We start from the raw sequence: 55,371 nt of genomic DNA, 5'->3' as shown, positions 1-55,371 counted from the left end.
TCGCGCCGTCCTCGCCGCCGTCAAGGCCGCTTCGCGCCGCCTCCGGCGGTGGCCTCCGGCCAGCCTTGACCGCGACTGCGTCCGGCGCAACGACTCTCCATTGGGACAAAAGGATCATCACGGCCGCATCGCGCCAACCGAACATCTCAAGGCGAAGCCATGCTCTGAATCAAACAATCCCTTGACAACCAGAGTCCCATACAAGCCCGGGTGGAGCGAAGCGTAATCCGGGTAGTCTGCTGCTTAGGATGCACTGCCCCGGATTGCGCTCCGCTCCATCCGGGCTACGAGTGTCTCGCGCCAGACATCTTCTGTAGAACAGCCATCGCTTCCTCGGCCTTGTCGATAGGCACGAAGAGGTGATCGTGATGGAAGGCCGAAACGGCATTCACGCTGATGCCAGCTGCGGCGAGATGGGCTGTGATCGCAGCCAGGAATCCGACCGCGTCCAGCGACGAATGAACCGTCAGGGTGATCAGGCGCGAGGCGAACTCGTAGCGTAGGCCTGCCGCTTCGGCCTCTTCGCGAGGGATCACGAGTGTCATTCCTTCGCGTTCGCGGAACGTCAGGATCGGGCTGATGGTGGCTGGAATGCTCGCGCTCGGCGCAAGCGTGCAAAACACGAAGGTGCCGTCCAGGATCTCCGGCTTCATGTTACTCAGTAGCGCGTCGAGATCGCGTTCGCCTGTCACGGTGCCAGCCCCCGAACTAGTAAGATCGTTTGCGTCCTTGCGAAGCTGTCGGCGACAGAGGCTGCTGGAGCCATGGTCAACATACCTTTGTATATCTCCTCTAATCCTTCTCATGCGCTGACCTTACGCTGGTAGAATTGAGCGACGGCGGGAGATTCTTACAATTTGAGTCCACTCGGGTCACTGCGAGGAGGCTCAAATGAACGTCGTCATTCGAAAGCTCAACGGCTTGTGGCACCTCATCGTCGGGTCTTGTCAGATCCGAACGCCGTTCCTGGAAACTCAGGATCGGCAGTTGGTCGTTCAGTATGCCCGGCGCGCCTATCCGGGTGCACGGATCTTCGAACGCGACTGAGTTGAGCAGGTCTCGATCACTCCTGCGCCTTCTCCGGCCCCTCATACGCAATGCCGCGGATCACCGCAGCGCTGCCGAACTTCTTGCGCAGACTGTCCACCGCGCGCTCGGCATGCGCGGCGCGGCGGTCGAGCATGTCGGTGTCGTCGGAGACCGAGCCGTCGCGCAGCGCGCTGACGCCGGCGCCCATCAGGCGGAAGGCGGTGCCGTCGATCTCTTTTGCCAGCATCTCGCGGCAGATTGAGAAGATCTTTGCGGCGAGCTGTGTCGGGGCGGCGATCGACTGCGAGCGCGTGCGCTGGCGGAAATCGGCGGTCTTCAGCTTCAGCGTGACGGTCGAGCCTGCGAGCTCGCTGCTCTTGAGACGCGACGACGTCTTCTCGCATAGCCGCCACAAAATTTTCTCCAGCGTCGCGAAATCGCGGATGTCGCTCTCGAACGTGGTCTCGCTGGAAATCGTCTTAGCGCCGCGATCAGGCTCGACGCGGCGGTCGTCGATGCCGCGCGCAAGCCGCCACAGCCGGCGGCCGTCGCTCGGAAACTGCCGCATCATCTCGATCTCGTCGGCCTTCTGCAGATCGGCGATGATGCGGAAGCCGCGCTGCACCAGGCGTTCCTGCGTGGCCGGTCCGACGCCGAAAATGAAGCCGACCGGCTTCTCCGACAGCATCAAACGCGCTTCGTCCTGGTCGAGCGCGGCAAAGCCGCGCGGCTTGTCGAGGTCGGAGGCGATCTTGGCCAAAAACTTGTTGCAGGACAGGCCGACCGAGACGGTGATGCCGATGTCGCGCTCGACCTCGTGGGCAAAGCGCGCCAGCACCTTTGCCGGGATCATGCCGTGGACGCGCTCGGTGCCGGAGAGGTCGAGGAAGGCCTCGTCGATCGAGAGCGGCTCGACCAGCGGCGTCAGCGCCTGCATGGCCTGGCGCACCTCGCGGCCGACCCGGACGTACTTCGACATGTCGGGCGGGATCACGGTGGCGTGCGGGCAGGCCTCCAGAGCCTTGAACATCGGCATGGCCGAGCGCACGCCATAGGTGCGGGCGATGTAGCAGGCAGCCGACACCACGCCGCGCTTGCCTCCGCCGATGATGACGGGCTTATCGGCGATAGCAGGATTGTCGCGCTTCTCGACCGTCGCATAGAAGGCGTCGCAGTCGATATGGGCGATGGTCAGGCTCGACAGCGTGCGGTGACGGACCAGGCGAGGGGATCCGCAGGCGGAACAGCGCCGCACGCCCATGTCCAGATCGGCCAGACAATCCCGGCAGAAGCAGCGGGGCCCGGCCGGATCGGGCTCGGTCACGGCACGTCGCGCTCCCAGGAGGGGTCGCCGAGCGCGTCGCCCAGCACCTGCCGCGCTGCGGCAACGTTGGTCGGATGCAGTTCCGCGGTCTTCGCAAAGGCCTTCACGGTCTCGTCATCGCGCAGCACGAAATCGAGCACGCTGAGCAGGAAATTGGGGTCCGAGGCGGCATTGCGCAGGGTCTCCGGACCGACCCCTGTCTCAGCCAGGTACAGGCCCAGCCGCTCGGGCTCGCCGGCGACGAAGGACAGGGCCTGAATCGCAACGATTTCAGCGACTTCGCGGGGGTTGTGAACAGGCTTTTTCACGGGGCCGGTTTGCCTTTCCGTTAACTTTCGGTCTCTAATTTGGAATCATCATGCCCGAGTCTTCGCCTCGAGTCTTGCGACCCCGAAAGCAACTGGAAACCACATCGCAGAAAGTCGGCCCTCGGGTTTAACGAAACTAGAGCGAATCTGGGGCTAGTTTGAATCCAGTTTTCGAAGCGCCGGCGAGCGGCGCCTGAGGCGTCACATGTATGGGTCTGCGGACCAATCAGGAGGGCGGGATGGCTAAGACCGTCCTGATCGTGGAAGACAACGAGCTCAACATGAAGCTCTTCCGCGACCTGTTGGAGGCGCACGGTTACCAGACCTCCGGCACCAGCAACGGCTACGAGGCGCTCGACCTCGTTCGCAAGATGCGGCCCGACCTCGTGCTGATGGATATCCAACTGCCGCAGGTCTCGGGCCTCGAGGTGACGCGCTGGATCAAGGACGATCCGGAGTTGCGCGCCATTCCCGTCGTCGCGGTCACTGCCTTCGCGATGAAGGGCGACGAAGAGCGCATCCGCGAGGGCGGCTGCGAGGCCTATTTGTCCAAGCCGATCTCGGTCGGCAAATTCATTGAGACGGTCCGGCGTTTTATCGGATAGGAAGTGAGTTCAAAGTGTCCGCGCGTATCCTGGTTGTCGATGACGTTCCTGCCAACGTCAAGCTCCTCGAAGCCCGCCTGTCCGCCGAGTATTTCGACGTGATGACCGCGGCGAACGGCGCCGAGGCGCTGGCGATCAGCCGGCGCGCCGAATGCGACATCATCCTGCTCGACGTGATGATGCCCGACATGGACGGCTTCGAAGTTTGCCGCCGCCTGAAGACGGACCCTGCCACCCACCACATTCCCGTCGTGATGGTCACCGCGCTCGACAGCCCGTCCGACCGCAACCGCGGGCTGGAAGCCGGCGCCGATGATTTCCTGACGAAACCTGTCTCCGACGTGGTGCTGATCGCGCGCGTGCGCTCGCTGACGCGGCTGAAGATGATGACCGACGAGCTGCGCATGCGCGCCATCACCTCGCTCGAGATCGGCATGCAGGCGCCCGAGCGCAGCGCCGTGGCCGACACCGGCAAGGGCGGCCGCATCCTCCTGGTCGACGACCGCGAGTCCTCCTATGAGCGGCTGGCGACGATCCTCGCCGCCGAGCACGCCATCGACGTCGAGCCGAACCCGACGGAAGCGCTGTTTCATGCCGCCGAGGGCAATTACGACCTCTTGATCGTCTCGCTCGATCTCAACAATTTCGATGGCCTGCGGCTGTGCAGCCAGGCGCGCTCGCTGGAGCGCACGCGCCACGTGCCGATGCTGGCGATCGCCGACCCCGAGAACTCGACGCGGCTGCTCCGCGGCCTCGAGATCGGCGTCAACGACTATCTGCTGCGCCCCATCGACAAGACCGAGCTGCTGGCGCGCGTCCGCACCCAGATCCGCCGCCGCCGCTACACCGATCACCTGCGCGACAACGTGCAGAACTCGATCGAGATGGCAATCACGGACGCGCTCACCGGGCTGCACAATCGCCGTTACATGGAGAGTCATCTGGCGACGCTCGCCGAGCAGGCCGCGACCCGCGGCAAGCCGCTCGCGCTGATGATTTTGGACATCGACTACTTCAAATCGATCAACGACAATTACGGTCACGACGCCGGCGACGACGTGCTGCGCGAGTTCGCGGTGCGGGTGCGCAAGTCGATCCGCGGCATTGACCTTGCCTGCCGCTATGGCGGCGAGGAGTTCGTCATCGTGATGCCCGAGACGGATCTCCACGTCGCCGGCATGGTCGCCGAGCGCCTGCGCCGCTCGATCGCGGGCGAGCCGTTTGCGATCCACAAGGGGACGAAGCGTATCGAGGTCACGATCTCGATCGGCCTGACCACGCTGGAGCAGAAGGGCGAGGCGGTCGCCGACGTCCTCAAGCGCGCCGACACCGCGCTCTACCGCGCCAAGCACGACGGCCGCAACCGCGTGGTGTCGCAGGCCGCGTGAGCTGCCGGTACAAAAAGTGCGAAAACAACCCCATGCACAGTAGCCGGCGGTAGCCGGATCAATGGCTTAGGTGAGGAGCAGGGCGGTTTGCGCTGGCGGCAGCGCCATTTGACACGTCGGGCAAAACAGGAGCATTCTGCTAGGATTGGTTAGTGGGACGAATATCAGGCCCACACACTTGGTGTCGTCCCGGCGGAGGCCGGGACCCATAACCCCAGGGAGGGGTTATGGTGCGAACTGGTAACTCCGAGTCTTCGCCAAACATCTGCCTGTGGCTATGGGTCCCGGCCTCCGCCGGGACGACAGTCAAGATTGTGGCGCGGGCTTGCGTCCTTTCGCCGCCTTCGCCTTCGTCCCATCCCCCACATCCACCCCCGCATTGCGCAGCAGCACCTTTGCCGCTTCCTTTGCCGCCCTGGCCATCGCCGGATCGTCGCGGACGAGGTCCTGGGCGATGGAGCCGTCGACGAGCAGCACGAGCTGCGTTGCGAGCGCGTCGGCATCGGCAACGCCGAGCTCGTTCAGGCGATCGCGAAACCAGACGCGGCGGCTTTCCTTGAAGGCGATTGCGATCTTCTTCACGGCGCGGTCGGAAGGCCCGAGCTCGGCGACCGCATTCACGAACGGGCAGCCGCGAAAATCCTTGGCGGCGAAGCGTCGCTCCAGCGAATCGAACGTCGCAAGAATCTGCTCAGCCGGCGGCTTGTCTGAGGGGCGCTGAGCTACGAAGCGGCGCTCGAGGTAAGCCGCGATCAGCGCATCCTTGGACGGAAAGTGGTTGTAAAGCGTGCGCTTACTGATGCCGATCTCGGCCGCGATGGTGTCGACGCCGATGGCGCGAATGCCTTGCAGATAGAACAGCTTGTCGGCGGTCTCGAGGATCCGCTCTTTCATCGTCTGTGGGGCGGGCGGGGGAGCCATGCGGTAGCGCGCGTCCTGTTCGCTTGACAGCATCGGCCCTTTATAGCCTAAGTACACAGGTCTGTGTACCCAAAATCAACGGCAAGAGCAGACGGCGGCTTTCGCGCCGTGCCCAAAAGGGAGAAGAAAAATGCCCCTATTGCAGGTTCTGCGTCCGACCTTGCCCATCCTGATCGGCGCCTCGATCATGCTGACGCTGAGCATGGGGCTGCGGCAGTCGCTCGGCATCTTCCTGCAACCGCTGACGCATGACATCCACATCTCGGTGTCGGATTTCACACTGGCGCTGGCCGTGCAAAACCTCGCCTGGGGCTTTCTCCAGCCGCTCGCCGGCGCCATGACCGAGCGCTACGGCTTTCGCCCGATCATGATCGTGGGCGCGCTGATGTACATCGTCGGCCTTGCGCTGATGGCGACGGCCAACGGGCTTGTCAGCATCATGATCGGCGCCGGCGTTCTGATCGGCACCTCGCTGGCCTGCACGGCGGCTGCGATCGCGATGTCGGTGGCGGCACGCGCGGTGCCTGAGACGGTGCGCTCGACCGTGCTCGGCATCGTCTCCGGTGCGGGCTCGCTCGGCGCGCTGCTGTCGGCGCCGATCGGGCAGATACTTAACGAGGGCTTTGGCTGGCGCATTGGCCTTGCCGGCTTCGTCGTCATGTCGGTGCTGATGATCCCCGCCGCCTGGTATGCCGGGCGCGTCGACCAGATCCCGCTTCCCAAGCCAGCCGCCGACGAAATCGATGATGCCACCGCCGCGATCGCGGCGCGGACCGCGTTCGGCAATGCATCCTTCGTGGTGATGACCTGCGCCTATCTCGTCTGCGGCATGCAGCTGGTGTTCCTCACCACGCATCTGCCGTCGTATCTGGCGATCTGCGGCCTCGACCCGATGCTGAGCGCGCAGACGCTCGGCATGATCGGTGGCTTCAACGTGCTGGGCTCGCTGTTCTTCGGCTGGGCCGGGCAGCGCTGGAACAAGCTGGCGTTGCTGGGCGCGATCTACATCCTGCGCTCGCTCGCGCTCGCCTGGTATTTCATGCTGCCGGCGACGTCGTTCTCGACGCTGCTGTTCGGCGCGATAATGGGCTTTTTGTGGATGGGCGTGGGCCCGCTGGTCGCGGGCGCGGTCGCCGAGATGTTCGGCCTGCGCTGGCAGGCGATGATCCAGGGCCTCGCCTTCATGAGCCACCAGATCGGCAGTTTCCTCGGCGCGTACGGTGGAGGGCTGCTCTACGACGCGCTCGGCTCCTACACCATGGCCTGGCGCATCGGCGTGGCACTGGGCCTCGCCGGCGGCATCGTGCAGGTGGCGTTCGCGCTGATCCGGCCGTCGCAGCCGCCGGTGTTGAAGGCGGCGTAGCGAGGGGCGTTCGTAAGCGCCAAGCAAGCGTCTCGCCGCTTGGCCGCGAATAGCCGCTCGTGCCCCCGAAGCCGACCTGGCGCGGCGTCCAGACCCCAGCCCTTCGTCCGGCTGGGACGGAAGATGTTCATCCTGCTATATTAATTCCAAACTGGCAGGGTGGCGGTGGCTATGGCGCGCGTTGAGAGACGATTAGCGGCGGTGCTGGCAGCGGACGTTGCCGGTTATTCGCGGTTAATGGGCGCCGATGAGGTCGGCACGCTCGAAGCCCTTAAGGTCATCCGCCGCGAAATCGTCGATCCAGCCATTGCGGAGCACAAGGGCAGGATCGTCAAGACGACTGGCGATGGCCTCCTGGTCGAATTCGCCAGCGCTGTCGACGCGGTTACTTGCGCCATGGCCGTTCAAGAGAAGATGGCCGGCCGGGAAGGACAGATTGCCTTTCGCATCGGCATCAACATCGGCGACATTATCAGCGACGAAAACGACATCTTTGGTGATGGCGTGAATGTGGCCGCACGCGTTGAGAACGAGTGCGCGCCGGGCGGCGTGTGCTTGTCGGGAAGTGCGTTCGAACAAGTCAGGGGAAAAACGACATTCGAGTTCGATGATCTAGGCGAACGATCGCTGAAGAACATCGATCGGGCGGTTCGACTATATGGAGTCAAGCTTGCCAATGCGAAGCCAGCGACTGCGGAGAGCAATCGACTGCTGTCATTGCCCGACAAACCTTCAATCGCGGTTCTCCCGTTTCAGAATATGTCCGGTGACCCGGAACAGGAGTACTTCGCCGATGGCATGGTGGAGGACATCATCACTGCGCTGTCCCGCTTCAAATGGCTGTTCGTGATCGCCCGCAATTCGACCTTTACCTATAAGGGGCGGTCCGTTGACATCAGGCAGGTTGGACGCGAACTGGGCGTTCGTTACGTGTTGGAAGGCAGCGTGCGACGGGTGGCCGACCGCGTACGGATCACAGCGCAGCTGATTGATGCAGAGACCAGGGCCCATATCTGGGCAGATCGCTACGACCGCGCCGTCGACGACATCTTTGCCTTGCAGGACGAAATTACCGTGAGCACTGTCGCCGCGATCGAGCCCAGCGTGCGTCAGGCCGAAATTGAACGGGCGAAGCGCAAGCGACCTGATAATCTCGACGCCTACGACCTCGTGTTACGTGCGACGCCGCTGGTGGATACCGGGATGCCGGAGGGCGCGTCGCAGGCAGTGCCACTTCTCGAGCGCGCACTTCTACTCGAGCCGAACTACGCGCTCGCGCACGGCCAGACGGCCTTTTGCAATGAAATACTATATCTCCGAGCGGGAAGGCGTGAAGGCAATCGCACGGCCGCGATAAGGCACGCGCATACTGCAGTGGCGCTTGGCCCCGACGATGCCCCGGCACTCGTCTACGCCGCAATCGCTATCGGTCTCGTCGAACATGACCGTGTCTTGGCTCTGGAAACGTTCGAGGCCGCCCTGGCAATTTCCCCGTCGGCGGCGTGGGCCTATTCCTGGGGCGCGTTGATCTTGGGCTGGGGAGGGGAAGCCGAGCGTGCCATCGAATGGGGCGAGCGGGGTATCCGCCTTAGTCCATTCGATCCGTGGATTACCGCAGCGCTGCATGGCATCTGCATGGGTCATTTTCTTCGCGGACGCTATGAAGATGCCGCGGCGGCAGCGCAACGGGCCATTCGCAGCAAACCAGGTTTCAGCGTCTCGCACATGTTTCTGGCAGCGTCGCTTGCCAAACTCGGACGAATGGAAGATGCGAACGCAGCCGCCGAGCGCGTGATGCAACTTCAACCCAATTTCAGCAGCAATGGTCAGTGCTCCGCCATCGGCTGCGTGCCGGTGCTCGCAACACCCCTCATCGAAGCGATGCGCGCTTCAGGTCTTCCCGAATAACCGGGATCCGCCACCAGGCGGCCGATGCGTCAGTACAGTTGACTTTTAACCGAAGTTCCACAGGGCTAGGCTGCCGAGATTAATGATCGCGCTCCCGCCAGATGGTGAGAGGAGGCGTGGCATGATCGAGCAGCCGCACTTTGACGCGTATTCAATCCCAGCACGTATCTGCTTTACCGTTGCATTGCTTGGTTGTGCCGTACTGATCGCCGTGTTGGTTACGAGCGTCTACTTCCTGGAATAAGGTGCTGGAGTGAACCTTCGCGACGAACCAGGCTCGCGCCATCGGCACGGCGGCTGGGTGAACGCTGACCGCCCGTTCCGGCATTGGGAGCCGCCGGATCCGCGAAGCCATCGATGGCGGCCAGAACGCCGACCGGTGGCTTGGTCATTGCGCAGCGAAGCAATGCAGAGCGCGTCCTGCTTGCGCGAGCACTCTACCGACGACCCCAAATACTGGGCTCCCTATCGTTACCTGCGCGAGGCATCTCAAGGACCCTCTGGAGCAGCGTGGGATGGCCAAGAACGGCGCGCAATTCCGGCCTTTCGAGCCATGCGGCTGCATCCTCCAAGCTTTCGCATTCCTCGAGCTTGGTGGTTGCCGTCGCCAAAGGCACGTCGACAGTGCCAAATTTGCGCGGCCTGGCAAGCGATAGCGATCCCAAATGCTGGCCTAGCAGTTCCGGATCCTGGCTGAGCTGGTGCAGGGCCCCGGCTATCGCTGTTGGCTCAGATGCGGCGAGTTCGTTTGCACGGAGCACTACAGCGGGCGGGTCGTTGGTTTCCGGCGTGGCAAAAAGTCCGGGCTTCTTCAGTCGTGCAGACGTCATGAGACCCAACGGGATTGAAAGCAGAAGACCCAGCACGACAGGCGACATCCAAAGCAGCAGCGGCAGAGAGACCGAGTAGGCACTGAGCAACAGGGCCAATCCGCAGAGCGTGGGGCCGGCGAGCTTGCGATAGATTTCGCTTCGAGCCAGGTAGCCATCGCTTCGGCGCTGCACCTGCCAGCCCGCGTCCCGGCCAGCTAGAATTTCAAACACGGCCTTGGTCTGGAGGATCATCATGCACGGAGCGATCAAAGCCGTAAGAAATGTCTCGCAAACGACGCCGGCCAATACGCGAGGACTCCCTGCGAATCCGATCCGCTCTCTTCGATTGCCGATCAGCACCAGATAGGCCAGCAGCTTCGGCAGGATCAGAAGTCCCATTGTCGCTGCAAAGATCTGGGCGGCAAGCACCGGGTCCTGTTGCGGCCAGGTCGGAAACAAACTGAAGCCTTTGGGAAAATATTCCGGTCGGATGAAGTGCGCCTGCAGTGCAATCAGCAGGCCGAGTACCAGGAATAGAAACCACAGGGGCGCGGTGACATAGGAGCCGATGCCTGTAAGCAAATGCAGCCGCGACACCCAGTGTAGCCCGCGCGCGGGCAACACCGCGAGATGCTGAAGGTTACCCTGGCACCAGCGACGATCTCTTGCCGCAAAGTCCAGTAGTGAGGGCGGGGCTTCTTCGAAGCTGCCGCCGAGGGCCGGTGCCAGATAGATTGCCCAGCCCGCGCGGCGCATCAACGCGGCCTCGACAAAATCATGGCTTAAGATGTGACCCCCGAAAGGCTTACGGCCGCTCAGCTCCGGCAGGCCGGCCTCCGCAGCGAACGCCCGCACCCGGATGATGGCGTTATGGCCCCAGTAATTGCTGTCGCCACCGTGCCACCAGGCATTGCCGGCTGCAATGATGGGGCCGTAAACACGCCCCGAGAATTGCTGCAGCCTACTGAACATTGTGCGCGCGTTGACGATGACCGGCTGCGTCTGGATCAGCGCAGCAGCGGGATGGGACTCCATCGCGTGGACAAGGCGAACTATTGTGTCGCCTTCCATGAGGCTGTCCGCGTCGAGAACGATCATGTGATCATAGGCCGCCCCAAACTTCATGACCCAGTCGGCGATATTGCCGGACTTGCGCGCGATGTTATTGGAGCGATGCCGGTAGTACAGCCGAGCGGCGCCGGAGGCGTGGCGCAGCCGAATGAACGTCATCTCTTCACGAATCCAGATGTCGGGGTCGGTCGTATCGCTCAGTAAAAACCAGTCGAACTGGTCCCCATATCCGGTCGCTTGAACTGATTCATACATAGCGCGTAGCCGCGCCATGAGATGATGCGGGTCCTCATTATAGGTGGGTAGCAGCATGGCTGTGCGCGAGGTGACAGGAGGCAGTGAGCCCGTCGCATCGATCGGCAGAAAAGGCCGGCTGCGCGTGAGCAGCACGAAAAATCCGGCGAGCGCGGACATGAAGGAGAGCGCGACCCATGCGAGCAGCACGAGGAAAAACCCGAGCAGCACCGCCTCGAGAAAGGTTACGCCGCCAACTTTCACCACGTCATACATGCCGTAGCCGCCCGCAAGCGTCAGCACCCCAGTGCCGACAAAAATAAAGACGCGGCGAACCATCAAAGTGGTACCCGAATGCACCGGCGACCGGTTAGCTTCAGTCGCGCGATCCAGCCGGCAAGGCAGCATCGGCAGCGGACTTTCCGGCGGCAGAAATGGGCTGCCAGGGGCGTTCGGCGAAGGCGTCGGCGACGGTCTCAGGGCGTCCATCGATAGGTCCACACTTCGGAGACTGGCACTTCGTTTTGCGCCAGGAAAGCTCGCAATTCGATTGCGGCTTGCTTCTTGACCGAGCATTGGAAGCTCAGACGCCATCCACCTGTCATGGGATTAGGTTGCGTGACGATGTTGCTGACTTCGGCTTTTGCAGCGGTCACCACGCCTTTGATGGTCTTGGCATCGATGCCTTTGAGTCGGTCCCCCATCAGTTCCAGCACGAACAATTTGCTATCGTCACCCCGGCTTCCGATCCCCGTTCGCGTGAACCGTGCGAGGGCCTCCGGTTTGGGGCCGTCCTGCCCCCAGTGCAGCCGATAGGTGAAGATGTGTTCGCTTCTGGCTGTCAGCGGCTGCTTGGGTTGCCAGAGCGCTGCGATGTTGTCGTGGACCTCCTCCTTGGTAGGTATCTCGAACAATTTCACCGCTCCTTCGCCCCAATCTCCGATCGGCTCGAACCATAGGCTTGGGCGCTTTTCGAAGCTGGATTCGAGATCCTGATAGGCGATGAAATTCCTCTCCCGCTGCATCAGGCCGAAGCCGCCCGGATTGACATCGGCAAAGCTGCTGACCTGCAGATCGTGCGGATTGTTCAGGGGGCGCCAGAGTTGCTCACCTCTGCCGTTGAAGATCGCAAGTCCATCCGAGTCGTGAACCGCGGGGCGGAAATCGTCAAAATCTTTGCGATCGTTCGGCCCGAAGTAGAACATGCTGGTCATAGGCGCCAGCCCGGCATGCTCGATGTCTACCCGCGGATAGAGGGCCATCTCGACGTCGAAAACTGTGCTTTGGCCGGGCCGGATCGTGAATCGGTAGCTTGCGGCCGCACTCTTGCTGTCCAGCAGCGCGTGTACCACGATGGAAGAGGCATTCGGCGCCGGCTTCTCCAGCCAGAAAGCCTTGAATACCGGGAACTCTTCGCCCTTGCTCTCGCCGGTATCGATCGCTAGTCCGCGCGCGGACAGGCCATACGTCAGTCCTTTCGCGACTGCTCGGAAGTAACTGGCGCCCAGGAACACACAAACTTCATCGTAGTAATCCGGCCTGTTGATCGGAGCGTGAATGCGGAATCCGCTAAACCCGATGTCGACATCCGGCCATTGTCCGAGACCCTCACCGAACGAGAAGTCGTCGCGCCGATACGGGATCGGCATGAAGCTCCCGTTCACCACCTGAAAAATCTCGACCCGGTTCTTGTAGAAAAAGCCGCGGTGAAAAAATTGCACTTCGAACGGTAGCTTCTCATCACGCCACAACGCCTTCTCAGGCGTGAAGCGAATTGATCGGTATTGATCGTAGTTGAGATTCTTCAGTGCGTCCGGCAGCTTCTCGTCCGGAGGCTCGAATGATTTCGCGGCAAGGGCGCGGGCAAGCTCGCGCACGTAGGACGGGCTGAATGGCGGGGCGGAGCCCGTCTGAGCCTTCGCTGCACGCAGCAGCATGGTGGCGGCCGAGAAGGCAGCCGATGCGCGAAGAACTTGCCGGCGGTTCACCCTTGCGTCTCCCCGTTCAAAACAGGTGGGGAAACGGCCTATGTTCTCCAGAGTTCCGTGCGGGTAAGGGATGTGACACTGCTGACTTCAGCAAAATGTGCGGACGGACTCAGGAGAGGGCCTGCAGCAATGGCAGAACGACCCTGGATTGCTTCGTCGCATCAGCGCAAAATTGCTTTGCAATTTTGTCGCGAGCTCCTCGCAATGACGGCGTGGAGAAATGGTAGCGCGTCAATTTCTGTCTCGTGCCCCGGACGCAGCGCCTCTGGAGAGGGGTGAGCGGGCAAAATAGAAACGGGGCCCGAAAGGGCCCCGCAAAACTCTTCAACGCTGCGCCGATCTTACTTGATCTTGGCTTCGCGGAATTCGACGTGCTTGCGCGCGACCGGATCGTACTTCTTCTTGACCAGCTTGTCGGTCATGGTGCGCGAATTCTTCTTGGCGACGTAATAGAAGCCGGTGTCGGCCGAGGACACGAGCTTGACCTTGATGGTGACCGCTTTGGCCATGTTCAGAACCTCAGGAATAAAGGGAATCTGGAGCCGGCCAAACGGCCCGCGTTGGCCGGCAACCTAGCCAGAAACCGCCTGATGTCAAGGTTTTAGGGGGCAAAAAGCGGCCAAATCGGCCCGATCAGGCCTCAAAGAACCGATTTTTCGGCCGCGGCAGGCCCAGATTCTCCCTCAAAGTAGGCCCTTCATACTCTTTGCGGAAAATCGCGCGGCGCTGCAGCTCCGGCACGACCTTGTCGACGAAATCGTCGAGGCCGGCGGGTAGGAACGGGAACATGATGTTGAAGCCGTCGGAGCCGCGTCCGACCAGCCATTCCTCCATCTGGTCGGCGATGGTCTTGGCCGTGCCGACGAAGGACAGGCCGCCATAGCCGCCGACGCGCTGGGCGAGCTGGCGCACGGTGAGCTTGTCGCGGGCGGCGAGATCGACCATGCGCTGGCGGCCGCTCTTGCTGGCATTGGTCTCGGGGATGTCGGGGAGAGGGCCGTCCGGATCGAAGCCGGAGGCATCGGTCCCGAGAATGACGGACAGCGAGGCGATGGCGCTGTCGTAATGCACGCGGCTGTCGAGCAGCGCGCGCTTCTCCTTGGCTTCATCGACGCTGTCGCCGACGACGACGAAGGCGCCGGGCAGGATCTTCAGATGTTCGGGATCGCGGCCGATCTTCTCCATGCGGCCCTTGATGTCGGCATAGAGCTTTTGCCCGTCGGCGAGGCTGCCGCCGCCGGTGAACACGGCTTCAGCCGTTTCGGCCGCGAGCTGCTTGCCGTCTTCGGAGGCACCAGCCTGCACGATCACCGGCCAGCCCTGCACCGGGCGGGCGATGTTGAGGGGGCCGCGCACCCTGAGATATTTGCCGTAATGATCGAGCGTGTGCATCTTCGCGGGATCGAAGAACAGGCCGGTCTCGACGTCGCGCACGAAGGCATCGTCGGCGAAGGAGTCCCAGAGCCCGGTGACGACGTCGTAGAATTCGCGGGCGCGCCTGTAGCGCTCGGCGTGCTCCATGTGATCGTCGAGGCCGAAATTCAGCGCCGCGTCCGGATTCGAGGTGGTGACGATATTCCAGCCGGCGCGGCCGCCGCTGATGTGATCGAGCGAGGCGAAGCGGCGCGCGACGTGATAGGGCTCGTCGAACGTGGTCGAGCCGGTGGCGATCAGGCCGATGCGCTCGGTGACGGCCGACAGCGCCGAGAGCAGCGTGAACGGCTCGAATGACGTCACCGTGTGGCTGCGCTTGAGTGCATTGATCGGCATGTTCAAGACGGCGAGGTGATCGGCCATGAAGAAGGCGTCGAACTTGCCGGCCTCGAGCTTCCTAATCAGCTGCTTGATGTGACTGATGTTGAAATTGGCGTCGGGCCAGGCCCCGGGATAGCGCCAGGCGCCGGTGTGGATGCTGATCGGGCGCATGAACGCGCCAAGCTTGAGTTGCCGTTGTGCCATCGCCCGGTGTCCGTTTTGGGTGTCGTTGGGGAAAGACATAGGCACGCGGCGGAACTCCGCCATTGGCGGCGGCGGGAAGATTTTTTTGTTTTTTGCAGATCTCTCAGCACGTCATTCCGGGGCGCGCCTCTTGGCGCGAGCTATGATGCGCAATCGCGCATCTGAGAATCCATCGAGCCGCGGAGACGGTGGATGAATGGATTCCGGGTTCGCGCTGCGCGCGCCCCGGAATGACCAGTGGAGAGAGCCGCGCCCCGGAATGACGGAGAGGGGAGCGCCGCTCAGCTCAAAACATCCTTCTGCATCTTGCCGCCATAGAAATGGAAGAACGGCACCGGCGCATCGTGGCGCAGCGGGCCGGTGGCTAGGCGGGTGTCGAGCTCGTTGAGCACGTTGCGTGTCATCGGATGCAGATCGGCGAGCGGTTTTGAGCCGAGCTCGACCCAGACCAGCTCGACCAGCTCGGCATCGGCATGGATCACGCCGTCGACGCGGTGGGTGATCGCGGAGGCATCCGCGGTGAAGAAGCGGGTGTCGAAGCGCTTGACGCGGCCGGGCGGGGTGATGGCGCGGGCGATCAGGAACAGGCCGGAAGGATCGGGCAGCAGGCCGGCATCGGCGAACGGTTTCCAGGGGCCCTCGAGCTTGGGCACCTTGCCCTCCGCTTGGCGGCCGAGGCAGAGACCGGTCTCCTCGCAGGCTTCGCGGATCGCCGCAATGGCGAGCGACTTCGCGCGCGAGGCCGGGGTCTTCGGGCTGCCCTTGGCGAGATTGGCTTCGAGCTCTGTGGTGATAGGGGCGGCGCAGGGCACGCGATAATCGGCCTTGTCGACACGGCCGCCGGGGAAGACGAACTTTCCGGGCATGAACACCACCTTGTCGTGGCGCTTGCCGACCAGCACTTTCGGAACGGGCCCGCTCCGATCGACCAGGATCAGCGTCGCCGCATCCCTCGGGCGAAAATAGGGATGGTGGTCGGCTTCCTTCTCCTCGTGAACCCTGGCCTTCTCCACTGCCTGCGCCGTATCCGTCATATCCTCACCCAAACCGTTTTTTGCTTCTTGCTTACACAGGCGGAATACCATCCGGAGGGTTATCGTCAAACCCGTGCATGCGCAGAGCCCATTGCAAGCCGACCACAGCTCCCTTCACGGGCTGCAATAGCGCGAGCGAGGCGACGAAGGTGAAGGGCAGATAGGCTACGAAACTGAGCCAGACCGGCGTGGTGTAGTTGGTCTCGACCCAGAGGATGGCCGGCACCACGATGTGACCGACGATGACGATCACGAGATAGGCGGGCAGATCGTCGGCACGGTGCGGGGTGAAATCGAGGCCGCATGTGGCGCAATTGTCCGCCGTCTTCAGGAAGGCGCGGAACAGCTTGCCCTCGCCGCAGCGCGGGCAGCGGCCGCGAAAGCCGCGCTGCATTGCAGCCCACACATCGCGCTTCTCGACGAGGCCGGTCTCGCGCGTCCAGATCTTTGGGGCCGTGCTCATCGTCACCATGCCTTGCCTTTCTGTCCCTTGCCTTTGCCCCTGCTTTTTCCCTTGGCCTTCCTGCCCTTGGCAGATTTTTGCTTTTCCGGCTTGCGTTTTCTCTCCGGACTGCGGCCGGGATGCGGCTTGGACGATTTGCGCTGCGGGCGGAACGGCCGGCGCTCGCGGGGACTGGTCTCACGTTCTGACGACAGCAGCTCGAAGCGTAGCGCACCTGCGATGGGAGCTGCTTCTATCAGACGGACGTCGACGACGTCACCCAGCTGATACATTGTGCCGCTGCGCGTGCCGACCAGCGCGTGGCGGCTCTCGTCATAGTTGAAATATTCCGTGCCGAGGGATCGGATCGGGATCAATCCGTCCGCGCCGGTCTCGCTCAGCTTGACGAACAGGCCGGCGCGCGTGACGCCGGAGACGCGGCCCTGAAAACTCGCGCCGATGCGGTCGGCCAGGTGATGCGCGATCAGGCGATCGACGGTCTCGCGCTCGGCCTTCATCGCGCGCCGTTCGGTCAGCGAGATATGCGCGGCGACCTCGCCGAGACTTTCCGGCGTCTCGCTGTCGGGCAGGGCGCCTTCGCCGAGGCCGAGCGCGCGGACCAGCGCGCGGTGCACGATGAGGTCCGCATAGCGGCGGATCGGCGAGGTGAAATGCGCATAGCGGCGCAGGTTCAGGCCGAAATGACCGTAATTCTCCGCAGAGTATTCCGCCTGCGCCTGGGCGCGCAGCACGACCTCGCTTACGAGCGGGTAATAGTCGTGGCCTTCGAGCTGGGCCAGCACGCGGTTGAACAGGGTGGGGCGCAGCGCGCCTGATTTCGCGAAGGGAACGTCCAGCGTCTCCAGAAACTCGCTGAGCGCGTGGACCTTCTCCAGCGTCGGCTCGTCGTGCACGCGGTAGATCAGCGGCAGCGATTTCTTCTCCAGCATCTCGGCCGCGGCGACGTTGGCGAGGATCATGAACTCCTCGATCAGCTTGTGCGCGTCGAGACGTTCGGGCACGACGACGCGGTCGACCGTGCCGTCGCTCTTCAAAAGGATCTTGCGCTCGGGCAGATCGAGATTGAGCGGATCGCGCTCGTCGCGGGCGCGCTTGACGCAAGCATAGGCGGCGTAGAGCGGCCTCAGGATCGGATCGAGCAGCGGGCCGGTGGTGTCATCGGGTCGACCGTCGATCGCAGCCTGTGCCTGCGCATAATGCAGCTTTGCCGCCGAGCGCATCAGGATGCGGTGGAAGCTGTGGGAGCGCTTGCGGCCATCGGGTCCGATCACCATCCGCACCGCGAGCGCGCCGCGCGGCTCGCCCGGCACCAGCGAGCAGAGATTGTTGGAGATGCGCTCCGGCAGCATCGGCACGACGCGATCGGGGAAATAGACCGAGTTGCCGCGATCGAGCGCGTCGCGGTCGAGCGCGGTGCCCGGCCGGACATAGAAGCTGACATCGGCGATGGCGACGTTAACGATGAAGCCGCCCTTGTTATTGGGATCGTCGTCGGCCTGCGCGTGCACCGCGTCGTCGTGATCCTTCGCATCCGGCGGATCGATGGTGACGAGCGGCACGTCGCGCCAATCCTCGCGCCCTTTCAAATTGGCCGGCTCGGCGGCCTCTGCCTCGCGCTCGGCCGCGGGCGAGAATTGCAAGGGGATGTCGTGGGCATAGATCGCGATCAGGCTGATCGCCTTCTCCGACTTGACCGAGCCGAGCCTCTCCTTGACGCGGCCGGAGGCTAGCCCAAAGCCGCGCGAGCGGACGATGTCGACGCTGACGAGGTCGCTGTCCTGCGCGCCTTGTGTGTCGGTCTTCGCGATGTTCAATTCGCGATCGGCGAACTTCTTGTCGACGGGGACGAGCCGTCCGCCGCCTTCGGGCAGCGCGCGGAATACGCCGAGGATGCGGCTCTTGGCCTTGTCGATGAGCTTGATGATGCGGCCGCGATAGGCGGGGCCTTCGTCCTCGTCGGTGCGTTCGACGCGCAGGAGCGCGCGGTCGCCGACACCGGCGGCAGTGCCAGGCTTCGGCCGGCGCGGCATCTCGATCAGGATTTTGGGCGGCTCGCCGCTTTCGACTTCGTCCCATTCGGCCGGGGAGGCGATCAATTCGCCGTCGGAGTCGCGCCCGGTGATGTCGGCGAGCAGCGTCGGCGGAAGCGTGTCCGGCTCGGAGACCTTGTGGCGCTTCTTCTTGATGATGCCGTCGTCGGCGAGCTCGCGCAGCATGCGCCTGAGCTCGGCGCGATCGGCGTTCTTCAGGCCGAACTCGCGCGCAATTTCGCGGGTCCCAACCTTTCCGTGGTTTGCCTTGATGAAGGCGACGATGGCTGTCCGGTCGGGAAAGCCATGGTCATTCTTGCGTTTCACTTAACCTCTAATTCTTGCCGGCACTCTTCTTGGCCGGAGCCTTGGTGGCGGCTGCCTTGGTCGGCGACGTCTTGGCTGTCGACGACACGGCGGCGCGCGCCTTGCTGGTGGATTCGGTTTTCGATTTGGCCGCGGCTTTCTTCGCGGCCGGTTTCTTCGGCTTTGGCGCGACGTCCTCGCCGTCCGCAGCCTTCTCCGTAGCCTTCTTGGCCTTGGCGGGCTTGGCCGCCTTCTTCGCCTTGGTTTTGCCGCCGCCCTTGGCCGCGCGCTCGTCGATCAGTGCGATCGCCTGCGGCAGCGTGATGGCGTCCTTTTCGAACTCGGCCGGGATCGTCGCGTTGACGCCGCCTGCGGTGACGTAGGGGCCATAGCGGCCGCTCTTCACGGTGACGGTGCCGAGCGACGGATGATCGCCGATTGCCTTGCCGGGATCGGCGCCGAAGCGCCGGCTCGGGCCCTTGGCGACCTTTTCCGCGATCAGCGTCACCGCGCGGTTGAGGCCGATGTCGAACACCTCGTCGCCGGCCTCCAGGCTGGCGTAGGTCTTCTCGTGCTTCACGAACGGCCCGAAGCGTCCGAGGCCCGCCGTGATCGGCTGACCGGTCTCCGGGTGCTTGCCGATCTCGCGCGGCAGCGACAGCAGTTTCAGCGCAAGCTCGAGGTCGACATCGCTGGGCGAGGTGCCCTTCGGAATGCCTGCGCGCTTCGGCTTCTCGCCTTCCGCGTAATCCTTCTGCTCGCCGAGCTGGATGTAGGGGCCGAAGCGGCCGGCCTTGACCCAGACATCGAAGCCGGTCTCGGGGTCCTGGCCGAGCGAGCGGTCGGCGTTGGCTTCGCCATCGGCGGCGAGCTGGCGGGTGTAGCGGCACTCCGGATAGTTCGAGCAGCCGACGAAGGCGCCGAACTTGCCGGCCTTCAGGTTCAGCCGGCCGGTGCCGCAATTCGGGCACTGCCTGACGTCGCCGCCATCGGCGCGGGGCGGATAGATGTGCGGGCCCAGCATCTCGTCGAGCACATCAAGCACCTGCGCGACGCGCAAATCCTTGATGTCGTCGACGGCGCCGATGAAGTCGCGCCAGAAATCCTTCAGCACCTGCTGCCAGGAAATCTCGTTGTTGGAGATGCGGTCGAGCTGCTCTTCGAGGCCTGCCGTGAAATCGTATTCGACGTAGCGGCTGAAGAAGCTTTCGAGGAACGCGATCACGACGCGGCCCTTGTCCTCGCCATGCAGGCGCTTCTTCTCCAGCTTGACGTAGCCGCGGTCCTTCAGAACCTGGAGGATCGAGGCATAGGTCGAGGGCCGGCCGATACCGAGCTCTTCCATGCGCTTGACGAGGGATGCCTCAGAGAAGCGCGGCGGCGGCTCGGTGAAATGCTGGGTGACGGCGAGCGACTGCCGCTTCAGGGCTTCACCGGCGCTCATGCCGGGCAGGCGGCGGGAATCCTCGTCCTCCTCGTCGTCGCGGCCTTCCTGGTAGAGCGCGAGGAAACCGTCGAACTTGATGACCTGGCCCGTGGCCCGCAGCTCCAGCGTCCGGCCGCCGGCTTTTGCGGTGATGTCGACCGTGGTGCGCTCGAGCTCGGCCGCCTCCATCTGGCTCGCGATGGTACGCTTCCAGATCAGCTCATAGAGCCGGGCCTGATCGGCATCGAGCTTGCGGCTCATGCTGGCGGGACGGCGCGAGAGGTCGGTCGGACGGATCGCCTCGTGCGCTTCCTGCGCGTTCTTGGCCTTGGCCTGGTACTGGCGGGGAGCATCCGGCACATAGGCGTTGCCGTAATCTTCGCCGATCACCTTGCGCGCCTGGGTGATCGCCTCGGGGGCGATCTGCACACCATCGGTACGCATATAAGTAATGAGTCCGGTGGTCTCGCCGCCGATGTCGATGCCTTCATAGAGGCGCTGGGCGATGCGCATGGTGTGCGCCGGCGCAAAGCCGTATTTGCGGCTGGCTTCCTGCTGCAGCGTCGAGGTGGTGAAGGGCGCCTGCGGATTGCGCCGCGCGGGCTTGGCATCGACCGCGGTCACGGCGTAGGCGGCTGCTTCCAGCGCCTTCTTGAAGTCTTCGGCTTCCGCGCCGGTGCCGATATCGAGGCGCTGGATCTTCTTGCCGTCGGCGCCGACCAGGCGGGCCTCGAAGGCATCGCCGCGCGGGGTCAGCAGGGTCGCGACCAGCGACCAATATTCGCGCGGGACGAACTTCTCGATCTCGAGCTCGCGGTCGCAGACGAGGCGCAGTGCCACCGACTGCACGCGGCCGGCCGAGCGGGCGCCGGGCAGCTTGCGCCACAGCACGGGGGAGAGGGTGAAGCCGACCAGATAGTCGAGCGCGCGGCGCGCCATATAGGCGTCGACCAGTGCGCCGTCGATCTGGCGCGGATGCTTCATGGCTTCCGAGACCGCCTGCTTGGTGATGGCGTTGAACACCACGCGCTCGATCTTCTGGTCCTTCAGCGCGCGCTTCTCTTTCAGAATCTCCAGCACGTGCCAGGAGATGGCCTCGCCCTCGCGATCAGGGTCGGTGGCCAGAATCAGGCGGTCAGCGCCTTTCAGCGACCTCGCGATATCGTTGAGCCGTCCGGCGGCCTTGGGGTCGACCTCCCAGATCATCTTGAAATTGGCGTCGGGATCGACGGAGCCGTTCTTGGCGGGGAGGTCGCGGACATGGCCGAACGACGCCAGGACCTCGTAGGACGAGCCCAGATATTTGTTGATCGTCTTGGCTTTCGCCGGCGACTCCACAATGACGATATTCATGTAGTTCCAGTAACTTACGGGAAAATCTTGGGCCGAAAACGAAAGGACTCGGGTCGGCCGTTTCGACCCGAACATGGGTGGTGAGGCCGTTCCTGTCAAATCGGCGGGTGTTGAAAGCCGCCGCAATGGGAAAAGTTTCATATCGAGAAAGTTGCAAATTACCACCTTGGAGTTGCGGCCGATGTCGGCGTAATGTTTCTGCGGGGCATGGATTCGGGTGGGGTCTGGTGACTAGGCCAGGAAAGAAACGGGGGCGCGCCGGATCAGGCGCGCGGGTGGGCTCGCGTCACGAGGAACCGGGGGAGGGCGGTGCGGACGAGGCCGTGGCCTTCATTGCCGAGCAGACGGCTGCCCTGCGCAAACTCGCCGAGCGCCACAAGCTCGACGTGCTGTATTACCTCTTGGGCATGACCAAGCTCGAGGCCGACGAGCATTTGCGGCTGCGGAGCAGGCGCAAGCTGTCATAGCGGTGCGGCCAACATCAGATCCGTCATCCTGAGGCGCGAGTGGCGCGATGCCGGGCATCGCGCCGGGAGCCTCGAAGGATGAACGGCCGAGATGCAGCCGGGCGGTCGCCCTTCGAGGCTCGCCCTGCGGTATACCGCAGGACGAGCACCTTCAGGATGACGGTGAGAGACCTCAGTGCGCTGCGGCCGACCGCCGCCGCGGTGCCGGCCGCAACTTCAGGGTGGTGTCGGCCGGGCTGAGCAGGCGGCCGTCCTCGGCGCGCATTTCGAGCTTCTTCACCGGGCGGCCCTTGGCGCAATCGACCAGGATGGTCGCGATCTCCTCGGGGTGGTCGTCGAACTCCTCGCTCCATTGTCGCAGCGCCACCAGGATCGGGAAGGTGCCGCGGCCCTTCGGCGTCAACACGTATTCCTGGTAGGCGCTGCCGTCGGAGGCGGGGGCGGTCGCCAGAATGCCGTGATCGACCAGCGCGCGCAGCCGCGCGGCCAGGATGTTCTTGGCCATGCCGAGCTTGCTCTGGAATTCGCCGAAACGGCGTACGCCGAACAGCGCCTCGCGGATGATCAGCAGCGACCACCAGTCGCCGAGTTCTTCCAGCGATCGCGCGATCGGGCAGGCATCGCCCTCAAAGCTCGTTCGTTTCACCATGGTCTCGTCTCTATCGCTCCGTCGGAGTGGGCGGGTCCGATCACGCGCTTGTGTGGTTGCATTATAAAACCATTTGCCCTAGATGGCAATTTAGTTTCATCATGCAACTACTGGAGGCGAGCGTGAGACTGAAGAACAAGACGGCCCTGATCACGGGCGGCAACAGCGGCATTGGCCTTGCGACCGCAAAGCTGTTCGTAGCCGAGGGCGCCAAGGTCGTGATCACCGGGCGCAACAAGGAGACGCTGGAGGCGGCCGCGAAAGAGCTCGGGCCGAATGCGCTGGCGCTCGCCGCCGACGCCACTGACATCGCCGCGACGGAAGCCGCGATCAAGAAGGGCACCGAGGCGTTCGGCAAGTTCGACGTCGTCTTCGCCAATGCCGGCATCGCCGGCGGCACGCCGCTGGGCTCGGCGACGCTGGACGTCTTCGAGAAGGTCATCAGCACGAACCTCACCGGTGTTTTCTTCACCGTTCAGTCGGCGCTGCCCTATCTCAACGACAATGCCTCGATCATCCTCAACGGCTCGGTGATCTCGGTGCTCGGCATTCCCGGCTACTCGGCTTACGGCGCCGCGAAGGCCGGCGTTCGCGCGATGGCGCGGATCATGGCTTCAGAGCTGTCGCCGCGCGGCATCCGCGTCAACGTCGTCGCGCCCGGCGCGATCCGCACGCCGATCTGGGGACCTGCGGTCGCGACGCCCGAGGCCGAGAAGGCCTTCGAGAAGCGGATCGCGCTGTCGACGCCGCTCGGGCGCATCGGCGAAACGGATCACGTTGCGAAGACGGTGCTGTTCCTCGCCTCCGATGATTCCGCCCATGTGCAGGGCCAGGAGATCTTCGTCGACGGCGGCGCGGTGGCCTCTCCGAGCGGCGCGCCGATCTATCGCGGCTGATCAAACCAAGCGCAAATTGAATCGGCCGGCGCAGTGCGGTTGCGCCGGCCGGTTCCTGTGCCTTGCGGGATGTTTCCAAAATCTTGCGTAAGGTGTTGAACCTTCGCGCATACCGCCAATACATTCTTATGGGCAGGGTCAGAAGACTCATCTGAGGGAGTCTGCGATGCCGAAAGCAGCCCGTATTTTTTCCGCGATTCCATCACGGCGAAGATCCGCCGTTCCGGCGAAGCGTTCCGGTACATCCGAACTCGTCGCGGTCGCATTGTTTTCCGGAATTGGCCTGCTCGTCTCGCTCGTCGCCGTGATCCTGGGCATGCAGGGCGTCTGGATCTAGCTTCGCAGATCGTGCGACCGACGACCGGCCGCCGCAGACGATTTCGCGGCGACCGATCACGTGATCTCAAGCGGCGCGCAGGCTGGTTGCGGCCTGGAGCGCGCCGGTGAGAGCCTTCTCGCGGTGGTCCGGCCCGACCTGGATGCCGTCGGCAGGGATGAATTCGACGCTAGTGATACCCATGAAGCCGAACACCCAGCGCAGATAGGTTTCGAGATGCTCGCCGGCCGCGTATGGCGTCTCGGCACCGTAATAGCCGCCGCGTGAGATCGCGACGATCACGCGCTTGCCGCCGGCGAGCCCCTCCGGTCCGGTCGCGCCGTATTTGAACGTCTTCCCCGCCACCAGAATGCGGTCGATCCAGGCCTTGAGCTGGCTCGGGATCGTGAAATTGTACATGGGCGCACCGATCACGACGGTGTCGGCCGCCAAAAACTCGTCCAGCGCGGCTGCGCTCGCGGCGAGGTCGGGCGCGAGTTCCGCCGGCGCGGGTGCGCCTTGCGCGGCGGCCAGGTGCGAGCCGGAGAGGTGGGCGAGCGGGGTTTGGGTCAGGTCGCGATAGACGACTTCGAGCGAGGGCGTGGTTTGCCGGAGCCGGTCGACGATGGCGGCGGAAACCTGCCGGCTGACGGAGTGGGGGCCGAGGACGCTGGAGTCGAGATGGAGGAGTTTCATTTGGGATCACCCTGGTATAAGTTTGTAACCAGCGCTACATGAGTGACTATTGAAATCCCCGCAAGAACGCACTTTTTTGAGCCATGGGCACATTATTGAAACCTGAAAACACCGATTTGCCTGCTCCGCCGAGGCCAAATCCAAAGCCAGATACGAGGCCCGACCCAAGGCCGGATCCCAACCATGCGGATTGTCGTGGGGTCGCCTCCGTGCTGTCCCGTGTCGGCGACAAATGGAGCGTGTTCGTCATCATGATGCTCAGCGATGGGCCGAAGCGCTTCAATGAGCTGAAGCGCATGATCAACGGCATCTCGCAGCGGATGCTGACCTTGACGCTGCGCGGGCTGGAGCGCGACGGCCTCGTCACGCGCACGATCTTTCCCACCATCCCGCCGCGCGTGGATTATGAGCTGACCGATCTCGGCCGCGGGCTGTCGCAGCCTGTCGAAGCACTCGGCAAATGGGCAAAGGACCATCTGGGCCAGATCGAGGCGGCGCGGACGCAGTTCGATCGGCGCAACGACGGCTAGGGCGGAATCGATCTCGCATATGGGAGCGATTTCCCCTGTAGCCATCCTTCGAGACGCCCGCCGTTGGCGGGCCCTCAGGATGAGGATCGAGTGCGCGGCAGTCGTTTCAACGAGCGCCGATGCTGCTTAGCCTCATCCTGAAGGAGACCGCGAAGCGGTCGTCTCGAAGGACGAGGCGCGCACTGTGGTTGTGCAAAATGCCCTCCAGGGGAGGGTAAGAGTGCGCACACCAGCTCCCTAAAGCAGCGACACCAGCCCGCCGCCGTGACGCTCCAGCTTTCCGGCCAATTCGAGCTCCAGCAGCACGGTGCGCACGATTGCGGGCGAGGCGCCGGACATCCGCACGAGATCGTCGATCGAGATTGGGGCAGGGCCGAGCAGGCCGGTGATCTGGTCGCGATCGTGGCCTTGCGGATCGCTCTCGAACGGCTCGCTGTCGGGCTCGCTCGCCGGCTGCATCAGCGGGCGCTCCATGATCGGCTGCACCGCATTGACGATGTCGGCGGCCTCGGTGACGAGCGTTGCGCCCTGCTTGATCAGATCGTTGGTGCCGGCGGCGCGCGGATCGAGCGGCGAGCCGGGCACCGCGAACACCTCGCGGCCTTGTTCGGCCGCCATGCGCGCGGTGATCAGCGAACCCGAACGGTGCGCGGCCTCAACCACTACCACGCCGAGCGACGCACCGGAGATCAGGCGATTGCGGCGGGGAAAGTCGCGGGCGCGCGGCTCGTGGCCGAGCGGCATCTCGGAGATCGCAGCGCCCTCGTGGTCGAGGATCGCGGCGAGCAGATCGCCATGCTCGGGCGGATAGACGCAATCGTGCCCGCCGGCGAGCACCGCGATCGTGCCGCTTTCGACACTGGTGCGATGCGCGGCCTGGTCGATGCCGCGGGCGAGGCCGGAAATGACGACAAAACCAGCCTCGCCAAGCTCGCGCGCAAGCTGGCCGGCAAACGTCAGCCCGGCGCCGGAGGCATTACGCGAGCCGACGATCGCGATCATCGGTCGCATCAAGGTTTTCGCGTCTCCGCGCACGGCGAGCAATGGCGGCGCATCGTCGAGCGTTGCGAGCCGCGCCGGATAGCCGTCTTCGCCGGGCGCGAGCCAGGCGATGCCGAACTTGCGGCTTGCGGCGAGCTCGGCCTTCGCTTCATCGGCGCTACAAATGCGCCCCGATCGCTGCGCACCGCCACGCGCGCCAGATCCGGCAGCCGCTCCAGCGCTGCGCGCGCGGTGCCGAAATGGTCGACCAGCGAGCGGAAGGTGCGCGGCCCGACATTGTCGGAGCGGATCAGCCGCAGGCGGTCGATCCGCTCAGACTCGGTCAGCTCCACGCTTGGATTGATGGCGTCCACGGCGTCTCCTTGCAGGTACAGCATGGAACAACCTGAGGGCGTTGCGCAACAGTGACGTGCGCTTGCGCGACCGCGCCCCGATGCTAAAAGCGATGCCAATAAGAAGGATTTTGCCATGATCTCACTCGCCGACCTCCAGCGCCGCATTGAAGCCGGCGAGTTGTCGCCCGATGCCGCGATCGCGCAATCACACGCGGCGATCGAGGCCAAGGAGAAGGACGTCCGCGCCTTCGTCCGCCATGACAGGGCCGCGAAGGCGCAAGGCGCCGGTCCGCTGCGCGGTATCGCCGTCGGGATCAAGGACATCATCGACACCGCCAATATGCCGACCGAGATGGGCTCCGATATCTATCGCGGCTGGCAGCCGCGCTCGGATGCGCCGGTCGTGATGATGCTGAAGCGGGCGGGCGCCACCATCATCGGCAAGACCACGACCACGGCGTTCGCCTCGCGCGATCCCACGCCGACGCGCAATCCGCACAATACAGGCCATTCGCCGGGCGGCTCGTCCTCGGGTTCGGCGGCGGCGGTCGGCGCCGGCATGATCCCGCTGGCGCTGGGCACCCAGACCGGCGGCTCGGTGATCCGCCCCGCCGCCTATTGCGGGACCGCCGCGATCAAGCCGTCGTTCCGGATGCTGCCGACGGTCGGCGTCAAATGCTATTCATGGGCGCTCGACACGGTCGGCCTGTTCGGGGCGCGCGCGGAGGATCTCGCGCGCGGACTGCTGGCGATGACGGGGCGCAGCGAATTCTCCGGCATCGCCGCAGCGAAGTCGCCGCGCATCGCCGTGGTCAGGCAGGAGTTCGCCGGCGCCGTCGAGCCGGCGGCCGAAGAGGGACTGCAGGCCGCGATCAAGGCGGCGACGCGCGCCGGCGCCAGCGTGCAGACCATCGATCTGCCCGAAGCGGTGCAGGAGGCCTGGCGCATCCATCCGATCATCCAGGATTTCGAGGCGCATCGCGCGCTGGCCTGGGAATTTTCCGAACGCCACGATGAGATCGCGCCGATGCTGCGCGCCAGTCTCGATGCGACGGTCGGCCTGACGCCGAAGGAATATGACGAAGCGCGGCGGATCAGCCGCCGTGGCCGCCGCGAGCTCGGTGAACTGTTCGAGGGCGTCGACGTGCTCCTGACCTATTCCGCGCCGGGCACCGCGCCGGCCAAGGAGCTCGCGACCACAGGCGATCCCCGTTACAACCGGCTTTGGACGCTGATGGGCAATCCTTGCGTCAACGTGCCGGTGCTGAAGGTCGGCGGCCTGCCGATCGGCGTGCAGGTGATCGCGCGCTTCGGCAACGATCCGCTCGCACTTGCGGCGGCCTGGTTCCTGGAGGAGGCGCTGGCGAAATCAGGCTAGTGCGGGATGCGACTTGGTTGAATCGATGCGCGTCCGGGACTTGATACACCTCTCCCGTAGGGAGAGGTCGGATCGCATCGTGAGATGCGATCCGGGTGAGGGGTTACGACCTCACCGAATGCCGCGGCCCCTCACCCGGATTGCACTGGACGATGCTCCGCATCGCCAGACGCAATCCGACCTCTCCCCGTTGGGGAGAGGTGAACTGCGACCGCCGGCAGACTCACACTTCGTCACCCCCTATACCAGCGCGGGCTCGGCTGGAGCGATGCGCTGATCGGATGCAGGTGAGGCTGCTTTGACAGCGGTGCCTTGCTTCAGCCAGCGCTCGGCGGCCTCGCGGCCGCTCCGGTGCAGGAGGCGAATGAAGCCGCGGCCGAGATCGGTGGACGAGCGCTGCGCCAGCCCGTCAACGAAGTCTTCGGCTGCGATCCTGGAGAGCCGCAGCGAAGGCGCGGCATGAGCCTGCGCCCATTCGATCGCGGCGATCTCGGCGTTGAGCGCGGCGTTGGCCGCGATCTGATCGAGCCGGCGGTCGATCGCGGCGAGCGTGATCGGCACATAGCTGTCGCGCGCCGGCGTGACCTGGACCAGCAGGACATCGGACGTGGTCGTTTCCTGCGCCAGCCGCAGCAGCGGCGGGTTGCCGCCAAAGCCTCCGTCCCAATAGGCCTCGCCGTCGATCTCGACGGCGCAGTGGACGAGGGGCGGGCAGGTCGAGGCTAGCGCGACGTCGGCGGTGATGGCGTCATTTCGGAAGATCTGCTGCTGACCGTCGCGGATCCGCGTCGCTGCGATCAAGAGCTTCGGACAGTTCGGATGGCGCAGGGCGGCGAAATCGATGTCGCGCGACAGCGCCTGCCGCAGCGGATCGAGATCGAACGGATCGAAGTGGCCGGAGCGCAGCGTCGGCCCGAACGCGACCGAGCTTCCCGCCGGCGAGAAGCCGCCGACCAGCATCAGCGCGCGGAACGAGGCTTCGTGCATCAGGCGGAGCCAGAACCGGTTCAGCCGTGACCGGGCGCCTTCGTGGCCGCCTTCGGCAAAGCCGGAGGCGAGCAGGAGCGCGTTGATGGCGCCGGCGCTGGCGCCACTGATGGTGTCGATCGCGATGGAGGGTTCTTCCAGCAACCGCTCGAGCACGCCCCAGGTGAAGGCCGCAAACGTGCCGCCGCCCTGAAGCGCCAGCGACAGTTTTCGCGGCGGCCATTGATCGGAATGCATCGGCGGGGGCGCGACCGGCGCAGCCTTCGTCATGACGATATCGACGGGAGCGTCGGCTTTCGCGCGGGGCTCAGGCTGCGGTGCTTGCGGTAAAGCGGGAGCAGGTTCTGGTGCGGGAGGCGGCGAGGCCGCATCGGACCAGATGTTGGTCATTGACAGCAGTCGGCTCGCTGCGGTGCCGGAAGCACCCTGCGAACCAACCCCGTCATGCGCGCCGACAATCTTCTCGCTCATTCTGAGCTACCGCGTAACGCTATCCACGCTGTCAGGATGACAGCCCCAGAACCCCGCTGGCCAATACAACAGTGATTCGGCCGCAAGTTGCGAACAGGATTTGGGATATAATGTGGAAGGACCGCTTCGGTATCCGTAGACGCCCGGCTCTGGATTCTTGTTTTGACGCGTTTTCTTGACGCGAAGCGGCATCCGCTTCGCTCGAAAACGCTCTAGGCCTTCTCGCCAATCCGGCTTTCCTTGCCCGCTTGCAAGCGCTTGATGTTCTCGCGGTGCGCGTAGAACAGCAACAGTGTCAGCACTGCTGTCAGAGCAGACAATGCTAGGTGCCCGAACCACCACAGGAATATCGGCGTGATGAACGCCGCCACCAGCGCGGAGAGCGAGGAGTAGCGGGTGGTGAAGGCGGTCGCCAGCCAGAGCAGGCAGAACACGACGGCGCCAGGCCAGAACAGGCCGAGCAGGATGCCGATATAGACGGCCACGCCCTTGCCGCCTTTGAACTTGAGCCAGACCGGGAAGAGATGGCCGAGGAACGCGCCGAGCCCGGCTACCATGGCGGCATTGGGGCCCGCAATGTAGCCGGCAATCACCACGGCCACGGTGCCCTTGAGCGCGTCGAACAGCAAGGTGCCCGCGGCGAGGCTCTTGCGTCCCGTGCGCAGCACATTGGTGGCGCCGATGCTGCCGGAGCCGATCGAGCGGATATCCTGCGTGCCCGCGAGCTTGGTGAGGATCAGCCCGAACGGAATCGAGCCGAGGAGGTAGCCGATGACGAAGGCCACCGGCAAAAATGCTTCAAGCCCCATCGCTGGATCTCCATGTCGAACGATCGCGCGCGTCAGACATGCTCGTAGACCGTCCGTCCGCCGACAATGGTGCGCACCACGCGGCCTGTAAAGCGGGCCTCGTCGAACGGGGTGTTCTTGCAGGGCGATTTGAGGTCGGCGGGATCGACCACCCACGGCGTATCAGGGTCGATCACGATGACATCCGCCGGGCTGCCGGCACGCAGGGTTCCGCCTTGTAGCCCGAGCAGCTCGGCCGGCCGGGTCGACATCGCGCGGATCAGCGCCTTCAGTTCCATCTCGCCATTATGCACCAGCCGCAGGCCCGCGGGCAGCATGGTCTCGAGTCCGACGGCGCCGGGAGCGGCTTCCGCGAACGGCAGGCGCTTGACCTCGACGTCCTGCGGATTGTGATCGGACATGATGACGTCGAGAAGGCCGGAGGCGAGTGCCGCCACCAGCGCGCGGCGGTCGTCCTCGGTGCGCAGCGGCGGCGACAGCTTCAGGAACGAACGATAGGGCCCGATGTCGTTCTCGTTCAGCGCCAGATGGTTGATGGAGACCGAGGCGCTGACGGTAAGCCCGGCGTCGCGGGCACGCTCCAGGATCTCGAGGGAATCGATGCAGGTCAGCGACGCCGCATGGTAGCGGCCGCCGGTGAGCGCGACGAGCCGCAGATCGCGCTCCAGCATCACGGCTTCGGCGGCGTTCGGAATGCCCATCAGGCCGAGCCGGGTGGCGAACTCGCCCTCGTTCATCACGCCTTCGCCGACGAGGTTGGGATCCTCGGTGTGATGCACGATCAGCGCGTCGAAGTCGCGGGCGTAGGTCAGCGCGCGGCGCATCACCTGGGCATTGGTCACGCTTCTGTCGCCGTCGCTGAAGGCGACCGCGCCGGCGGCTTTCAACAGGCCGAACTCGGTCATCTCCTCGCCGTGCATGCCCTTGGTCAGGGCCGCCATCGGCTGGATATTGACGATCGCAGTGTCGCGGGCGCGCCGCATCACGAAGTCCACCGTCGCCGAATTGTCGATGACGGGCGAGGTGGCGGGCTGGCAGATGATGGTGGTGATGCCGCCGGTCGCGGCGGCCTGGCTCGCCGAGGCAAAGGTCTCGCGGTGGCTGAGGCCGGGCTCGCCGACGAAGGCGCGCATGTCGATCAGGCCCGGCGCCACGATCTTGCCGGAGCAGTTGACGATGTCGGTGCCCTCGGGGACGCCGGCCGCGCCAATGCCGCGACGGGTCTCGCGGATGGTGCCGTCGGCAATGAGAACGTCGGCGACACCGTCGAAATCCTTGCTGGGATCGACGACGCGGGCGTTGGCGAGCAGGATGGGGCGGCGGTCGGTCAACATCGGCATCACGCGTTCGGCAGATTGCGGGCGAGCGCTTCCAGCACGGCCATGCGCACGGCGACGCCCATCTCCACCTGTTCGCGGATCAGGGACTGGGCGCCATCGGCCACGATCGAGTCGATCTCCACGCCGCGGTTCATCGGGCCGGGATGCATCACGAGCGCGTCCGGCTTGGCGTAGGCGAGCTTCTTCTGGTCGAGCCCGAAATAATAGAAATATTCCGACGACGACGGCACGAAGGAGCCGTTCATGCGCTCGCGCTGCAGCCGCAGCATCATGACGATGTCGGCGCCTTCGAGGCCCTCGCGCATGTCGCGCGCGACCTCGACGCCCATCCGCTCGATGCCGGGCGGCAGTAGCGTAGAGGGCCCGACGACGCGGACGCGGGCGCCCATGGTGTTGAGCAGGATGATGTTGGAGCGGGCGACGCGCGAATGCAGCACGTCGCCGCAGATCGCGACCACGAGGCCCTCGATCCGACCCTTGTTGCGGCGGATGGTGAGCGCGTCGAGCAGCGCTTGCGTGGGGTGCTCATGCGCGCCGTCGCCGGCATTGATCACGGAACCGTCGACCTTGCGCGCCAGCAGTTCCACCGCGCCGGAGGCGTGATGGCGCACCACCAGGATGTCAGGGTGCATCGCGTTCAGCGTCACCGCGGTGTCGATCAGGGTCTCGCCCTTGCGGATCGAGGACGAGGACACCGACATGTTCATGACGTCGGCACCCAGCCGCTTACCGGCGAGCTCGAACGAGGACTGGGTCCGGGTGGAAGCCTCGAAGAAGAGGTTCACCTGCGTCCGTCCACGCAGGACGGTGCGCTTCTTGTCAACCTGGCGGTTGAGCTCGACATATTCTTCGGACAGGTCGAGGAGGCCGGTGATGTCGGCCGCGGAAAGGCCCTCGATGCCCAGCAAATGCCGGTGGCCGAGGACGAAGGTCGATTTCGATGTCATTAACAGCAGAGCTATAGGGGGGGATGGCGGGGGGAGCAAGGGGCAATCAGCGGGAAGGGACTTATCCCCTGATCTGTCGGCGCGGGCGGCGCGACGTCATCCTCTCCGTCATGCCCGGGCTTGTCCCGGGCATCCACGTTCTTCTATCGCATTTGGCGCAAAAGAACGTGGATGGCCGGGACAAGCCCGGCCATGACGGTCCGGAGGCCATAGCGTGAGATCACTTCTGATTGCGACTGTCGTGATGGCTATCGTTTCGCCTACCCACGCCCAATCGCTGCCCGGCGGCTTCGTGTACCTGCGCGACATCGACCCCAGCATCATCCAGGACATCCGCTACGCCACATCGAACAATTTCGTTGGCCGTCCGCTCGCCGGCTATGGCGCCGGCGAATGCGTGGTGAAGCGGGAGGTGGGGCTGCGGCTGAAGGCCGTTCAAGAGGAACTGGCGGCGCAAAATCTCTCGCTCAAGATGTTCGACTGCTACCGCCCGGCGCGGGCCTCGCTCGACATGGTGAAGTGGTCGCAGAACGGCCACGAGACGGCCGCTGAGCGGCGCTACAATCCCAAAATTCCCAAGACCGAGCTGTTCCGCCTCGGCTACATCGCGAGCCGGTCGCACCATTCCACCGGGGCGGCGCTCGATCTCACTCTGGTCGATCTCAAGGGCGACAATTCCGCCAAATATGATCCGTCAAGGATCTATGCCGATTGCACGGCGCCGGCCGAGGCGCGGGCGCCGGAGGGCAGTGTCGACATGGGCACCGGCTATGACTGTACCGACGCGTTGGGCCATACTGCGGCACCATCGATCAACCCGGCCCAGCGCGCTTGGCGCAAGCGGCTGGTGACTGCGATGGCGAGGCAAGGCTTTGTGAACTATTCGAAGGAGTGGTGGCATTTTTCCCTGCCGGGGGTGGGCGGGGCGGCCTATGATTTCCCGATCCAGCCGCGGCGGAACTAAGGTCCCGTTCGAGGAAGCGCATATGACCCAGCCGAGCTTTGCGACCCACGAGGTCTTCAACCAGTCGCCGCCGTTCGAGGACATCGACCTGTTCGCGGTGGATCGGCCGCTGGTCGAGGCGGTCAAGGCCAATGGCGGCGCGGCGGCGGAACGCGAGCTGTCAGAGTTCGGCAAGCACTGGGGCTCGGCCGCGATGGCCGACCGCGGACGCGTCGCGAACGAGAACACGCCAAAACTGCGCACCTTCGATTCCAAGGGCAATCGTCGCGACCAGGTCGAGTTTCACCCGGCCTATCACGAGCTGATGGCGCACAGTGCGCATGCCGGTGTGCACAACTCGACGTGGACGGCGGACGGGAAGCCCGCGGGCGATGCTGCCGAGGTCATCCGCGCGGCAAAATTCTATATCGCCGCGCAGGTCGAGACCGGCCATCTCTGCCCGATCACGATGACGCGTGCCTCCGTGGCCGCGCTGGCGATGCAGCCCGATCTGCTCGCCAAGGTGATGCCGGTGCTGTCGACGAAAAGCTACGATCCCAGCTTCGCGCCATGGTGGGAGAAGCGCGGCATGACGCTCGGCATGGGCATGACCGAGAAGCAGGGCGGTACCGACGTGCGCGCCAACATGACGCGCGCGGTGCGCGACGGCGATGCCTATCGCATCACCGGCCACAAATGGTTCATGTCGGCGCCGATGTGCGATGCGTTCCTGGTGCTGGCGCAAGCGGACGCTGGGCTGACTTGCTTCTTCATGCCGCGCTTTGCGCCGGATGGCTCTGTGAATGCGATCCAGTTCCAGCGGCTGAAGGACAAGCTCGGCAACCGCTCCAACGCCTCCTCGGAGGTCGAGTTCGTCGGCGCCTATGCGCAAGCGGTCGGCGAGGAGGGCAAGGGCATTCGCACCATCATCCAGATGGTGCAGCTGACGCGGCAGGACTGCGCGATCGCCTCCGTCGGCCTGATGCGCTCGGGCCTCGCACATGCGCTGCATCACGCCCGTCACCGTAGCGTGTTCCAGAGGCATCTCGCCGACCAGCCCTTGATGCAGGCGGTGCTGTCGGACATGGCGCTGCATGTCGAGGCGAGCACAGCCCTGGTGATGCGGCTCTGCCGCGCCTTCGACCGCACGCCGCACGATGCGGCGGAGGCCGCCTACATGCGGCTGCTGACGCCGGCGATCAAATACTGGACCTGCAAGAGCGCGCCGCCGTTCCTCTACGAGGCGATGGAGTGCCTCGGCGGCAACGGCTATGTCGAGGACGGCATTTTGGCGCGTCACTACCGCGAGTCTCCCGTCAACGCGATCTGGGAAGGCTCGGGCAACGTGATGTGCCTCGACGTGCTGCGCGCGCTCTCGCGCGAGCCGGAGGCGGCGATGGCGGTGCTGCAAGCGCTTGCCGCCGAGACGAAGGGGCTGCCGGGGGCAGGAGATGCGGTGGCGTTCATCGGCAAGACCTTCCGCCGTGCCGACGGCGAGCGCGTCGCGCGGCTTGCGGTCGAGAAGCTGGCGTTGCTCGCTGCGGCTGCGGCGCTGAACGGCGTGTCACCGCACAATGCCGAACTGTTCGCGAGCACGCGTCTCGCTGCCAATCACGCCAGCATGTACGGCGCCGTGGAGCTCGACAGCGCCGACGTGCGCGCGCTGCTGGAGCGCGCGCTGCCGTGAGTCTCCCAAACGAAAGCCTCCTGATGGACTCCCTTAATCCCGATCATCCGCCGTTGAGGGTAACGCCTGCGACGCCGCACGTCTGGATGTTCTGGGGCACGGCCCTGTGGGGCCTGCTCATCTTCGTCGCGATGTTCGTCGGCCAGATCGGCGCGATCGTTCTGCTGGTGGCGGAGCGTGGTCTACCCATGGACCTCGCCTCGCTGCAACTCGTCGGTCGTGAGCCCCAGGCGCTGGCGCTGTCGGTCACCATGGGCCTGCCGGCGACGCTGGCCGCGGTTTGGCTTGCCATTCGTATCAAGAAGGCGTCCTTCGTCGATTACCTCGCGCTGCATTGGCCGGCCTGGAAGCAGCTGCTGTTCGGCGCCGTCGGCCTCATCCTGATCGTGCTGGTCTGGGAGACGATGTCGCGCGCGCTCGGCCGCGAGGCGACGCCAGGCTTCATGACCGATCTGTTGAAATCGGGCCGCGACAAGGGCGCCGCAATGGTGCTGCTGTTCGCCTTCAGCGTGGCGGCGCCGATGTCGGAAGAGGTCCTGGCGCGGGGCTTCCTCTATCGCGGCTGGTCGGCAAGCTTCCTGCGGGTGCCTGGCGCGATCCTCCTGTCATCGCTGGTGTGGACGATCGTGCACCTGCAATACGACATGTACTTCCTCGCCGAGGTCTTCACTATCGGATTGTGGTTCGGTTACATGCGCTATCGCGCCAATTCGCTCTGGCTCACGACCGTGCTGCACGCGCTCAACAATCTGACCGCGGTGGTGCTGACGATGTGGCTGGGTGTCTGACGGCAGTTGCCCCACGTTCCGTCATTGCGAGCCAACGGGTCCGCGCGAAGCGCGGCCCGATGACAGGCTCCGCGAAGCAATCCAGAATCGTTCCGCGGAGGAATTCTGGATTGCTTCGTCGCAAGGGCTCCTCGCAATGACGAGGTGAGGGAGGCGCTCGCAATGACGAGTCTTAGGCCGCCAGCGCGATCGCCATCGGCATCGTGATGGCCGCAAAAATCGTCTGCAGCGTGATGATCTGCGCCAGCAGCGGCGCATCGCCGCCCATCTGGCGGGCCAAGACATAGGCACTGGGCGAGGTCGGCACCGCAGCGCAGATCGCCACGATCGCGAGGCTGTTGCCGGAAAGCCCGAACCAGGCACCGAGCACCAGTGCGAGCGCTGGCATCAGCGCGAGCTTGAAGACGACGCCGATGGCCGCCCCCAGGCTGGGGCGCAAAAGGCCTTCGAGATGCAGGCCGGCGCCGGTGACGAGCAGGCCGATCGCGAGCGAGGAGCGGCTCAGCGCATCCGCCACCTCGTGCCAGAGTTTCGGCAGCGGCATGTGCGTCAGATTGACGGCAAGCCCGATCACGCAGGCCCAAATCAGGGGATTGCGGATCACCGTCATGACGATGGCGCGTGCGGGCTGCTTTTCAGGCGCGGCGTAATGGGCGAGCACCACGACGCTGAGCACGTTGACCAGCGGAATGATCGCGACCATCGCCACGGAGGCGAGCGCCAGCCCGACGTCGCCGAACAGGTTGGCGGCGACCGACAGCCCGACGAAGGTCTGCCAGCGCGTTGCGCCCTGAAAGATCGAGGTGAAGGCGGGGCCGTCGATGCCGAGCCGCGACAAAGCGGGGCGCAGCGCGAGGCACAGCAGTGACATCGCGAGCGCCGACAGCAGCAGCGCGCCGCCGACGCCGGCGACCGGCACCTTGGAGAGGTCGGCCTTCACCAGCGTCTGGATCAGCAGCATCGGAAACAGCACGAAATAAGTCAGCCGCTCCAGCCCGTGCCACTGCGTGTCGAGCCGCATCAGGCTGCGCTTCAGCACGACGCCGAGCACGATGAGGACGAAGACCGGCAGCAGCGCCGCGATGACGACGGCCATGGATCAGTCGATCCCCGGGCTAGCGCGAAGATTGGCGAGGCGGTCGAGCGCGCCTTGCAGGATGAAGATCGCGGCGTGCTCGTCGATCACCTCGGCGCGCTTGGCGCGGCTGACATCCATGCCGATCAGCTCGCGCTCGACCGCCGCGGTCGAGAGCCGCTCGTCCCAGAGGCCGATGGGGAGCGCGGTCAGGCCGGCGAGATTGCGGGCGAAGGCGCGGGTCGACTGCGCGCGCGGGCCCTCGCTGCCGTCCATGTTGATGGGCAGGCCGAGCACGAAACCGGTCGCCTTGCGCTCGGCCGCGATCGCGAGCAGCCGGGCGGCATCCTGCTTGAACGCCTTGCGCTGGATCGTCTCGACGCCGGTCGCTAACCGCCGGTCGGGATCGGACACAGCAACGCCGATGGTCTTGGTGCCGAGGTCGAGCCCGATCAGCGCGCCGCGCGCGGGCCAGTGGGTTGCAGCATCGACGAGAGGCAGGATAAGAGCCGGCATGGCCTTAGCGCATATCACGCGTCGCGCTGCGGAGTGAACCCTGGACATGGATGCACTGACACTATTCGGCCTGTTTGCCGTGACGGCGATGCTGGTCTGCTATGCACTGGAAGACCGCAGCCATTGGTTCGTGTTGCTGTTCGCGGCGTCCTGCGCACTCGGCTCGGCCTACGGCTTCCTGCAGGGCGCCTGGCCGTTCGGCCTCGTCGAGGCGATCTGGGCTCTGGTGGCGCTGCGGCGGTGGCACCTGAAGGGCTAGCGACGGAAGCTCGTCTTTGGACCCGTCTGAGCCTTTCGAAACCGTGATGCACACATGCGCGAACATCGATCATTTGTTGCGTAGTTCACACAAGCAAAGCCGCTTCCCATGACATGATGCCGCGCGCACGGCGGCCGGCATCAATTGACGCATTGGTTGTGGCGCGATAGGATTATGAGGCTAAAGTAGTGGTGCCCAACCCCGATTTGAACAATCATTGGCAGTGAACGGCAGATCAGGCCGCACTGCAGCCTTGGCGCAATTTTCAGCGTCCGCACGTCGATATTCATCCGAATTTTCGAGAGGTCATCATGTTCATCAAGCCAAGCCTGATCGCGGGCTCAGAAAGGCGATTCAAGCAAGCCGAGTTTTCACCAGAAGCCTTGAACCGGAAACTGGGCGACGGCCCGATCGAGATGACGGTCGAGAAGAAACGACTGCGCCAGCGCCAGCTCTTCGCCGAGACACGGGACGTGCAGGCGGCCGAGATCGGCCTCGAGCGGATCATCCAGGGCAACGATCTCGACAGCATCAACTACCTCGCCAAGGGTACGGCGGCCTCGCGCCCGGTCTGTCGCATCCAGCTCAGGGATATGAGGTCAAATCTGCTCGGCTATGGCTCGGGCTTTCTGATCGGGCCGGGCCTGCTGCTCACGAACCATCATGTCTTCGGCAGGCCGTCCGATGCAGCCAATTCGATCGCCGATTTCAACTACGAACTGGACATTTCGGGACAAGAGCGCGTGCCGGTCAGATTCGGATTCGAGCCGGGCAAATTCTTCTACACCAACGACAGGCTTGATTTCTCGATCGTCGCGGTGGCGCCGACCTCGCTGTCAGGCGACGAACACATCGAGGATTGGGGATGGTTGCCGCTCAGTGGCGCGCCCGGCAAGGCGGACCCTGGCGAGTACCTCACCATCGTCCAGCATCCCAGCGGGCAGATGAAGCAGGTCTGCGTCCGCGAGAACAAGCTGCTCAAATATGTCGGTGACTTCCTCTGGTACAACACCGATACCACGGCCGGCTCGTCAGGCTCGCCAGCGTTCAACCGCTTCTGGCAGGTGGTCGCGCTGCACCACAGCGGCGTCCCGAGGAAGGACGCGCGGGGCCGCACGCTGACCAAGGATGGCAGAGTGTGGGATGCCTCGATGGACGAAACCTCGATCGACTGGATCGCCAACGAGGGCATCCGGATCAGCGCGATCGTCGCCGATCTCAAGGTTTCCGTGGGCTCACATCCTCTGATCAAGCCGGTGCTCGACGAGGAGGAGCCGCCGACCCGGCAGGAGGTCGCGAAAGTCCCGCGTCCGGCCGCCGCAGCTCCCTTCGGAGCGAGTGTCTGGGTCGAGCAGTCTGTCGATGGAAGCTCGCTGGTGGTCCCGATCCGCGTGCCATTGCCAATGTTCAGGAAGGACATTGCCCCGCCGGCGCCGGTTCCCAACCTTGGGGGCAATGGCGGCGCGCCGAACGGCGGCATGCAGAACGGCGGCAAGCCCTTGATCGTCCCGCCGGTCGGCCTGTTGCCTCACATCAGCGCGAAGAACGGCCTGCCCATGGAGGCGGTGCATATCGATCAGAGCACGCTGAAATCGCGGCCCGGATACAAGGCGAATTTTCTCGGCAGCGGCAAATTTTCCGTTCCCTTGCCGAAGATTCCCGCCGCCCTCAAATCCCGGGTTGCGATGTTGAAGGGCAGCTCCAAGCAGTCCGAGTTGAAATATTTCAACTATAGCGTCGTCATGAACAAGGCGCGCAGGCTCGCCTTCTTCAGCTGCGTCAATATCGACGGCGGCGAGCAGCAGGACGTCGGCAAGCGCGAAGGCGATTCCTGGCTGCGCGATCCACGCATCGACGACGAGGCCCAGATCGGCGACGAATTCTACCGCAAGCAGGCCACGTTCGAGGCCGACCGCAGCAAGAATCCGTTTGATCGCGGTCATCTCGTGCGCCGGCTGGATGCGACCTGGGGCGACACCGTCGCCGCGGCCAAGCAGCATGGCGACGATTCCTTCCATTTCACCAATTGCTCGCCGCAATTCTTCTCGTTCAACCAGGGCAAGCAGCTCTGGGCCGGACTGGAGGATTATACGCGCGATGTCCTGCTCGAAGGCGAGGAGAAGGGCATCGTGATGAACGGTCCGGTCTTCGACGGACCGGATGCCGACGGATCGGATTTGCCCAATCCGGCCGGCAAGTCGCACAAGGATCCGAGCTTCGGCGGCGTTCAAATTCCGAAATACTTCTGGAAAATCCTGATCCGACGCGACGACGACGGTCTCAAGGCGGTGGCATTCCTGATGAGCCAGCGAAAGCAGGTCATGGAGATCGACCGAATCCAGGAGGCGGATATGCTCGAGCGGTTGTCCGAAGAGGACGTCAGCGTCTTCCAGGTCTCGATCGCAGACCTGACGAAATTGACCAAGCTCGACTTCGGCAATCTCGTCGACGCGGATTCGCACGAGGCGACTTCGATCGGCCCGCGCCGGATCGAGTCTTACGAGGACATTCGACTCAAATAGTGCTTCGGTTCGCCGAGCCGCGAAACCGACGCGCCGTTCGGGTGAGGGTGGCGGTGCGCTCCGCAGAGACACTGCATGACCCTCACCCGACTTTCCTTCGGGCCCGTGCGGGCGTCAGCGGATCGCGATCGGGTTGATCATCGCCTGCACGCCGCCGGTCCAGCGCGGCTGGCCGAGCACGAACAGGAATTCATAGCCCTTGTCCCGGGCGAGCGCGGCGGTGTCCATGTTCTCGAGGATGTAGGTCCCGTTCATCGCGAGCAGGATCTGGTGCACCTCGAACACGTTCTTGGACTCGAACGGCAGCACCTCGAGCGCCCAGGTATCGGCGCCGATCGCGACGACGCCCTTGCCGGTCAGGTACTTCGCACCCTCGACGCCGAGGCCGGGCTCGCCCGCCGAATAGCGCTTGTCATCCTTGCCGATCAGGCTGAGCCAACCGGTGTGGAAGATGACGACGTCGCCCTGGCGGATCTCGACGTTCTGCTGCTTGGCGGCTTCCTCGATCTCCTTGACGTTGAAGGCGGTGCCTTCCTTCACCACGTCGGTCTTGAAATAGGCGGCCATGTCGAGCAGCACGCCGCGCGTGACCATTGGCGGCACCTTCTCGATGCCGAGCTTCTTCAGCCCGTTGGGATCGGCGAAATCGGCGAGCTTGTTGCCGTTGTAATAGACGTGCTCGACGCCGAGATGGCCGAGCCCATCGAGCTGGCTGCCGATGCCGACCCAGGTGTCGAGGATATCGTCGTTATAGGTCGCCTTGTTGGGACCGAGACCCGGGCTGCCGGCCTGTCCGGGCTGCACGATGGTCAGCTTGAACGCGCGCGGCGGATAGGCTGGTGTCTGCGGCGTGACGGGAATGCCGAGGGCATAGGTCTTGCCGGTCTTCACCAGCGACGCCGCTTTCAGCACGAGCTCGGGTGTCATGTAGTTGGCGGCGCCGATCTCGTCGTTCGGTCCCCATTTCGATTTGGTCCAGTCCTGTGCGCTTGCAGTTCCTGATATCGCCGACAACGCAGCGACACAGCACAACACGAGCGTATTGCGCATCGATAGTCCTCCCGATGTTTTGGCTTCGTTATGGTTTCGCGCCGGCCAGTCATTCATCCTAACGTAGAAGGAGAGCGGCCTTCAAAGTTTTTTCCAAGCGCAGCGCTGCGACGGCTGAACGCAACGCAGCGTCGATTGATTCAATTACGACAGATTTGTGACGATGAATTTCGCGCGATGGAACGAAGCATCACGTCAGGCCGCGATGACGTCGTCATCCTTCAGGCACGCGGCAAAGCTACTGAGCGCGCCGGTTTGATGTCCGGCGCAGCGTTGGATGAAGAGCGTCTCGACGCGCGCGTACGCGGCACTCAACGTATGGATCGATACGTTGCCGTTCATCGCGCTGCATTCGACCACTGCGCGCGGCAGCAGCGTCACGCCCATGTCGGCGGCGACGCAGCCGATCATGCCGTCGAGCGTGCCGAGTTCGAAGCGCGCTGCCGACGGCCAGCCGAATTCGACGAACACCTGTTCGAGCCGCTGACGATAGGTGCAGCCGGTGCGGAACACCAGCGCGGTCGGGCTGGATTCCGGCGTGCCGGCGCGCAGCTCGGCCAGCGAAGCCCAGCGCCGCGCGCTGACCAGCACCAGCTCTTCGCGGAAGGCGCTCGTCGCGATGAGGTCGGCATGCGCGATGGGGCCCGCGACGAAGGCGCCGTCCAGCGTGCCGTCAAGCACGGCGGCGACGAGGTCGGCGGTCGGCGCGGTGCGCAAGGAAAGTCGCACGGCGGGGAAACGGCGATGGAAGTCCGCCAGCAGCGGTGGCAGCCGCACGGCTGCGGTGGTCTCCATCGATCCGATCGCGAGGGGTCCTTTCGGCTCGCCGTCGTCACGTGCGGCGAGCAAGGCTTCGCGCGACAGCGCCGCCATTTTTTGCGCGTAGGGCAGGAGGCGCTTGCCGGCGCCGGTCAGCGTCATGCCGCGGCTGTGACGTTCGAACAGCGCCGTGCCGATCTCCGCTTCCAGCGCCTTCACGCGCTGAGTGACGTTGGACTGCACGGTATTGAGCTCTTCGGCGGCGCGGGTGATGCCGCCGGAGCGGGCGACGGCGGCAAAGGTCTGGAGATCGCTGAGTTCCATGGCGTCGTTCCGCTTTTGAGATGGCAGCGTTCTCTAGAATTCAATTTTAGAGAATGTTATTCGCGCATAGTGTTCTTGTCCAGAGTGGGAGGACGGATGCCGATCGCGACACCGCTGACGGAGCTTCTTGGGATCAAGCATCCCATCCTGTTGGCGCCGATGGACACCATCGCCGGCAGCCGGCTGACCCGTGCCGTCAGCGGTGCCGGCGGATTCGGAATCCTGGGTGGTGGCTACGGCGAGCGGGCCCGGCTGGAGGCCGAGATCAAGGAGCTGAAGGGCTTTGCGCCGTTCGGTATCGGCTTCATCACCTGGAGCCTGGCAAAACAGCCCGAACTGCTCGACATCGCACTCGACGCTCGCCCGCAGGCCATCATGCTGTCATTCGGCGATCCCGCGCCGTTCGCGCCGCGCATCAAGGCAGGCGGCGCGCGATTGATCTGCCAGGTGCAGAGCGAGGACATGGCGAAGCAGGCGCTCGATGCCGGCGCGGAGATCCTGGTCGCACAGGGCACCGAAGCCGGCGGCCATGGCGCATCGTCGCACCACGATCGACATCGTGCCTGCGATCGTCGATCTCGCGGCAGGGCGCGTGCCGGTCGTCGCGGCCGGCGGGATCGCCGATGGCCGGGGCCTTGCCGCAATGATGATGCTGGGCGCATCCGGCGTGCTGATCGGCACGCGGTTCTATGCGAGCGTGGAGGCCAATGGTGCGGAGGAGGCGAAGCAGCGCATTCGCGCGGCTAACGGCAATGACACCGTGCGCGGCGTCGTCTTCGACTGGTCGCGAAATCTGTTCTGGCCGGCGCCGTTCACCGCGCGCTCGCTGGTCAATGACCACATCAAACGCTGGGCCGGCTGCGAGATCGAGCTGATGCAGCGCGCAAGCGAGGTCGCCGTGGAGTATGCTGCGGCGAAGGCCGCGGGCAATTTCGAGATTGCTGCGGTTTTTGCCGGCGAGGCGGTCGGCCTGATCCATGACATTCCGTCTGCCGCGGAAATCGTCGAACGCATTGCGGCTGAAGCCGAGCAGCTTCTTGCCGGACGGCGCAACTCCAGTGCTTCTTTCCCTTCTTCCCCAAGGGAAGAGGGTTCGCAGCGAGCCAAGTAGTGAGAGAACCATGTGGCCTGACCGTCGACTGATCGATCTCTTCAAGACCGAATTCCCGATCGTGCTGGCGCCGATGGCGGGGGTGATGGATGCGGAGCTGGTGATTGCGGCCGCGCAGGGCGGGGCGCTGGGGTCGCTGCCCTGCGCGATGATCTCGGCGGAGAAGGCGCGCGAGCAGGTTGGCCTCATCCGCCAGCGCGTGAAGGCGCCGGTCAACATGAACTTCTTCTGCCACAGGCCTGTCGAGCTCACGGCCGAGGCGGAGGCGCGCTGGAAGCAGCGGCTGGCGGGCTATTACACCGAGCACGGCCTCGATCCCGCCGCGCCGATCGCTGCGGCGAACCGTGCGCCGTTCGATGCGGCCTTCTGCGAGGTCGTCGAGGAGCTGAAGCCGAAAGTCGTCAGCTTTCACTTCGGCCTGCCGGAGCAAACTCTGCTCAAACGCGTCAAGGCAGCCGGCTGCCTCGTGATCTCGTCCGCCACTACGGTGAAGGAAGCGGTCTGGCTCGAGCAGCGCGGTGTTGATGCCATCATCGCGCAAGGCGCGGAGGCGGGCGGTCATCGCGGCATGTTCCTGACCGACAAGATCGCCGAGCAGCCCGGCACGTTTGCGCTGGTGCCGCAGGTCGTCGATGCCGTGAAGGTGCCGGTGATCGCATGTGGCGGCATTGCGGACGGGCGCGGCATCGCCGCGGCCTTTGCGCTCGGTGCATCAGGTGTGCAGATCGGCAGCGCCTATCTGCGCTGTCCGGAATCCAAGGTCACGGCCGGAGGCCGCAAGGCGCTCGCCGAGGCGGGCGACGAGTCCACCGTCATCACCAATGTCATGACCGGCCGTCCGGCGCGCGGTATCCAGAACCGCCTGATGCGCGAGGCGGGCCCGGTCTCGCCGGACGCGCCTTCCTTTCCCCATGCCGCGACCGCGCTCGGGCCGCTGAAGGCGGCTGCCGAAAAGCAGGGCAGGGTGGATTTCACCAATCTCTGGGCCGGCCAGGCCGTAGCCCTCGGCCGCGACGTGCCGGCGGCCGAATTGACCCGGGATCTGGCAAAATCGGCCCTTGCGCGCTTGCGCCAGATGGCAGGCTAGCCCAGCCCGCCACGCCGGTTGCGGCGCAAAAGCGGCCTCTGCTATACGGCGGTTAGGTTTTGCCGTGAGAGGCCTTATATAATGTCCGTCGACGCCGCTACTGTCCGCCGCATCGCGCATCTGGCGCGCATTGCGGTTTCCGAGGGCGAGGTTCCGCATCTGCAGGGCGAGCTCAACGCCATGCTCGCCTTCGTAGAGCAGCTCTCGGAGGTCAATGTCGAGGGCGTGGAGCCGATGACCTCGGTCACCCCGATGCAGATGAAGAAGCGGCAAGACGTGGTCAATGACGGCGAGATCGCCGACGATATCGTTGCCAACGCGCCCGCGACCGAAGGACACTTCTTCCTGGTGCCCAAGGTCGTTGAGTAATTTAATTCAGGACGTAGTCCGATGTGCCTGTTATGCGACGATGAGAAGGCCTATCAGGCCTATATGAACTATCTCGACAAGATGGAGCGGCAGGGCAAGGCTGCCGACCCCAACGTCGCCGTCAATGCCGTGCTCGACGAGATCGAGGCCGCCGCGAAAGCCGCCGCCAAAAAAGACGACCCGGCCAACGACAAGACCCTGTCTCCGTTCTTCTGCAGCCCGATCAATAAATGACCGATTTGACATCGCTGACGCTCGCCGAGGCCCGCAAGGGCCTCGCGGCCAAGACCTTCACGTCGCTCGAACTGACCGACGCGCATCTTTCCGCGATCGAAGCCGCGCGCGTGCTCAATGCCTTCGTCATGGAGACGCCGGACCAGGCGCGCAGCATGGCGCGCGAGGCGGACGCCAGGATCGCCAAGGGCGACGCCGGTCCGCTCGCCGGCATCCCGCTCGGCATCAAGGATCTGTTCGCGACCAGGGGCGTGCGCACCACGGCCTGCTCGAAGATCCTCGGCAATTTCGTGCCGACTTATGAGTCCACCGTGACCTCGCAGCTCTGGCGCGACGGCGCGGTGATGCTCGGCAAGCTCAACAATGACGAGTTCGCGATGGGCTCGTCGAACGAGACCTCGTGCTTCGGCCCGGTCGGCAATCCCTGGCGACGCGACGGCTCGAACACGACGCTGGTGCCGGGCGGCTCGTCCGGTGGCTCGGCCTCGGCCGTGGCGGCGCTGCTCTGCATGGGCGCGACCGCGACCGACACTGGCGGCTCGATCCGCCAGCCGGCGGCGTTCACCGCGACCGTCGGCATCAAGCCGACCTATGGCCGCTGCTCGCGCTGGGGCATCGTCGCCTTTGCCTCCTCGCTCGACCAGGCCGGTCCGATCGCGCGCAGCGTGCGCGATAGCGCAATGCTGCTGCGCTCGATGGCGGGCCACGATCCCAAGGACACGACGTCGGTTGACATCCCGGTGCCGGACTATGAGGCCGCGATCGGCAAGTCCGTGAAGGGCATGAAGATCGGCATCCCCAAGGAGTATCGCCTCGACGGCATGCCGGCGGAGATCGAAAAACTTTGGGAAGCGGGCGCGGCCTGGCTCAGGAGCGCCGGCGTCGAGCTCGTCGAGGTGTCGCTGCCGCACACCAAATATGCTCTGCCGGCCTATTACATCGTGGCGCCGGCAGAGGCGTCCTCCAACCTCGCACGCTATGATGGTGTCCGCTACGGCCTGCGCGAGTCGGCTAAGAACATCATCGAACTCTACGAAAACACCCGCGCCGAAGGTTTTGGCGCAGAGGTGAAGCGCCGCGTCATGATCGGCACCTATGTGCTTTCGGCCGGCTATTACGATGCGTACTATTTGCGCGCCCAGAAGGTGCGCACGCTGATCAAGAAGGATTTTGAGGATTGCTTCGCCAAGGGCGTCGACGCGATCCTCACCCCCGCGACGCCGTCGGCGGCCTTCGGCATCGGCGAGAAGGGCGGCGCCGATCCGGTCGAGATGTATCTCAACGACATCTTCACGGTGACCGTGAACATGGCGGGCCTGCCCGGCATCGCCGTGCCCGCCGGCAAGGACGCGCAGGGGCTGCCGCTCGGACTGCAGTTGATCGGTCGTCCCTTCGACGAGGAGACGCTGTTCTCGCTCGGCGAGGTGATCGAGCAGGCGGCCGGCCGCTTCACGCCCGCGAGGTGGTGGTGAATGTCGCGGCGTTCATCGCGAGCCTCGACGGCGCGGCGCCTGCGCCGGAATTGAACGCGCCGCTCGTCGGCCTCTGGTGGGCGGCCAAAGGCGACTGGGACCGCGCGCACAAGATCGTCCAGGACGAGAGCAGCCGTGAGGCGGCCTGGGTGCATGCGTACTTGCACCGCGTCGAAGGCGATCTCGGCAATGCCGGCTACTGGTACCGCCAGGCCGGCCAGCCCGCAGCAAAGGATTCATTGGAAGCAGAGTGGGAGCGGATCGCGGCCACGCTGCTGGGGAGCAAGACATGAGCACGGCTACGCACAAGCTTCTCAAGGGCGCCACCGGCGATTGGGAGATGGTCATCGGCATGGAGATCCATGCCCAGGTGACCTCGAACTCAAAACTGTTCTCGGCCGCCTCGACCGCGTTCGGCGGCGAGCCGAACAGCCACGTGTCGCTCGTCGACGCCGCGATGCCCGGCATGCTGCCCGTCATCAACGAGGAATGCGTCAGACAGGCTGTCCGGACCGGGCTCGGCCTCAACGCGAAGATCAACCTGCGCTCGGTGTTCGACCGCAAGAACTATTTCTATCCGGACTCGCCGCAGGGCTACCAGATCAGCCAGTACAAGTCGCCGGTCGTCGGTGAGGGCGAGGTGCTGGTCGAGCTCGACGGCGGCCGCAGCGTCACCGTCGGCATCGAGCGGCTGCATCTGGAGCAGGACGCCGGCAAGTTGCTGCACGACCGGTCGCCGACCATGTCCAATGTCGATCTCAACCGCTGCGGCGTGGCGCTGATGGAGATCGTCTCCAAGCCCGACATCGGCGATGCCGAGCAGGCCAAGGCCTATGTGACCAAGCTGCGCTCGATCCTGCGCTATCTCGGCACCTGCGACGGCGACATGGAGAAGGGAAGCTTGCGCGCCGACGTCAACGTCTCCGTGCGCAAGCCCGGCGGTCCGCTCGGCACCCGCTGCGAGATCAAGAACATGAACTCGATCAACTTCATCGGCCAGGCGATCGAGTACGAGGCGCGGCGTCAGATCGAAATTCTGGAGGATGGCGGGGCAATCGACCAGGAAACGCGGCTCTATGACCCCAACAAAGGCGAGACGCGCTCGATGCGGTCCAAGGAAGAGGCGCATGACTATCGCTACTTCCCCGATCCCGACCTACTGCCGTTGGAGTTCAGCCAGGAGTTTGTTGACGAGCTGAAGGCGAAGTTGCCCGAGCTGCCGGACCAGAAGAAGACGCGCTTCGTCGCCGACTTCGGCCTGTCGGCCTATGATGCGAGCGTGCTGGTCGCCGAGCGCGAGAGCGCAGTGTTCTACGAGACGGTGCTCGACAAGCTCGCGAGCGCGCGCGCGACGGCAAGATGGCGGCGAACTGGGTGATCAACGAGCTGTTCGGCCGTCTCAACAAGGAAGGCCGGGATATTACGGGCTCTCCGGTGAGCGCCGAGCAACTCGCTGCGATCATCGACCTGATCGGCGAGGGCACGATCTCGGGCAAGATCGCTAAGGATCTGTTCGAGATCGTCTGGCAGGAGGGCGGCGATCCCCGCGCGCTGGTGGAAAGCCGCGGCATGAAGCAGGTCACCGACCTCTCGGCGATCGAAAAGGTTGTCGACGACATCATCGCGGCCAATCCCGACAAGGCCGCGCAGGTCAAGGACAAGCCGCAGTCGCTCGGCTGGTTCGTCGGTCAGGTGATGAAGGCGTCCGGCGGCAAGGCCAACCCGCAGAGCGTCAACGAGCTGCTCAAGTCCAAGCTCGGCGTCTAGCTTCGCGCGTTCGAATAAGGTGACGGACACGCTTCGTCACCTCGCTTTCCGCTCTTGGTGCGGCGCTCGCGCGCATCCTCGGCGGCAAACTTCATCCCGATCGACGGTGATGCGGCGACCGAATCGCCGGCGCGCGATTCGCGCAAAACGGCGGCTTGCACACGCTCAGGCGAGCGTTCGCGCCGTTAAGCATGAAAATTTTTTCGTTGCCAAAAGTCGCGACTCAGAGTCCGCGAAACACCTTCGCGAGGTGATCGCGCGACTCGGCACGGTCATCATCGCGTTGCTCATGCGCGATGCATGCGCGCAGAAAAATACTTGCTGCATAGTGTTTTTCTGCAATCGCATCCGTCGCAAACGCCGACGATGCGCCCACTCTCTGCGATCGCAAGCACACGTGATGCAGTGCGCTTGCGTCGCGCTCGCCAAGCGCACGCGCGTTGCGCCGTCAACACTTCTTTAAGCGAGACGCTGTTTTTTTCTTCGTGTTGGTGTATTCGGGATGAAGTGCATTCGATCCCCGAGTGCACGCAGCGATTAAAGCCATCTCACACATCGGAGGGCAACATGGCCAAGAAAGCGAAGAAGGCGAAGAAGGCGAAGAGCGCAGTGAAGAAGACTGCGAAGAAGACCCGCAAGGTCGCGAAGAAGAAGAAGTAACTTCGCTTCTGAAGTTGCCGGCTCCAGATAGCCGGCACGTCATCAGCGCCTCCTAAAGGTTCTGGTCGACGATAGAGGGTGTCGGCGAGACATCAGGTCAACGGTCGGATCGTTCTGTTTCGCGGTCCGGCAGAAGAAACGAGTTTTCTTCGTTCGGTGCGGTTCTCCTCAAAGGGCTCCGCAATTTCACAAGCGGCCTTCGGGCCAACGTGGAATCTGGTCCTGACGTGTTCGCCGACGCCCTCGTTCTCTTGAAGCCGGGGTATTGCCGGCATTCCTTTCCCCGACATTGCTGATCTGACCGTGACACGGCTGCGCCTTGCTCGCACTGCCTTGGGGTAGGCTAGGGCTGCGGCCTGATTGCACGCTGTTCGTACGCCGCTTCTCCGTTCGCGGTGTCATCGCCCAACTCCGACCGGGCGATCCAGTATTCCGGGACGGCAGTGGTTGAGTAGATCCGCCGCGGCGTACTGCATTCCCGCCGGAGCCTGTCATCGGGCTCGCCGGAGGCGAGACCGGTGCCGGGGAATGACGGAGCGGGTGCGGCTACCAAAGCGATCCGCTCCTACATAACCGCAGGACATCCGCCACCGCGCGCGATGGTTATCGTTCTCCCAAAATCGCAGGGTAAACCGAATCTGACGAATTGCAGAAGTACCTGCAAGTCAGGGACTTTTTGAATTCCCTGCGCAGGCACCGCGCGCCCGCGTTTACGTCTGCTTCATCGCGATACTTAAACTGCCATTCAAATTTGCCCGCCATCATCGCCTCCAACAAGCCGGCAAACGGCATGGGCAAGAAGACTCGGGGATGAGTTGAACAGCGCATGATCCCGGAAAAGTGGTCTTCCGGTTTTCCGGGAGGGATCGTGCGAAATCAGAGCTGGACGGGAGCCGCGCTCGGGGGAACGAGACGGCATAAGAAAAAAGGGGATGCGACATGTTTCAGGGTACTTTCGATCTGGAGACCGCGACGCCGATCGACGCGAGCGCGCTCTCGGATGTGCTGTTCGAGCGCGGGATCTATTGGGCGAGTGGCCGCTCCGGCCTCGTCGATCTCGTCGCCGCGCATAAATGGTTCAACCTCGCCGCGCTGAAGGGCCGCAAGGACGCCATCGCGCTGCGCCAGGAAGTTGCCGGGCAGATGTCGGACGCCGAGATCTCGGCCGCGCAGCGCGAGGCGAGGGCGTGGGTCTCCGCCCACTGAACTGAGAATCGCATCCGCATCCGTGTTTCGACGGGTGAGCTCGGTTGCGCTGGATCAAATTCCTTCGTCGTGCGGTCCCGTAGATCCGCACGATATGAGCGACCCAGACCAGAATGGGCCAAACAATGGCCGATGGCTTCCGATTCAGATCACGCCCGACGACTGCGATCTGGAACTCGGGCGGTTCCACAAGACGGGCATTTTGCCCTGGACCTTTCCATGCCGGCGCAGGTCTGGCGTCTGGTTCAACGTCTGGGCGGGCGAGGCGGTGCTGATATCGCCCTCGCACTGGCGGATCTGGCGATCCAGCCGCTAGACGCTCGTACACATATATAAGGTCAGTGCGAATCGCAGGAACTCGCCGCGAGGAACCATTCGCGAGGCTTGCGCCGCCGGCCCGCTCGTCAGCTTTCAGGTGAAAAGAACCCGCCGCCCTCAATTCTGCCGCTTGCGGCTCGCCGCCGTGTCGGGCATACCCGGCGTATTGGAGACGTGGCCGAGTGGCTGAAGGCGGCGGTTTGCTAAACCGTTATAGGCTTGTAAAGGCCTATCGAGGGTTCGAATCCCTCCGTCTCCGCCAGCCAAGCTGGCCCGGATATCTAAATCCCCCCGCACCCGCATAGAGAAGCGTGACCTGGTCGAGATTTGGCCTCGCGTGTCGGGTCCAAGGCCGTTTCGCCGCCGCTCAAGGACCATTGGCTGAGCGGGATTCGGACGGTGCTTGAGTCTCGTCCGATTCTACGATTCGAGCGCGCCGGGTCGCCACATTGCGGCCCTCCGCTCGCCGCGCCTCAGGTGCGGAATTTTGACGGCAAACGGAACCGCTCTAGAAACATGAATAAAAACAATAAGTTGCGGGCGTGCCGCGATCACGTCTACGTGCTATTTGTGCAACACCCGTCGGAAAACACGTCTCATAGGCCCGCTTCGGAGCGTTCTTTTGTTGTGTGTGCAAGGACGTTCGGTAATTGTGACTGAGCGACGGAGGGGGGCATCCCAAGGTCGTCCCGTTTAGGTCATTCGCTTAAGTCCCTCGCGTTCATGCGGGTGTGTCCGAAGACGCGAAGGAGCCGAAAGCGGTGATTTAGAGGGGGTTGGGGAATTGGCCGTCCGGTCAGTGACCTTCCCTGAAGAGCAACTTGGAGGTTTAACATGAAGTTGGTTAAGAGCCTTTTGCTCGGCTCAGCGGCGGGTCTGATCGCCGTGGGCGGAGCGCAGGCAGCCGATCTGCCCGTGAAGGCCAAGGCGGTCGAATACGTGAAGATCTGCTCCCTGTACGGTGCAGGATTCTACTACATCCCCGGCACTGACACCTGCATCAAGCTCGGTGGTTACCTGCGTGCTGAAGTCGCGCTGGGCACCAACAGCGTCTACGGCATTGCGAACGGCGCTCCCGCCGGCGCGCACAACCGCCTGAGCAACTACTACACCGCGCGCGCTCGTGAAGATCTCAACATCGACACGCGCACCGCCACCGAATATGGCGTCGTCCGCACGTTCTTCGATGCGACGTTCTCCTGGACCACCGCCGGCTATGTCGGCACCGGCTCGGCCACGGGTACGACCGCCGCCACCTTCACGACGGCTGGTAACACCACCATCAACCCGTCGGACGGCGGCACCTCGGGCGGTTCGCTCGGCGTGTACTACGCCTTCATCCAGTTCGCTGGCTTCACGATGGGTAAGGCCGTGTCGCAGTTCGACGCGCCCTGGACCAACTATCCCGGCAACAACATCGACAGCCTCGTCGGCGGCAGCGGCACGGTCACTGGCGTCAACCAGTTCACCTACACCGCTGACTTCGGTCAGGGCGTGACGGCGGCGTTCTCGGCGGAAGACGCGACGGCCTACTATCAGGCCGGCAACCTCAACATGACCGGCGCGACTGCCGCTGGCATGGTTGGCGGTGCGTATGGCTCGAACGCCATTGGCGGTTCGCGTTCTCCGAACCTCGTCGGTATGGTCCGTGTCGACCAGGCCTGGGGCCTCTTCCAGGCGTCGGTTGCTGCGCATGACAACCACGTTGCCTATTACGGCGCGACCGAGCCGACTGGCCACCCCGACGACAAGTGGGGTTGGGCGGTTCAGCTCGCTCTGTCGATCAAGAACATCCCGACGGGTGCGGGTGACACGATCAACATCCAGGGCGTCTACACCGACGGCGCGACCCGCTACAACTTCCAGAACCTGGCGGGCAGCTCCTACCAGATGTACGGCAGCTCGGGCATTGCGTATCAGAGCGTCGGCTTCGCCAATGCTCCTGACACCGTGTTCATCACGGGCAGCTCGCAGGAGACGGTCAAGACCTGGGGCTTCCGTGGTGCTTACACCCACAACTGGGATCCCTACTGGAACTCCGCGCTCTACGGTGCGTACGCTCAGGCCCAGTTCGGCACGCTCGCCAAGACCACGCTCTGCGGCGCGGCTGGCACGGGTGGCGTGTTCGGCGGCCTCGTGGGTGTGACGGGTTGTAACCCCGACTTTGCTATCGCTCAGATCGGTATCATCACCCGCTGGACCCCGGTCAAGAACCTGACGTTCTCGGCTGATCTGAACTGGACCCATCTGGATCAGAAGTATTCCGGCACTGCCATCCTCAGCCCGGCCGCTAACACGGCCAAGCCGACCGCAGTGTATGAGCTGAAGGATCAGGACAGCATCACGCTGCTCCTCCGCGCTCAGCGCAACTGGTAAGTTCGGTCTAACGACCTGACGGAGAGCCCCGGCGGGAAACCGCCGGGGCTTTTTTTGCCGGCTTGTTCTTGCCTCGGGGCGTGACGGCCCGAATTGGCGCCTCGCGTTCGGTTGATCGATCGTTCGCCGCGATCTGGTCGAAGCTGCTGCGAGAGAGGGATCACCGCGCAGCCCGCATTCCCATCCGAGGCGCGCATGGGCAGACTGTCGCTGACCGATCCGCCTTGCAAAGCGACCCGCCGATCTGGGCCTTGCAGCTGGGCGCGACCACTGCGTTCAGCTTCAAGCAGGCCGACAATGGTGAGCTTGTCGATGTGACAGCGACCTTGCAGACCTCGATCGAGGCACCTCTTGGGAAGGGGCGCCTGAAGATCGCGTGACTGCGCCGGCGGTCCGTCGGAGACTCAAGGGCCTGACGGCATCGCGTGCCACCGATGCTCCCGGCAGCGAATCGGGCGGGGGTGTTGCTATTCCACGCTGCCGGTGCCGCGGCGCAAATCGGCTTCGATCTGCAACCGCGTGCCGCCGCCGAAACGGGCGCGGTAGACCTGAAGGTTCTCCATGATCCGCTGCACGTAGTTGCGCGTCTCGGAGAACGGAATCAGCTCGACCCAATCGACTGCGTCGACCTTGGGGTCGCGCGGATCGCCGTAGCGCTCGACCCACTTTCTCACGCTGCCGCGGCCGGCGTTGTAGGCGGCAAAGGTCATGATGTAGGAGCCGCGATAATCCTCGAGCAGTCCGCCGAGCTCGGCTGAGCCGAGCGTGGCGTTGTAGACCGAATCGTTCTTCAGCCGGGACAGGTCGTAGGTCGCGCCGTGGCGTTTGCAGACGTAGCGGGCGGCGTCCGGCGTCACCTGCATCAGCCCATAGGCCTGCGCCGGCGAGACCACCGACGGATTGAACGCGCTCTCCTGCCGCGCGATCGCATAGACGATGCTGCGCTCGACCTGGGGGCCGATCGGCGTGAACTGCGGAATGCCGTTGACGGGATAGGCGTAGAAGTCGAACGGCAGGCCGCGATTGAGCGCGGCCTTGCCCAGCAGCAGCATGCCGCGCGCGTCGGTGTAGCGCTGGGTGAGCTCGCCGAGGCCGGCAAGCGCTTCGGGATCGCCGTTCTCGCCCATGTCGGCGAGCATGGGCACCGCGAGCTCGCGCTCGTCGAGCTCGTAGAGCAGTTGCGCGGCGCGCACGATCTCGAGCCGTTCGGCGCCGCGTCCGCGCGGCGGGTTGTTGAGCTCGATCTGGGGCAGGCCGAGTTTTGCGCGCGCGAGCTGGCCGTAATAGCTGGTGGACTGCTCGGCGGCGCGGGCATAAGCGTTGCGCGCCTCCTGCTGGCGGCCCATCGCTTCCGCAGAGCGGCCCTGCCAATAGCCGGCGCGCGCCAGCGTGGTCGGATTGACGCTGCCGACACCGATGCGGGCAAAGTGCTGGGCGGCGGTCGCGGGATCGTTGAGGAATCGCAGCGCGATCCAGCCCGCGGTGAACTCCTGCTCGGTCTTGTAGATGTCGCGCGAGGGCAGGGCGGCGTCGCGCGCGATCAGATAGGCGCTGCGGAATTCCTCGGTGTCGATCATCTTGCGCGCCAGGAGGCGCCGCTCGATCCACCATTCGTCGAGATTGTGGAGCCGGTTCGGATCCTTCGGGGCCGACAGCATGAGCTGCGCCGCTTCGGCAAACTTCTCCTCGCGGCGCAGGAGCTGGATCTTGCTGAAGATGAAGCCGGGATCGCTGTGCAGTTCGCGCGGCACGGCATCGAGCAGCGCCCGCGCATTCGGCGCCTTCTTGACCGCAGCGATGCGGGCTTTGGCGAGCGCGACATAGCCGGCGCCGAGCCGTTTGGCGGCGCGCAACGCGGCTTCGTTCTCGCTGCCGTAGAGCAGGGTGTCCATCCGCGCCTTCTGATCGCCAGCCGTCAGCAGAGCGCCGAACTGGTCGAGCGCGTTGTTCTCGGTGTCCTCCGACATTGGATCGCCGCGCCAGGCCTCGCGCACCAGCCGCTCGGCGTTGGCGCGGTCGCCGCGCGCCAGCATCGCCTTGGCAAGCGTGAAGCGGCCCTTGGCGGAGATCGGGGACTCATTCTCGAACCACGACCACGCAACTGAATCGTCGCGCCTGTCGTCCCACATCGCAGCCTCGAGGCGCCGACGCAGGAAGGTCTGCGACGGCCAGCTCGGATTGCCGGACAGGAAAGCACGATAGCGCTCCACGGTCGCGCCATTGTCCTCGCTGCGCAGGATGATCCATTCCGCGAGCTTTCGCGCGACGGGATCCGAGATCGAAGCTGCATAATTGGTGGCCTCGCCCGCCTTGCGCTTGCGCACGAGCTCGATGACGTTTTCCAGCGTGTCCTTGTCGCCCTGCGACGTCGACGATGTCGCGGCGACCGCGGCCGGTATGACCGGCTTGCGCGGCGCTGCATGCTGGCGGGTCGCAGGAGCCAGCACGGGAGCTGCGACGGATTTGGCGGCCGCCGGGGCGGTGGGTCTGACGGTGGCCGTCG

47 protein-coding genes, 1 tRNA gene and 3 pseudogenes are annotated in these 55,371 nt (G+C 64.3%); 27 read left to right on the top strand and 24 right to left on the bottom strand.

All coding sequences use genetic code 11. The features are described 5' to 3' along the window. Positions 1-284 precede the first annotated feature (284 nt). Positions 285-692: an ACT domain-containing protein gene (locus tag CWO91_RS19390; protein WP_130215357.1), complete on the bottom strand. Its 408-nt coding sequence runs from the start codon at positions 690-692 to the stop codon at positions 285-287. A 199-nt stretch (positions 693-891) separates the two neighbouring features. Here CWO91_RS19390 and CWO91_RS43045 point away from each other — a divergent pair, with 199 nt between their 5' ends. Further along, on the top strand, positions 892-1,047 hold the full coding sequence (locus CWO91_RS43045) for a hypothetical protein (RefSeq protein ID WP_008548553.1): 156 nt from the start codon (positions 892-894) through the stop codon (positions 1,045-1,047). Positions 1,048-1,063: 16 nt separating this feature from the next. Here the strand turns inward: CWO91_RS43045 and CWO91_RS19380 are convergent, their stop codons facing one another. Together CWO91_RS19380 and CWO91_RS19375 are read right to left on the bottom strand one after the other, a co-directional pair. Further along, a complete protein-coding gene (locus CWO91_RS19380) occupies positions 1,064-2,353 on the bottom strand; it encodes a DNA polymerase IV (protein WP_130215353.1) in 1,290 nt (429 codons plus the stop codon). Beyond that, entirely contained in the window at positions 2,350-2,661 is a 312-nt protein-coding gene (locus tag CWO91_RS19375) for a DUF3572 domain-containing protein (RefSeq protein WP_130215351.1), read from the bottom strand. Before CWO91_RS19375 ends, CWO91_RS19380 begins: the two co-directional genes overlap by 4 nt. Before the next feature lie 239 nt (positions 2,662-2,900). On the opposite strand from CWO91_RS19375, the gene CWO91_RS19370 reads away from it, so the two are divergent. Both CWO91_RS19370 and CWO91_RS19365 read left to right on the top strand, forming a co-directional pair. Then, on the top strand, positions 2,901-3,266 hold the full coding sequence (locus tag CWO91_RS19370) for a response regulator (protein ID WP_008566616.1): 366 nt from the start codon (positions 2,901-2,903) through the stop codon (positions 3,264-3,266). Positions 3,267-3,280: 14 nt separating this feature from the next. After that, complete coding sequence (locus CWO91_RS19365) at positions 3,281-4,654, top strand: PleD family two-component system response regulator (RefSeq protein WP_130215349.1); 1,374 nt, start codon at positions 3,281-3,283, stop codon at positions 4,652-4,654. Positions 4,655-4,960: 306 nt separating this feature from the next. Here the strand turns inward: CWO91_RS19365 and CWO91_RS19360 are convergent, their stop codons facing one another. Continuing rightward, positions 4,961-5,575: a TetR/AcrR family transcriptional regulator gene (locus CWO91_RS19360; RefSeq protein ID WP_165405551.1), complete on the bottom strand. Its 615-nt coding sequence runs from the start codon at positions 5,573-5,575 to the stop codon at positions 4,961-4,963. 130 nt (positions 5,576-5,705) lie between these two features. Here CWO91_RS19360 and CWO91_RS19355 point away from each other — a divergent pair, with 130 nt between their 5' ends. The 3 genes from CWO91_RS19355 to CWO91_RS45020 all read left to right on the top strand — a co-directional run bounded on the left by CWO91_RS19355 (position 5,706) and on the right by CWO91_RS45020 (position 9,090). Further along, positions 5,706-6,938: an MFS transporter gene (locus tag CWO91_RS19355; RefSeq protein ID WP_130215345.1), complete on the top strand. Its 1,233-nt coding sequence runs from the start codon at positions 5,706-5,708 to the stop codon at positions 6,936-6,938. Between the two features lie 171 nt (positions 6,939-7,109). Further along, the gene (locus CWO91_RS19350; protein WP_283810978.1) at positions 7,110-8,846 is read left to right on the top strand and encodes an adenylate/guanylate cyclase domain-containing protein; all 1,737 of its coding nucleotides are present in this window, start codon (positions 7,110-7,112) and stop codon (positions 8,844-8,846) included. A gap of 121 nt (positions 8,847-8,967) precedes the next feature. Then, positions 8,968-9,090, top strand: coding sequence for a hypothetical protein (locus CWO91_RS45020; RefSeq protein ID WP_276339337.1), 123 nt, complete (start codon positions 8,968-8,970; stop codon positions 9,088-9,090). 193 nt (positions 9,091-9,283) lie between these two features. Here the strand turns inward: CWO91_RS45020 and mdoH are convergent, their stop codons facing one another. The 8 genes from mdoH to topA form a co-directional block, all read right to left on the bottom strand. Beyond that, positions 9,284-11,452, bottom strand: a complete 2,169-nt coding sequence (gene mdoH / locus CWO91_RS19345; RefSeq protein WP_245471302.1) for a glucans biosynthesis glucosyltransferase MdoH — start codon at positions 11,450-11,452, stop codon at positions 9,284-9,286. Further along, the gene (locus CWO91_RS19340; RefSeq protein WP_130215361.1) at positions 11,440-12,900 is read right to left on the bottom strand and encodes a glucan biosynthesis protein G; all 1,461 of its coding nucleotides are present in this window, start codon (positions 12,898-12,900) and stop codon (positions 11,440-11,442) included. The genes mdoH and CWO91_RS19340 overlap by 13 nt, the downstream gene beginning before the upstream one ends. 392 nt (positions 12,901-13,292) lie before the next feature. Next, positions 13,293-13,460 (bottom strand): 50S ribosomal protein L33, encoded by a 168-nt coding sequence (gene rpmG, locus CWO91_RS19330; protein ID WP_007603295.1) that lies wholly within the window; start codon positions 13,458-13,460, stop codon positions 13,293-13,295. Between the two features lie 124 nt (positions 13,461-13,584). After that, entirely contained in the window at positions 13,585-14,910 is a 1,326-nt protein-coding gene (locus tag CWO91_RS19325; protein WP_130215340.1) for an LLM class flavin-dependent oxidoreductase, read from the bottom strand. Positions 14,911-15,191: 281 nt separating this feature from the next. Beyond that, positions 15,192-15,944, bottom strand: a complete 753-nt coding sequence (locus CWO91_RS19320; protein WP_130215338.1) for an NUDIX hydrolase — start codon at positions 15,942-15,944, stop codon at positions 15,192-15,194. A gap of 31 nt (positions 15,945-15,975) precedes the next feature. Beyond that, on the bottom strand, positions 15,976-16,416 hold the full coding sequence (locus CWO91_RS19315) for a DUF983 domain-containing protein (RefSeq protein WP_130215336.1): 441 nt from the start codon (positions 16,414-16,416) through the stop codon (positions 15,976-15,978). Next, positions 16,410-18,764 (bottom strand): ribonuclease R, encoded by a 2,355-nt coding sequence (gene rnr, locus CWO91_RS19310; RefSeq protein ID WP_130215334.1) that lies wholly within the window; start codon positions 18,762-18,764, stop codon positions 16,410-16,412. The genes CWO91_RS19315 and rnr overlap by 7 nt, the downstream gene beginning before the upstream one ends. Positions 18,765-18,771: 7 nt before the next feature. Next, the gene (gene topA, locus CWO91_RS19305) at positions 18,772-21,522 is read right to left on the bottom strand and encodes a type I DNA topoisomerase (protein ID WP_130215332.1); all 2,751 of its coding nucleotides are present in this window, start codon (positions 21,520-21,522) and stop codon (positions 18,772-18,774) included. 323 nt (positions 21,523-21,845) lie between these two features. Here topA and CWO91_RS44345 point away from each other — a divergent pair, with 323 nt between their 5' ends. Further along, positions 21,846-21,989, top strand: coding sequence for a hypothetical protein (locus tag CWO91_RS44345; RefSeq protein ID WP_245471301.1), 144 nt, complete (start codon positions 21,846-21,848; stop codon positions 21,987-21,989). A 172-nt stretch (positions 21,990-22,161) separates the two neighbouring features. Here the strand turns inward: CWO91_RS44345 and CWO91_RS19295 are convergent, their stop codons facing one another. Then, positions 22,162-22,638: a winged helix-turn-helix transcriptional regulator gene (locus CWO91_RS19295; protein WP_130215328.1), complete on the bottom strand. Its 477-nt coding sequence runs from the start codon at positions 22,636-22,638 to the stop codon at positions 22,162-22,164. 122 nt (positions 22,639-22,760) lie between these two features. On the opposite strand from CWO91_RS19295, the gene CWO91_RS19290 reads away from it, so the two are divergent. Both CWO91_RS19290 and CWO91_RS19285 read left to right on the top strand, forming a co-directional pair. After that, the gene (locus tag CWO91_RS19290; protein ID WP_165405549.1) at positions 22,761-23,534 is read left to right on the top strand and encodes an SDR family oxidoreductase; all 774 of its coding nucleotides are present in this window, start codon (positions 22,761-22,763) and stop codon (positions 23,532-23,534) included. 166 nt (positions 23,535-23,700) lie between these two features. Further along, on the top strand, positions 23,701-23,871 hold the full coding sequence (locus CWO91_RS19285) for a hypothetical protein (protein WP_130215324.1): 171 nt from the start codon (positions 23,701-23,703) through the stop codon (positions 23,869-23,871). 66 nt (positions 23,872-23,937) lie between these two features. Here CWO91_RS19285 and CWO91_RS19280 read toward each other — a convergent pair whose 3' ends face one another. Further along, complete coding sequence (locus CWO91_RS19280; RefSeq protein WP_130215322.1) at positions 23,938-24,546, bottom strand: FMN-dependent NADH-azoreductase; 609 nt, start codon at positions 24,544-24,546, stop codon at positions 23,938-23,940. 83 nt (positions 24,547-24,629) lie between these two features. On the opposite strand from CWO91_RS19280, the gene CWO91_RS19275 reads away from it, so the two are divergent. After that, a complete protein-coding gene (locus tag CWO91_RS19275) occupies positions 24,630-25,076 on the top strand; it encodes a winged helix-turn-helix transcriptional regulator (protein ID WP_130215320.1) in 447 nt (148 codons plus the stop codon). Positions 25,077-25,313: 237 nt separating this feature from the next. Here CWO91_RS19275 and dprA read toward each other — a convergent pair. Continuing rightward, positions 25,314-26,455, bottom strand: a pseudogene (gene dprA / locus CWO91_RS19270) (DNA-processing protein DprA). 91 nt (positions 26,456-26,546) lie between these two features. Between dprA and CWO91_RS19265 the strand changes: the two are divergent. Further along, complete coding sequence (locus CWO91_RS19265) at positions 26,547-27,791, top strand: amidase (protein ID WP_130215318.1); 1,245 nt, start codon at positions 26,547-26,549, stop codon at positions 27,789-27,791. A 240-nt stretch (positions 27,792-28,031) separates the two neighbouring features. Here CWO91_RS19265 and CWO91_RS19260 read toward each other — a convergent pair whose 3' ends face one another. The 4 genes from CWO91_RS19260 to CWO91_RS19245 form a co-directional block, all read right to left on the bottom strand. Beyond that, a complete protein-coding gene (locus CWO91_RS19260) occupies positions 28,032-29,249 on the bottom strand; it encodes a patatin-like phospholipase family protein (protein ID WP_130215316.1) in 1,218 nt (405 codons plus the stop codon). Between the two features lie 212 nt (positions 29,250-29,461). Continuing rightward, on the bottom strand, positions 29,462-30,058 hold the full coding sequence (plsY, locus tag CWO91_RS19255) for a glycerol-3-phosphate 1-O-acyltransferase PlsY (protein ID WP_130215314.1): 597 nt from the start codon (positions 30,056-30,058) through the stop codon (positions 29,462-29,464). 32 nt (positions 30,059-30,090) lie between these two features. After that, positions 30,091-31,392, bottom strand: coding sequence for a dihydroorotase (locus CWO91_RS19250; protein ID WP_165405550.1), 1,302 nt, complete (start codon positions 31,390-31,392; stop codon positions 30,091-30,093). 5 nt (positions 31,393-31,397) lie between these two features. Next, positions 31,398-32,345: an aspartate carbamoyltransferase catalytic subunit gene (locus tag CWO91_RS19245; RefSeq protein WP_091895998.1), complete on the bottom strand. Its 948-nt coding sequence runs from the start codon at positions 32,343-32,345 to the stop codon at positions 31,398-31,400. A gap of 244 nt (positions 32,346-32,589) precedes the next feature. On the opposite strand from CWO91_RS19245, the gene CWO91_RS19240 reads away from it, so the two are divergent. From CWO91_RS19240 to CWO91_RS19230, 3 genes are read left to right on the top strand one after another with little or no spacing between them, the layout of a single operon-like run. After that, positions 32,590-33,309, top strand: a complete 720-nt coding sequence (locus CWO91_RS19240) for a M15 family metallopeptidase (RefSeq protein WP_130215359.1) — start codon at positions 32,590-32,592, stop codon at positions 33,307-33,309. Positions 33,310-33,331: 22 nt separating this feature from the next. Further along, the gene (locus CWO91_RS19235) at positions 33,332-34,975 is read left to right on the top strand and encodes an acyl-CoA dehydrogenase family protein (protein ID WP_130215310.1); all 1,644 of its coding nucleotides are present in this window, start codon (positions 33,332-33,334) and stop codon (positions 34,973-34,975) included. A gap of 23 nt (positions 34,976-34,998) precedes the next feature. Further along, positions 34,999-35,763: a CPBP family intramembrane glutamic endopeptidase gene (locus tag CWO91_RS19230; protein WP_130215308.1), complete on the top strand. Its 765-nt coding sequence runs from the start codon at positions 34,999-35,001 to the stop codon at positions 35,761-35,763. A 172-nt stretch (positions 35,764-35,935) separates the two neighbouring features. On the opposite strand, the gene CWO91_RS19220 is transcribed toward CWO91_RS19230, so the two are convergent. After that, entirely contained in the window at positions 35,936-36,859 is a 924-nt protein-coding gene (locus tag CWO91_RS19220; protein ID WP_130215304.1) for an AEC family transporter, read from the bottom strand. A gap of 3 nt (positions 36,860-36,862) precedes the next feature. Continuing rightward, positions 36,863-37,354, bottom strand: coding sequence for a Holliday junction resolvase RuvX (ruvX, locus tag CWO91_RS19215; protein ID WP_164934948.1), 492 nt, complete (start codon positions 37,352-37,354; stop codon positions 36,863-36,865). A gap of 46 nt (positions 37,355-37,400) precedes the next feature. Between ruvX and CWO91_RS19210 the strand changes: the two genes are divergently transcribed. Together CWO91_RS19210 and CWO91_RS19205 are read left to right on the top strand one after the other, a co-directional pair. After that, on the top strand, positions 37,401-37,613 hold the full coding sequence (locus CWO91_RS19210) for a hypothetical protein (protein ID WP_130215302.1): 213 nt from the start codon (positions 37,401-37,403) through the stop codon (positions 37,611-37,613). Between the two features lie 311 nt (positions 37,614-37,924). Then, complete coding sequence (locus tag CWO91_RS19205; protein ID WP_130215300.1) at positions 37,925-40,135, top strand: DNA/RNA non-specific endonuclease; 2,211 nt, start codon at positions 37,925-37,927, stop codon at positions 40,133-40,135. A 114-nt stretch (positions 40,136-40,249) separates the two neighbouring features. Here the strand turns inward: CWO91_RS19205 and CWO91_RS19200 are convergent, their stop codons facing one another. After that, a complete protein-coding gene (locus CWO91_RS19200; RefSeq protein ID WP_130215298.1) occupies positions 40,250-41,185 on the bottom strand; it encodes a cyclase family protein in 936 nt (311 codons plus the stop codon). Between the two features lie 195 nt (positions 41,186-41,380). After that, positions 41,381-42,268: a LysR family transcriptional regulator gene (locus CWO91_RS19195; RefSeq protein ID WP_130215296.1), complete on the bottom strand. Its 888-nt coding sequence runs from the start codon at positions 42,266-42,268 to the stop codon at positions 41,381-41,383. A gap of 96 nt (positions 42,269-42,364) precedes the next feature. On the opposite strand from CWO91_RS19195, the pseudogene CWO91_RS19190 reads away from it, so the two are divergent. The 11 genes and pseudogenes from CWO91_RS19190 to CWO91_RS43040 all read left to right on the top strand — a co-directional run bounded on the left by CWO91_RS19190 (position 42,365) and on the right by CWO91_RS43040 (position 53,248). Next, positions 42,365-43,379, top strand: a pseudogene (locus CWO91_RS19190) (NAD(P)H-dependent flavin oxidoreductase). 10 nt (positions 43,380-43,389) lie between these two features. Next, on the top strand, positions 43,390-44,466 hold the full coding sequence (locus CWO91_RS19185; protein ID WP_130215294.1) for an NAD(P)H-dependent flavin oxidoreductase: 1,077 nt from the start codon (positions 43,390-43,392) through the stop codon (positions 44,464-44,466). 81 nt (positions 44,467-44,547) lie between these two features. Then, positions 44,548-44,835, top strand: coding sequence for an Asp-tRNA(Asn)/Glu-tRNA(Gln) amidotransferase subunit GatC (gene gatC, locus CWO91_RS19180; RefSeq protein ID WP_007611211.1), 288 nt, complete (start codon positions 44,548-44,550; stop codon positions 44,833-44,835). A gap of 21 nt (positions 44,836-44,856) precedes the next feature. Then, a complete protein-coding gene (locus tag CWO91_RS19175; protein WP_027547180.1) occupies positions 44,857-45,069 on the top strand; it encodes a hypothetical protein in 213 nt (70 codons plus the stop codon). Beyond that, positions 45,066-46,541, top strand: coding sequence for an Asp-tRNA(Asn)/Glu-tRNA(Gln) amidotransferase subunit GatA (gatA, locus tag CWO91_RS19170; RefSeq protein WP_130215292.1), 1,476 nt, complete (start codon positions 45,066-45,068; stop codon positions 46,539-46,541). Before CWO91_RS19175 ends, gatA begins: the two co-directional genes overlap by 4 nt. Continuing rightward, positions 46,532-46,834 carry a hypothetical protein gene (locus CWO91_RS19165; RefSeq protein WP_130215289.1) on the top strand — a complete coding sequence of 101 codons (303 nt, stop codon included), beginning with the start codon at positions 46,532-46,534 and terminating at the stop codon, positions 46,832-46,834. Before gatA ends, CWO91_RS19165 begins: the two co-directional genes overlap by 10 nt. Beyond that, positions 46,831-48,308: pseudogene (gene gatB, locus CWO91_RS19160) on the top strand (Asp-tRNA(Asn)/Glu-tRNA(Gln) amidotransferase subunit GatB). Before CWO91_RS19165 ends, gatB begins: the two are co-directional and overlap by 4 nt. Positions 48,309-49,907: 1,599 nt before the next feature. Then, positions 49,908-50,174, top strand: coding sequence for a hypothetical protein (locus CWO91_RS19145; protein ID WP_130215285.1), 267 nt, complete (start codon positions 49,908-49,910; stop codon positions 50,172-50,174). Between the two features lie 486 nt (positions 50,175-50,660). Further along, positions 50,661-50,754, top strand: a tRNA-Ser gene (locus CWO91_RS19135). Positions 50,755-51,326: 572 nt separating this feature from the next. Further along, positions 51,327-52,868 carry a porin gene (locus CWO91_RS19130; protein ID WP_130215281.1) on the top strand — a complete coding sequence of 514 codons (1,542 nt, stop codon included), beginning with the start codon at positions 51,327-51,329 and terminating at the stop codon, positions 52,866-52,868. Positions 52,869-53,092: 224 nt separating this feature from the next. Then, positions 53,093-53,248, top strand: a complete 156-nt coding sequence (locus tag CWO91_RS43040) for a hypothetical protein (protein WP_165405547.1) — start codon at positions 53,093-53,095, stop codon at positions 53,246-53,248. 87 nt (positions 53,249-53,335) lie between these two features. Here CWO91_RS43040 and CWO91_RS19125 read toward each other — a convergent pair. Further along, a partial coding sequence (locus CWO91_RS19125) for a lytic transglycosylase domain-containing protein (RefSeq protein WP_130215279.1) occupies positions 53,336-55,371 on the bottom strand: 2,036 nt, incomplete at its 5' end.

Origin of the sequence: Bradyrhizobium genosp. SA-3 (assembly GCF_004212635.1) — a bacterium.
In the GTDB taxonomy this organism is placed as follows: Bacteria; Pseudomonadota; Alphaproteobacteria; order Rhizobiales; family Xanthobacteraceae; genus Bradyrhizobium.
The sequence above is the reverse complement of the archived record's forward strand: the minus strand, read 5'-3'. Positions and strand labels throughout refer to the sequence as shown.

Bases quoted from the DNA above. Each gene is read 5' to 3' on its own strand.
- CWO91_RS19280 (WP_130215322.1), bottom strand. From the start codon at position 24,546: ATGAAACTCCTCCATCTCGACTCCAGCGTCCTCGGCCCCCACTCCGTC.
- CWO91_RS19195 (WP_130215296.1), bottom strand. From the start codon at position 42,268: ATGGAACTCAGCGATCTCCAGACCTTTGCCGCCGTCGCCCGCTCCGGC.
- CWO91_RS19250 (WP_165405550.1), bottom strand. From the start codon at position 31,392: ATGTTGACCGACCGCCGCCCCATCCTGCTCGCCAACGCCCGCGTCGTC.
- CWO91_RS19325 (WP_130215340.1), bottom strand. From the start codon at position 14,910: ATGGCACAACGGCAACTCAAGCTTGGCGCGTTCATGCGCCCGATCAGC.
- CWO91_RS19200 (WP_130215298.1), bottom strand. From the start codon at position 41,185: ATGCGCAATACGCTCGTGTTGTGCTGTGTCGCTGCGTTGTCGGCGATA.
- CWO91_RS19240 (WP_130215359.1), top strand. From the start codon at position 32,590: ATGGCTATCGTTTCGCCTACCCACGCCCAATCGCTGCCCGGCGGCTTC.
- CWO91_RS19360 (WP_165405551.1), bottom strand. From the start codon at position 5,575: ATGGCTCCCCCGCCCGCCCCACAGACGATGAAAGAGCGGATCCTCGAG.
- CWO91_RS19185 (WP_130215294.1), top strand. From the start codon at position 43,390: ATGTGGCCTGACCGTCGACTGATCGATCTCTTCAAGACCGAATTCCCG.
- CWO91_RS19275 (WP_130215320.1), top strand. From the start codon at position 24,630: ATGGGCACATTATTGAAACCTGAAAACACCGATTTGCCTGCTCCGCCG.
- CWO91_RS19350 (WP_283810978.1), top strand. From the start codon at position 7,110: ATGGCGCGCGTTGAGAGACGATTAGCGGCGGTGCTGGCAGCGGACGTT.
- CWO91_RS45020 (WP_276339337.1), top strand. From the start codon at position 8,968: ATGATCGAGCAGCCGCACTTTGACGCGTATTCAATCCCAGCACGTATC.
- mdoH (WP_245471302.1), bottom strand. From the start codon at position 11,452: ATGGACGCCCTGAGACCGTCGCCGACGCCTTCGCCGAACGCCCCTGGC.
- gatA (WP_130215292.1), top strand. From the start codon at position 45,066: ATGACCGATTTGACATCGCTGACGCTCGCCGAGGCCCGCAAGGGCCTC.
- CWO91_RS19235 (WP_130215310.1), top strand. From the start codon at position 33,332: ATGACCCAGCCGAGCTTTGCGACCCACGAGGTCTTCAACCAGTCGCCG.
- CWO91_RS19315 (WP_130215336.1), bottom strand. From the start codon at position 16,416: ATGGTGACGATGAGCACGGCCCCAAAGATCTGGACGCGCGAGACCGGC.
- CWO91_RS19145 (WP_130215285.1), top strand. From the start codon at position 49,908: ATGTTTCAGGGTACTTTCGATCTGGAGACCGCGACGCCGATCGACGCG.
- rpmG (WP_007603295.1), bottom strand. From the start codon at position 13,460: ATGGCCAAAGCGGTCACCATCAAGGTCAAGCTCGTGTCCTCGGCCGAC.
- CWO91_RS19175 (WP_027547180.1), top strand. From the start codon at position 44,857: ATGTGCCTGTTATGCGACGATGAGAAGGCCTATCAGGCCTATATGAAC.
- CWO91_RS19265 (WP_130215318.1), top strand. From the start codon at position 26,547: ATGATCTCACTCGCCGACCTCCAGCGCCGCATTGAAGCCGGCGAGTTG.
- CWO91_RS19285 (WP_130215324.1), top strand. From the start codon at position 23,701: ATGCCGAAAGCAGCCCGTATTTTTTCCGCGATTCCATCACGGCGAAGA.
- CWO91_RS19260 (WP_130215316.1), bottom strand. From the start codon at position 29,249: ATGAGCGAGAAGATTGTCGGCGCGCATGACGGGGTTGGTTCGCAGGGT.
- gatC (WP_007611211.1), top strand. From the start codon at position 44,548: ATGTCCGTCGACGCCGCTACTGTCCGCCGCATCGCGCATCTGGCGCGC.
- plsY (WP_130215314.1), bottom strand. From the start codon at position 30,058: ATGGGGCTTGAAGCATTTTTGCCGGTGGCCTTCGTCATCGGCTACCTC.
- CWO91_RS19340 (WP_130215361.1), bottom strand. From the start codon at position 12,900: ATGCTGCTGCGTGCAGCGAAGGCTCAGACGGGCTCCGCCCCGCCATTC.
- CWO91_RS19245 (WP_091895998.1), bottom strand. From the start codon at position 32,345: ATGACATCGAAATCGACCTTCGTCCTCGGCCACCGGCATTTGCTGGGC.
- CWO91_RS19130 (WP_130215281.1), top strand. From the start codon at position 51,327: ATGAAGTTGGTTAAGAGCCTTTTGCTCGGCTCAGCGGCGGGTCTGATC.
- topA (WP_130215332.1), bottom strand. From the start codon at position 21,522: ATGAATATCGTCATTGTGGAGTCGCCGGCGAAAGCCAAGACGATCAAC.
- CWO91_RS19355 (WP_130215345.1), top strand. From the start codon at position 5,706: ATGCCCCTATTGCAGGTTCTGCGTCCGACCTTGCCCATCCTGATCGGC.
- CWO91_RS19370 (WP_008566616.1), top strand. From the start codon at position 2,901: ATGGCTAAGACCGTCCTGATCGTGGAAGACAACGAGCTCAACATGAAG.
- CWO91_RS19320 (WP_130215338.1), bottom strand. From the start codon at position 15,944: ATGACGGATACGGCGCAGGCAGTGGAGAAGGCCAGGGTTCACGAGGAG.
- CWO91_RS19230 (WP_130215308.1), top strand. From the start codon at position 34,999: ATGGACTCCCTTAATCCCGATCATCCGCCGTTGAGGGTAACGCCTGCG.
- CWO91_RS19220 (WP_130215304.1), bottom strand. From the start codon at position 36,859: ATGGCCGTCGTCATCGCGGCGCTGCTGCCGGTCTTCGTCCTCATCGTG.
- ruvX (WP_164934948.1), bottom strand. From the start codon at position 37,354: ATGCCGGCTCTTATCCTGCCTCTCGTCGATGCTGCAACCCACTGGCCC.
- CWO91_RS19205 (WP_130215300.1), top strand. From the start codon at position 37,925: ATGTTCATCAAGCCAAGCCTGATCGCGGGCTCAGAAAGGCGATTCAAG.
- CWO91_RS43045 (WP_008548553.1), top strand. From the start codon at position 892: ATGAACGTCGTCATTCGAAAGCTCAACGGCTTGTGGCACCTCATCGTC.
- CWO91_RS19295 (WP_130215328.1), bottom strand. From the start codon at position 22,638: ATGGTGAAACGAACGAGCTTTGAGGGCGATGCCTGCCCGATCGCGCGA.
- CWO91_RS19210 (WP_130215302.1), top strand. From the start codon at position 37,401: ATGGATGCACTGACACTATTCGGCCTGTTTGCCGTGACGGCGATGCTG.